Source organism: Ruminococcus sp. (genome assembly GCF_019423705.1).
Classification (GTDB): Bacteria; Bacillota; Clostridia; order Oscillospirales; family Ruminococcaceae; genus Hominimerdicola.
This window is the reverse complement of the sequence record NZ_JAHZAX010000014.1, coordinates 1-48,241: the sequence shown is the minus strand read 5'-3', so window position 1 is coordinate 48,241 and position 48,241 is coordinate 1. Positions and strand designations below refer to the sequence as shown.

The 48,241-nt window shown below is 46.7% G+C and carries 38 protein-coding genes; 8 read left to right on the top strand and 30 right to left on the bottom strand.

Features of this window, described 5'->3' with window-relative positions; translation table 11 throughout:
* The coding region (locus tag QZ371_RS10845; RefSeq protein WP_366558736.1) for a sporulation stage IV protein A at positions 1 to 220 on the top strand (220 nt) is incomplete at its 5' end.
* Positions 221 to 426: 206 nt separating this feature from the next.
* Here the strand turns inward: QZ371_RS10845 and QZ371_RS10840 are convergent.
* From QZ371_RS10840 to QZ371_RS10830, 3 genes are all read right to left on the bottom strand, one after another.
* On the bottom strand, positions 427 to 765 hold the full coding sequence (locus tag QZ371_RS10840; protein WP_295212916.1) for a hypothetical protein: 339 nt from the start codon (positions 763 to 765) through the stop codon (positions 427 to 429).
* A gap of 81 nt (positions 766 to 846) precedes the next feature.
* Complete coding sequence (gene prmA / locus QZ371_RS10835; protein ID WP_295212908.1) at positions 847 to 1,812, bottom strand: 50S ribosomal protein L11 methyltransferase; 966 nt, start codon at positions 1,810 to 1,812, stop codon at positions 847 to 849.
* Between the two features lie 412 nt (positions 1,813 to 2,224).
* Positions 2,225 to 3,685, bottom strand: coding sequence for an LCP family protein (locus QZ371_RS10830; RefSeq protein ID WP_295212898.1), 1,461 nt, complete (start codon positions 3,683 to 3,685; stop codon positions 2,225 to 2,227).
* Between the two features lie 204 nt (positions 3,686 to 3,889).
* On the opposite strand from QZ371_RS10830, the gene QZ371_RS10825 reads away from it, so the two are divergent.
* Genes QZ371_RS10825 through QZ371_RS10810 form a run of 4 tightly spaced genes read left to right on the top strand, consistent with a single transcriptional unit; the run spans position 3,890 to position 7,494 of the window.
* Entirely contained in the window at positions 3,890 to 4,726 is an 837-nt protein-coding gene (locus QZ371_RS10825; protein ID WP_295212890.1) for a glycosyltransferase, read from the top strand.
* Positions 4,727 to 5,845 carry a CDP-glycerol glycerophosphotransferase family protein gene (locus tag QZ371_RS10820; RefSeq protein ID WP_295212887.1) on the top strand — a complete coding sequence of 373 codons (1,119 nt, stop codon included), beginning with the start codon at positions 4,727 to 4,729 and terminating at the stop codon, positions 5,843 to 5,845.
* Positions 5,846 to 5,886: 41 nt separating this feature from the next.
* A complete protein-coding gene (locus QZ371_RS10815; RefSeq protein ID WP_295212878.1) occupies positions 5,887 to 6,741 on the top strand; it encodes an ABC transporter permease in 855 nt (284 codons plus the stop codon).
* A gap of 21 nt (positions 6,742 to 6,762) precedes the next feature.
* On the top strand, positions 6,763 to 7,494 hold the full coding sequence (locus tag QZ371_RS10810) for an ABC transporter ATP-binding protein (RefSeq protein WP_295212869.1): 732 nt from the start codon (positions 6,763 to 6,765) through the stop codon (positions 7,492 to 7,494).
* Between the two features lie 232 nt (positions 7,495 to 7,726).
* On the opposite strand, the gene QZ371_RS10805 is transcribed toward QZ371_RS10810, so the two are convergent.
* The 3 genes from QZ371_RS10805 to QZ371_RS10795 form a co-directional block, all read right to left on the bottom strand.
* Positions 7,727 to 10,303, bottom strand: a complete 2,577-nt coding sequence (locus tag QZ371_RS10805; protein WP_295212859.1) for a heavy metal translocating P-type ATPase — start codon at positions 10,301 to 10,303, stop codon at positions 7,727 to 7,729.
* Positions 10,304 to 10,344: 41 nt separating this feature from the next.
* Positions 10,345 to 10,764 (bottom strand): metalloregulator ArsR/SmtB family transcription factor, encoded by a 420-nt coding sequence (locus QZ371_RS10800; protein ID WP_295212851.1) that lies wholly within the window; start codon positions 10,762 to 10,764, stop codon positions 10,345 to 10,347.
* A 354-nt stretch (positions 10,765 to 11,118) separates the two neighbouring features.
* Positions 11,119 to 13,497, bottom strand: a complete 2,379-nt coding sequence (locus QZ371_RS10795; RefSeq protein WP_295212834.1) for an ATP-dependent Clp protease ATP-binding subunit — start codon at positions 13,495 to 13,497, stop codon at positions 11,119 to 11,121.
* A 249-nt stretch (positions 13,498 to 13,746) separates the two neighbouring features.
* Between QZ371_RS10795 and QZ371_RS10790 the strand changes: the two genes are divergently transcribed.
* Positions 13,747 to 13,893 (top strand): hypothetical protein, encoded by a 147-nt coding sequence (locus QZ371_RS10790; protein WP_295212826.1) that lies wholly within the window; start codon positions 13,747 to 13,749, stop codon positions 13,891 to 13,893.
* Positions 13,894 to 13,989: 96 nt separating this feature from the next.
* On the opposite strand, the gene pap is transcribed toward QZ371_RS10790, so the two are convergent.
* Positions 13,990 to 15,498, bottom strand: a complete 1,509-nt coding sequence (gene pap / locus QZ371_RS10785; protein WP_295212819.1) for a polyphosphate:AMP phosphotransferase — start codon at positions 15,496 to 15,498, stop codon at positions 13,990 to 13,992.
* Between the two features lie 328 nt (positions 15,499 to 15,826).
* Between pap and QZ371_RS10780 the strand changes: the two genes are divergently transcribed.
* Positions 15,827 to 16,864, top strand: coding sequence for a hypothetical protein (locus QZ371_RS10780; RefSeq protein ID WP_295212814.1), 1,038 nt, complete (start codon positions 15,827 to 15,829; stop codon positions 16,862 to 16,864).
* Positions 16,865 to 16,945: 81 nt separating this feature from the next.
* Here the strand turns inward: QZ371_RS10780 and QZ371_RS10775 are convergent, their stop codons facing one another.
* From QZ371_RS10775 to QZ371_RS10760, 4 genes are all read right to left on the bottom strand, one after another.
* The gene (locus QZ371_RS10775) at positions 16,946 to 17,899 is read right to left on the bottom strand and encodes a D-alanyl-D-alanine carboxypeptidase family protein (RefSeq protein WP_295212811.1); all 954 of its coding nucleotides are present in this window, start codon (positions 17,897 to 17,899) and stop codon (positions 16,946 to 16,948) included.
* A 255-nt stretch (positions 17,900 to 18,154) separates the two neighbouring features.
* Positions 18,155 to 19,993: an ABC transporter ATP-binding protein gene (locus tag QZ371_RS10770; RefSeq protein ID WP_295212805.1), complete on the bottom strand. Its 1,839-nt coding sequence runs from the start codon at positions 19,991 to 19,993 to the stop codon at positions 18,155 to 18,157.
* Positions 19,993 to 21,753 carry an ABC transporter ATP-binding protein gene (locus QZ371_RS10765; RefSeq protein WP_295212799.1) on the bottom strand — a complete coding sequence of 587 codons (1,761 nt, stop codon included), beginning with the start codon at positions 21,751 to 21,753 and terminating at the stop codon, positions 19,993 to 19,995. Before QZ371_RS10765 ends, QZ371_RS10770 begins: the two co-directional genes overlap by 1 nt.
* Positions 21,750 to 22,238, bottom strand: coding sequence for a MarR family transcriptional regulator (locus tag QZ371_RS10760; RefSeq protein ID WP_295212794.1), 489 nt, complete (start codon positions 22,236 to 22,238; stop codon positions 21,750 to 21,752). The genes QZ371_RS10765 and QZ371_RS10760 overlap by 4 nt, the downstream gene beginning before the upstream one ends.
* Positions 22,239 to 22,582: 344 nt before the next feature.
* On the opposite strand from QZ371_RS10760, the gene QZ371_RS10755 reads away from it, so the two are divergent.
* Positions 22,583 to 25,162, top strand: a complete 2,580-nt coding sequence (locus QZ371_RS10755; protein WP_295212782.1) for a GH25 family lysozyme — start codon at positions 22,583 to 22,585, stop codon at positions 25,160 to 25,162.
* A 66-nt stretch (positions 25,163 to 25,228) separates the two neighbouring features.
* Here QZ371_RS10755 and QZ371_RS10750 read toward each other — a convergent pair whose 3' ends face one another.
* From QZ371_RS10750 to QZ371_RS10660, 19 genes are all read right to left on the bottom strand, one after another.
* Positions 25,229 to 25,885 (bottom strand): HD domain-containing protein, encoded by a 657-nt coding sequence (locus QZ371_RS10750; protein ID WP_295212776.1) that lies wholly within the window; start codon positions 25,883 to 25,885, stop codon positions 25,229 to 25,231.
* A 217-nt stretch (positions 25,886 to 26,102) separates the two neighbouring features.
* On the bottom strand, positions 26,103 to 26,252 hold the full coding sequence (locus QZ371_RS10745; RefSeq protein WP_295212770.1) for a hypothetical protein: 150 nt from the start codon (positions 26,250 to 26,252) through the stop codon (positions 26,103 to 26,105).
* 14 nt (positions 26,253 to 26,266) lie between these two features.
* Positions 26,267 to 26,566 (bottom strand): hypothetical protein, encoded by a 300-nt coding sequence (locus tag QZ371_RS10740; RefSeq protein WP_295212761.1) that lies wholly within the window; start codon positions 26,564 to 26,566, stop codon positions 26,267 to 26,269.
* Between the two features lie 285 nt (positions 26,567 to 26,851).
* Positions 26,852 to 28,147: a spermidine/putrescine ABC transporter substrate-binding protein gene (locus QZ371_RS10735; RefSeq protein ID WP_295212756.1), complete on the bottom strand. Its 1,296-nt coding sequence runs from the start codon at positions 28,145 to 28,147 to the stop codon at positions 26,852 to 26,854.
* Between the two features lie 2 nt (positions 28,148 to 28,149).
* Positions 28,150 to 28,941 (bottom strand): ABC transporter permease, encoded by a 792-nt coding sequence (locus QZ371_RS10730; RefSeq protein ID WP_295212751.1) that lies wholly within the window; start codon positions 28,939 to 28,941, stop codon positions 28,150 to 28,152.
* 19 nt (positions 28,942 to 28,960) lie between these two features.
* Complete coding sequence (locus tag QZ371_RS10725; protein WP_295212747.1) at positions 28,961 to 29,767, bottom strand: ABC transporter permease; 807 nt, start codon at positions 29,765 to 29,767, stop codon at positions 28,961 to 28,963.
* Positions 29,768 to 29,773: 6 nt separating this feature from the next.
* On the bottom strand, positions 29,774 to 30,820 hold the full coding sequence (gene potA / locus QZ371_RS10720; protein WP_295212963.1) for a spermidine/putrescine ABC transporter ATP-binding protein: 1,047 nt from the start codon (positions 30,818 to 30,820) through the stop codon (positions 29,774 to 29,776).
* Positions 30,821 to 31,040: 220 nt separating this feature from the next.
* Entirely contained in the window at positions 31,041 to 33,581 is a 2,541-nt protein-coding gene (locus QZ371_RS10715; protein ID WP_295212740.1) for an EAL domain-containing protein, read from the bottom strand.
* Positions 33,582 to 34,072: 491 nt separating this feature from the next.
* The gene (locus QZ371_RS10710; RefSeq protein ID WP_295212732.1) at positions 34,073 to 37,582 is read right to left on the bottom strand and encodes a fibronectin type III domain-containing protein; all 3,510 of its coding nucleotides are present in this window, start codon (positions 37,580 to 37,582) and stop codon (positions 34,073 to 34,075) included.
* Positions 37,583 to 38,102: 520 nt separating this feature from the next.
* Positions 38,103 to 38,837 carry a carbon-nitrogen hydrolase family protein gene (locus QZ371_RS10705; RefSeq protein WP_295212724.1) on the bottom strand — a complete coding sequence of 245 codons (735 nt, stop codon included), beginning with the start codon at positions 38,835 to 38,837 and terminating at the stop codon, positions 38,103 to 38,105.
* A 174-nt stretch (positions 38,838 to 39,011) separates the two neighbouring features.
* The gene (locus QZ371_RS10700) at positions 39,012 to 40,247 is read right to left on the bottom strand and encodes a Zn-dependent hydrolase (protein ID WP_295212717.1); all 1,236 of its coding nucleotides are present in this window, start codon (positions 40,245 to 40,247) and stop codon (positions 39,012 to 39,014) included.
* A 20-nt stretch (positions 40,248 to 40,267) separates the two neighbouring features.
* Positions 40,268 to 41,614: a dihydroorotase family protein gene (locus tag QZ371_RS10695; RefSeq protein WP_295212710.1), complete on the bottom strand. Its 1,347-nt coding sequence runs from the start codon at positions 41,612 to 41,614 to the stop codon at positions 40,268 to 40,270.
* 35 nt (positions 41,615 to 41,649) lie between these two features.
* Positions 41,650 to 42,852, bottom strand: a complete 1,203-nt coding sequence (gene preA, locus QZ371_RS10690; protein WP_295212703.1) for an NAD-dependent dihydropyrimidine dehydrogenase subunit PreA — start codon at positions 42,850 to 42,852, stop codon at positions 41,650 to 41,652.
* Between the two features lie 32 nt (positions 42,853 to 42,884).
* Complete coding sequence (locus QZ371_RS10685; protein ID WP_295212696.1) at positions 42,885 to 43,490, bottom strand: CD3072 family TudS-related putative desulfidase; 606 nt, start codon at positions 43,488 to 43,490, stop codon at positions 42,885 to 42,887.
* Positions 43,491 to 43,622: 132 nt separating this feature from the next.
* A complete protein-coding gene (locus QZ371_RS10680) occupies positions 43,623 to 44,681 on the bottom strand; it encodes an ABC transporter substrate-binding protein (RefSeq protein ID WP_295212690.1) in 1,059 nt (352 codons plus the stop codon).
* Between the two features lie 102 nt (positions 44,682 to 44,783).
* The gene (locus tag QZ371_RS10675; protein ID WP_295212684.1) at positions 44,784 to 45,569 is read right to left on the bottom strand and encodes an ABC transporter permease subunit; all 786 of its coding nucleotides are present in this window, start codon (positions 45,567 to 45,569) and stop codon (positions 44,784 to 44,786) included.
* A complete protein-coding gene (locus QZ371_RS10670) occupies positions 45,566 to 46,381 on the bottom strand; it encodes an ABC transporter permease (RefSeq protein WP_295212678.1) in 816 nt (271 codons plus the stop codon). Before QZ371_RS10670 ends, QZ371_RS10675 begins: the two co-directional genes overlap by 4 nt.
* A 5-nt stretch (positions 46,382 to 46,386) precedes the next feature.
* A complete protein-coding gene (locus QZ371_RS10665; protein WP_295212936.1) occupies positions 46,387 to 47,121 on the bottom strand; it encodes an ABC transporter ATP-binding protein in 735 nt (244 codons plus the stop codon).
* A 129-nt stretch (positions 47,122 to 47,250) separates the two neighbouring features.
* Positions 47,251 to 48,241: MmgE/PrpD family protein (locus QZ371_RS10660; RefSeq protein ID WP_295212671.1), on the bottom strand; the 991-nt coding region annotated here is incomplete at its 5' end.

Genomic DNA, 48,241 nt, shown 5'->3' with positions numbered 1-48,241 from the left:
GTCGGAGGAGCTTGTGCTTTATATGCTCAATGATTTTGAGGAATCCCCCGAGAAAATATGGGAATCGAACATTTTCGGCAAGTCGCTCCACGAACTTGTCAGCGAGGGGTTACACGCAAAGCTTGCGAAGCTTCCGGAGGACGCACGAATGAAGATAAAAGAGACCATTGAACGAATGATAAACGAGGGTTGTTCGGGGCTTATTTGCTTTATTTTGTAGACGGTACATAGAAATAACGACAAGTCAGAAGCGTAATGGGAAACGGGCGAACATAAATTGTTGTGAGCCTTGTCGAACAACAATTTTCGCCCCTACATTGAATTTGGATACCATACTTTGTTTGTATTCTGAAAGAAAATAAACTAAAAAAGCGTTTTGCAGGGTTTGTTTCTGCAAAACGCTTTTTATATTCGATAAAATTATGCTTAATTTACGCCCTCGGCGAATGTTATTGGAACGCCGAAGAGTACGCCTGCATTTGGCTGAGAAAGGTCGCCTGTAACGTCAGTTATTGCCTTTCTTGCCACGTCGACCTGATCGTCGGCAACGGCAACGAAGATCGTTTTTCCTTTCTGTGCGGAGTCCTCACCGCTGAGGATAGATCTGAGCACGCCTATCATCGGCAGATTATCCATTGATGAAATGGACTTTGCCATTCCAACGCTGTCGATAACTGTGCCGCCTCTTATGCCTGCTTGTGCCAGCGAGCGCATAATATCGTCTACCAACTCAACTCTCTTGATAACCAAAAACAATAACTGCATTTTTGAAACCTTCCTTTCATTGCTTATTTTTCGCTTTTCTTACTAATTTACTAGATTACTATTTGCAAATTCCCCTACATTTTACTTTTTGAATGAGGCTGCTACCCAATCCTCTTTTTCTCTTATTTCGACGAGTTTGAAGCCTTCTGCTTTAAGTCTATCGAGGACTTCGTCCTTACGCTGGTCGATAATGCCCGATACGATAAGGGTGCCGCCTTCCTCGATAAATCCGCCGAAAATGCTGCTCATACCGATAAGTACGTCCGCCACGATATTAGCGCAGAGGAGGTCATAGCCTGTGCCTATCTTTTCAACGAGGGCATTATCGTCGATGATATTGCCGCAATAGGCTGTATACTTATCGGCAGGGATATGATTTTTCTCGGCATTTTCCTTAGCGATCTTGACGGAATTTTCGTCAACGTCAACGGCTGTTGCGCTTTCAGCGCCTAGGAGCAGAGCGCCTATTGAGAGGATACCGCTTCCGCAGCCGAGGTCAAGGATATGGTCGCCGTCGGAGAGATTTTTCTCGACGAGCTCTAGGCAAAGCTGGGTAGTATTATGCTGGCCTGTACCGAAAGATGAGGCAGGGTCGATCTCGAGGATCTTTCTTTTTTCGCCCTCTTCGATCTTTTCCCAAGACGGTTTGATAAGCAATTTTTCGCCCACGCAGAGTGGCTTGAAGTACTGTTTCCAGTTATTAGCCCAATCCTCTTCCTTGACGTTTTTGAGCTCATACTCAAGTCTGCCGAACTTATCGTCGGTATCTCTTTTCTTGAGAGCTTTAAGCTCAAGCTTAACGGCTCCGAGGTTTTCAAGGCCTTGAGCGTTCTCCGGGAGGTAAACTGTGACGGTAGTTTCGCAGTTTTTAAGTCCCATAAGGTCGTCGTCGATATAGTCCCAATTTCCGTCCTTATCGTTCAAGAAGTCCTGAAAATCCTGTGCGTCCTTTATAACAAAGCCGTTTATGCCCATACCGAGCAGACTGCCCGTTACGGCTTCGATACCCTCTGTTGTTGTGAAAATGTCGATCTCGACCCAATTCATCTTATCATATCCTTTCAGCGCTGATAATACCTTTATTATACCACATTTTTATCTTTTTGTAAAGAGTATTATTCAATTATATTTCACGAAGTTAAGTTTTGATTATTGTGTATGTTTAACAATTGTCAAGTTTGTTCAGCTATGAAAAAGAGGACGTGGTTGTGCGTCCTCTTTGGTTTTTATAATCTGCAACGTATCGTTAGAATGCAAATGTAGGGGCTGGCGTCCTCGACAGCCCACTCGGAGCATAAACGTATTTGGCTTATCAATTGACAAGAAGCACAACCTCGTTGTTCTATTACTGCAATAATAAATCAATGACGTTTGAGCCTTGCGTGGGACGTCATTTTATCTGCGAGTAACGGCGAGCAAATAAAATTCGCCGTCCCCTAAATTTTCTCATCGTTTATCATCAATTACCGTATATCGTTTCTCTCAGCAGAGTTTTACAGTTCTCAAAGTCCACATCAAGCGTGGATTGTCCGTTATGATCGCCATAGCTATAATCTCCGTCCGCCGGTATTCTCAACGAATTTATCTCGTAATTCATCGAGAACAACGCTTTATACGCCAACGCATAAAGTTCGGTCTTGGACATATTCGTTGTCAGATTTGACATCGAAGCTTTCGCAAACTTATCAATGGTCAATGGGCTTGAACTCTTAACTTTCTCGATTATTTTTGTAATGACTGTTCTCTGTCGCTCAGTTCTTTCAAAGTCCGCATTGCCGACGTATCTCAGTCTTGCATATGCAAGCGCTTGGTTGCCGTTTAAAAGCAGCGTTCCGCCTTGGTCGAGATAGTCTGTACCCTTTTTGTTGCCGAGAATTTTGTTCTGCTCTGCCATTGGCGGCTTCATTCCCTCGGCTTCTTCATCGGAAATTTTTATCTCTATTCCGCCAATTGCGTCAACTATGTCGACAAAGGAATAGAAGTCGATATAGACGTAATCGTCCACGGCAATGTCAAAATTATACTCTATGGTATCCATAAGAAGCTCTGCTCCGCCATAGACGTAGGCGGCGTTCATTTTATCCCAAGTGTCGATATCGTTGCCGTCGGCGTCCTTGCCCTTTATCTCGACGTACATATCACGCATAAAGGACGTCATTGTTATCTCTTTGGTTTTACTGTTTATGGAAAGAAGTATCATTGAATCGGTGCGGCCACGCTCGCTGGCGCTTCTTGTATCAGAGCCGATAACAAGGATATTGCGGACGTTTGCGCTTTGCATTGAGGCGTTTGTGACTGTACGCTCGCCGCCCTCGACTGTGTTCACCATACTGATATAGCGCCAAAGAAGGACGTTTGCAAGAATGAACAGCACCAATATTATAATTATGAGCACCTTGAAAAAGGTTCTTATTGGGTGGCGCTTTTTCTCCATTTTCTTTTTTCCTTTGCTATTTATGTTGCTTTTGGTGTTTGATCTATTTGCGTTTTGGCCGTTTCTTGCGGTATTATTTGAGCCGAATTGCAGGTCACGGTTTCTGCTGTTTCTGTTTTGGGTGGAGCGGTTTTTCTGGGGCTGTCGGGTTTGTCTGTTTTGGCCGCTGCTTTGCTGTCTTTGCTGTGATCTTTTTGAGCTATTATAAGAGCCTTGTCGGTTTTGGTCATACTGGGGGTGATCCTGATAGTCCTCTGCGTAGCCCTCGTCATAGTAGTCGTCATACTGTTCAAAGTGCAGGTCATTGCCGCTTTGTCCGCCGCCCTGCATACGCTGGAATTCGTCAAGCTGTCTTTGATACTCCTGCTCGTAATAGTCCTGCTGGGCATTTGGGTCATATTCGTTATTGTTATTATAATAATTATTGTTGTAATTATCGTAATTGTCATTATTATTTCTGCCGTTTTGTCGTTTATTATCTGCCAAAATAGTCGAACCTCCAATCTTTTTGACGATACACCTATTATAATACATCAGTTTCACCCTGTCAACAGGGAATGGGCAAAGCCCATTCCCTGTTGACAAAATATTGCGGTGATGATATAATAGAATAGCTTACAGTTATTCGGCAATGCTTTATAATAAGGGTATAAAGTTCTAGTATAAATAAAGAAAGGACGGTCGTGTGTTATGACAGTAAAAGGTGTTAAATTGCCCCCTTACAGCGTGCTTATGTCCGTCTATGCAGGCGAAAAGCCGCAGTTTCTTAAAACAAGCATTCAGAGTATGATCGATCAGACTTATCAGACGGACGATTTTGTTCTTGTTTGCGATGGAAAGCTTACGGACGAGCTTGAGGAAGTTGTCAAGTTCTATGAGGACAATTACGAGTGCTTCCGTGCGCTGAGGCTGAAAAACAATGTGGGCACGGGCAGGTGCGCCAATATGGGCATTGACGCCTGCAAAAATGAGTATATAGTCAAAATGGACTCTGACGATATTGCCAAGCCTGACCGCTGCGAGAGGTCGCTTTACGCTATGGCGAAGCACCCTGACATTGATATGCTGGGGGCTTATATCGACGAGTTCGACAGCGACACGGGGGATATCATCGCAACGAAAAAGACTCCCCTTTCTAACAAAGAGATACACAAGTACGCTAAGCGGCGCAATCCCTTCAACAATCAGACCCTCGTTTACAAGAAGTTGAGGGCGGTCAGCGTGGGCGGTTACAGCAACATAAAGCGCTGTGAGGATTACGAGTTCGTTGTGAAAATGCTGGCGGACGGCGCAAAGGGCGTGAATCTTGACAAGACGCTGGTGCTTTACAGGGTGACAGCCAACAACTACCAGCGGAGGCGCAACTGGGCGAACACAAAGTCGTTTATCAGCGTGCGGTGGAAGATATTCAGAATGGGATATTCGGGGATAATTGATTTTATCGTGCCCTGTGCGTTCCAGCTTTTTATATTTGTTATGCCAAGTTCGCTGACTGGAAAGATATACAAGAGATTTTTAAGAGGTTAAATGGAAAGCTTCAAGCATATTTTACGACAGCACATAAAATCGGCGCTGCAGAAAACGCTTTTGCCGATATGCTACAAGCTGTCGATAAATAAGGATATCGACCCGAAGAGTGTGATACTTGCGGACTCAAATTGCGAGAAAACGCCCGAGAGTATGGAACTTGTGAGGGACGAGCTTTTGCGCCGTGGATATGATGTAAAGGAAATGTACTGCGATTTTTCAAAGTGCGGCACGGCACAAGGGCTTAGGTATATGATGAACTTTATGAAAGCCTATGCAAATGCACGGGCGGTGTTCATATGCAATTATTTTGTGCCTTGCACGGCCTGCAAAAAGCGTGAGGGCACGACTGTTGTGCAGCTTTGGCACTCCTGCGGGGGGCTGAAAAAGTTTGGGTATGACAGCGAGGACGATATATCATCGCACTACAAGGGCTCTGTGACGAGGAATTTTGATCTTATAACCGTGAGCAGTCCTGAATGTATAGGCGTTTTCAACTCGGCGTTCAGGCTAAAAAGGGATATTGTAAAGGCGCTGGGCGTCAGCCGCACGGACGTATTTTTTGACGAGAATTACAACGAGGATTGCAGGAAGGAATTTTTTGCGAGATATCCTCAATACAAGGGCAAGAAGATAGTGCTTTATGCGCCGACGTTTCGTGGAAACGCTGGGGAAGCGTACTGCGTTGGCGAGGAATATGCCGCAGGGCTGGAAGAGAAGCTTGGCGGGGGCTGGGCTGTGCTTATAAAAATGCACCCGAGGCTTGGAAGCCCTTTGACAAACTGCGATATACCCACGAACAGGCTTTTCCCTGTGGCGGATATGCTCATCACGGACTATTCGTCGCTTATATTTGAATACGCTTTATACAAAAAGCCTTGGGTGATATTTGCGCCCGATTTTGAAAAATACAGCAGAGAGCGGAGCTTTTATCTTGATTACAAAAAGGATATGCCGGGTGAGATAGTTACGGACGGCGAGAAGCTTGCGGCGGCGGTGCTTTACAATGCGGAGCATTTTGACGGCACGGGGGTCGAGGCTTTCTGCGAGAAATATATGTCCTCCTGCGATGGTGGGGCGACAAAGAGGATAATAGACTATGCTCTTGGAAAGAACTGAGGGCAAAGTATCAAAGTATTAAAGCATTAGTATTTACGGAGATGGTAAAAATCGAAAAGAAGAAATTTGACTGGTTCGGGCTCACTCAGATATTGAAAGAGCACAAGGGCAAGCTGAGGCAGATTAAAATGCTGTCGGTCAGCGAGCTGAAAAAGAAATACAAGGGTGCGGCGCTGGGTCCGATGTGGGCGCTCATAAAGCCGACTTTCACCCTTTTTATACTTTGGTTCGCCTTTGAGATAGGGCTTAAACGAAACGGCGGCGTACATTTTATAAACGGAAAATACTCGCAGTTTATTTTTATGCTGACGGGTTATGTGCCCTGGTTTTACATTTCAGAGTGCATTGTAGGCGGTTCGAGGTCGATAAGAAACAACAAGCAATTCGTTACGAAGCTTTCATTCCCTGTTTCAAACATTATGACCTTCACTTCCCTTTCGGGACTTTATATCCACATTATGCTTTGTGCGATAATGTACATTGTGCTGGTATGTATGGGATTTGGACCTAGCATTTACAATTTGCAGTTTATTTATTACTGCTTGATGATGTATCTGTTTTTCTTGGTGCTTTCTTGGGCGACTGCTCCGCTGAGCGCATTCAGCAAGGACTTTGAGAACCTTATAAACTCTATCATCACGGGTCTGTTCTGGCTTTCGGGCATATTCTGGAACACATATGACATAAGGCCGATGTGGCTTCAGAAGCTTATGTACTTCAACCCCATAAACTACTTTGTAAACGGCTATCGCAAGAGCTTTCTTACGGACACGTTTATTTTCGACCAAAACTACACAACGGAGACTATCGTATTCTATGCGGAGTTTATTTTTATGATCTTTCTGGGAGCGCACACCTACAAGAAGTTCAGAAAGATCCTTCCAGATGTATTGTAAAGAAAGGATCTAAGGCTTTCAATGGATAATAACACTCAGCCTATTATTGAATTTAAGGACGTAAAAAAGGAATACTTTTTATACAAGAACGAAAAGGCTCGTTTCAAGGCCATTTTCACTAAAAACAAGGGCGTAAAGAAGCACCCTGCCCTCAAGGGCGTAAGCTTCAAGATATACCCCGGTGAATCAGTGGGAATAATCGGCAAGAACGGCGCAGGCAAGTCCACCATACTCAAGATGATAACGGGAGTAAGCTTTCCGAACAGCGGTGAGATAATCGTAAAGGGAAAGGTCGCTGCGCTGCTTGAGCTGACGGCTGGATTTTCACTTGATATGACGGGAATGGAGAACATTTACCTCAAGGGTTATCTGCTTGGCTTGACTGATCCCCAGATAAAGGGGATCGAGCAGGACATAATCGACTTTGCAGACCTAGGGGAATACATCGACCAGCCTGTAAGGACGTACTCAAGCGGTATGAAAATGCGACTTGGATTTGCTATCAACATCAATATCCGCCCTGACATACTTGTAGTTGACGAGGCGTTGAGCGTTGGTGACGCAGACTTTCAGCAGAAGTGCCGCAACAAGATAAACGACGTTATTGCGGCAGGTGTTACGGTGCTTTTCGTTTCACACTCGAGAAAGGCTATCGAGGAGACCTGCACAAGGGCGATATTCCTCAAAGACGGCAAGGTCAAGGTCGACGGAACTGTTGAGGAAGCTTTTGCGGAATATGATAAGAAGAAATGAGTTGTAAAAACATATGAATGTACGGCGGTTAATGTAACGTTGCCGTTAAACCAACGGGCGAACGTAAATTGTTGTGAGCTTGTCGAACAACAATTTTTTTGCCCATACATATACAGTATGTTTTTTATACAAAAGCTGTGGGACGTCGAGGACGCCGTCCCCTACATAATGATATCAAAACAGGCGGTACTCGCTTTTGAGTATCGCCTGTTATTTTTATCCGTTTTGTATTTTATTTTGTTCTGCTGCTTCTGAGGGCGTTGAGAATCGCTATTACCGATACGCCGACGTCTGCGAAAACTGCCAGCCACATTCCTGCAAGGCCGACTGCGCCGAGGATAAGCACGGCGGTTTTTACGCCGAGAGCAAAGATTATGTTCTCTTTTACGATAGTCATTGTTTTTCTCGATATCTTTACGGCGTCTGCAATGCTTGACGGGTCGTCGTTCATAAGCACTACATCTGCGGCTTCGATAGCTATATCTGAGCCAAGGCCGCCCATTGCGATACCGATATCTGCTCTTGCGATAACAGGAGCGTCGTTTATTCCGTCGCCTGCGAATGCAACAAGTCTGCGGTCCGGGTCGTTGATGAGCTCTTCCACCTTTTCGACCTTGTTTTCTGGGAGAAGTTCGCTGAAGAAGGTTTTTATGCCGACTTTCTTTGCAACCTCTGCGGCGGTGTCTTTCTTATCACCTGTGAGGAGGACTGTTTCAACGCCAAGATCTCTGAGGTTTGAAACTGCCTTTGGTGAGGTTTCTTTTATCTCGTCGCCGAGGAGTATCTCGCCGATATAATTGCCGTCCAGAGCAACATAAACTGCTGTTGCGGACTCTGCGGAGGCAGGAACGCTTATGCCGTTATTTTCGAGGAGGGCTTTCTTTCCGCAGAGGACTTCCTTATCGTCAAGCTTAGCTTTTACGCCGTTTCCTGCGATCTCTTCCATATCGGAAAGTCTTGAACCGTCGATCTCTTTGCCGAAATATTCAACGATTGAAAGGCCTATCGGGTGGGTGGACATACTCTCGCAATATGCGGCTGTTTCGAGGAGTTTATCCTTTGAAACGCCCTGCTCATTGACTTCGAGGACTGTGAACTTGCCCTTTGTGAGAGTGCCTGTTTTATCCACGGCAAGGGTCTTGCATTGTGCCATTGTTTCGAGATTTTTTGCACCCTTGATAAGTATGCCCTTCTTGGAAGCGCCGCCGATTCCTGCAAAGAATGAGAGCGGAACTGAGATAACAAGTGCGCAAGGGCAGGAAATTACGAGGAAGAGGAGACCTCTGTAAAGCCAATTTGAGAACTGGTCAAAACCCAAAATGAAGCTTGGGATAAACACAAGGGCAAGGGCTGCGAAAACCACCGCTGGGGTATATACCCTTGAAAAACGTGTGATAAACTTTTCTGTTTTTGCTTTTCTTTCGCTGGAGTTTTGGACCATATCGAGGATCTTCGACACGGCGGATTCGTGGAAAGTGTTTGTTACTTTTATTTTGAGGAGGCCTCTCAGATTTGTTGAGCCGCTGAGAACGCTGTCGCCTTCTCCGACTTCAACAGGGAGAAATTCGCCTGTGAGGGCTGAGGTATCAAGCTGTGAGTCGCCCTCTGTGATGATACCGTCCAGCGGAACACGGTCGCCTGTTTTTACTGCGATTATCTCGCCCTTTTGGATATCCTCAGGCGGAAGCTCGTAAGTTTTGCCGTCTCTTACGACTGTTACGGACTCAGGTTTGAGCTCCATAAGCTTTGTGATGGATTTTCTCGACTTTTCGACTGCGATAGTCTGGAAGAGCTCGCCGATCTGGAAGAAGAGCATTACGGCTGCGCCCTCACGGAAATCGCCCAACGCAAATGCACCGACCGTTGCGATCGTCATAAGCAGGGACTCGTCGAAAGCTTCGCCCTTGACGAGATTTCTCACCGCAGCGATAACAACTTCAAGGCCTGCGATAAGGTATGCGGCGATTGCAAAGCCATAGCTGAGATATTTGCAGACGTCGCCGCTGCCAAGCTTATCGAGGAGCATTGAGACGATGAAGAAAACAACTGCGACAGAAAGCTTGATTATATCGTTCTTATGGCCGCTTTCTTTTTGCGGCTCGGCGGAAGTGCTGCCGAAATCTTTGACTGTAACGTCGGGCTCCAGCTGATGTACTGTGTCCTCTATCTGGATACGCAGGTCGGGGTTCGAGCCGTCTGTTTTGACTGTGAGCTTTTTGTTGATGAAGTCAACATTTGAAGCTGTTACGCCGGCAAGCTCGCCCACACGATTTGCTATTTTCTCACCGCAATGAGGGCAATCGAGGTCTTCAAGCTTGAGATAAAGAGTTCTTTCGGCTGACTGCGCCATATCCTCTATTTCAACGTCCGGTTCAAGCTTATGGACGCACTTGTCGATCTCTTCTCTGAGGGCTGTTTCATCGCCCTGGAATTTTACTGTGAGCTTTTTGTTGATAAAGTCAAGATTTGACTTTGTTACGCCCTCAAGCTCGCCAACACGGCTTTCGATCTTCTCGGCGCAATGAGGACAGTCAAGGCCTTCAAGTTTAAGGCTGAGGGTCTTATCGCCGTTGTTTGCTGGTGATTTGCCCACCTGTTTGACATTAACGTCAGGCTCAAGCTTATGGACAAGGTTTTCGATATCACCCACAAGAGCGGCTTCGTCGGCCTCGTGCTCGACTGTGAGCTTTTTATTGATAAAATCAAGATTTGAGGACTTTACGCCGCCCAGATCGCCCACACGGCTCTCGATCTTTTCCGCACAATGAGGGCAATCAAGTCCCTCAAGCAAAAGAACCAATTTACTCATTTTACATTCTCCTTACTGGTTTGCTATACTTACTATACTATTTAACCTTCGCTGACGTGCTCGATACCCATATTAAGGATAATCGCAACGTGCTCATCGGAGACGGAATAATAGACCGTTTTGCCCTCACGTCTATACTTGACGAGCCTTGCCTGTTTCAGCACTCTAAGCTGATGGGATATTGCGGACTGTGACATTTCAAGCAGGTCTGCGATATCGCACACGCACATTTCATCTTTTATCAGCGTGAAGAGTATTTTCACCCTTGTCTGGTCGCCCAGCACCTTGAAAAGCTCAGCCACATCGTAAACTTCTTCCTCGACAGGCATTGTTTCTTCAAGCTGCTCCACCTTTTCTATATTTTTTCCGCCGCATTGTTTATGGTCGCAATGGTGCTTCTTTTCGATGGTCTCAATGATATCTGCGATATCATTGGTATCTTTATTATTAAGTTCGCTCATTTATAAGCCTCCTTGTGTTTTAAAACTAACATATGAATAACTGTTCATATGTTTATTATAGCATATGTTTTGGATTTGTCAAGGGGGTAAAGGAGATTTTTTTGATTTTTTCTGAAAAATATGCGGTTAGGCGATAATAAATCGAATGGCAGAACATACAAAAACAACGGGCGAAAATTGTTGTTCGCCCGTGTTTATATTTGTTTGCGGTTAATCCAAAGTGGGACGTCGAGGACGCCGTCCCCTACATTTTAATAATCGCATTTTACAGCGTTTCATTGGGTAGGGGCGAACATCGTTCGCCCGTTTGATATTTTTTCGGTTGTTACAATATTTGTTTCGCCTTTTTATTTTTTATGCGCAAGGCTGTTGTTGTTTGATATCCACCGACAGGGCTTTTGCTTCGCTGTCTAGGGCGATGAAAAAGCTTTTGTTATCGGCGGCGGAGTTTGTTATCAGCTTATCGCAAATGGGGTCTTCGACCTCTTGGGAGACAAGCTTGCGGACTTCCCTTGCGGAGGTGCTGCGTGAGAGGGCTTTTTCGGCGATATAGCTTGTGATATCCTGCGACCAGTCGAGGGTGCAGTCGATGTTGGAAAGTCGGTCTGAAAGGGCGGAAAGCTCCAGCTGGGCTATCTTTTCCATATCGGCTTTGGTGAGGTCATTGAACACCACAATTTCGTCTATCCTGCCCAGAAGTTCGGGAGACATAAAGGTCTTTAGCTCAGAGAGCAGGGCTTTTTTGCGCAGTTTGGCGCTTTCCGCCGGGGTCTGATTGCCGAAGCCGAGGGCGTTTTTATTGGCAAGCTTTTTCACGCCGATGTTTGAGGTCATAATGATTATGATGTTGGCAAAGGACACCGTTCTGCCTGTGGAATCGGTGAGACAGCCGTCCTCGAGGATCTGCAGCAGGACGTTGTAGATATCGGGGTGGGCTTTTTCTATCTCGTCAAGAAGCAGCACGGCATAGGGCTTGCGCCTTACCTGTTCGGTGAGCTGGCCGCCCTCGTCAAAGCCGACGTATCCCGGAGGCGAACCGATGAGCTTTGAAATGCTATGGCGCTCCATATATTCCGACATATCAAGCTTTATGACGGCATCCTTTCGTCCGAAAAGGGCGAGGGCGAGATTTTTCGCAAGCTGGCTTTTGCCGACGCCTGTTGAGCCGAGAAAAACAAAGCTTCCCACGGGACGGCTTTCGCTTTTTAGTCCTGCACGACAGCGGCGGACGGAGCGGCAGAGGGACTTTATGGCTTCGCTTTGCCCGATGATATCCTTTTCCAAAGTCTCTTCAAGGCCGATGAGCCGCTGAGCTTCGTCCTCGCCAAGCTTTGCGCAGTTTATACCCGTCCACTTTGACACAACGCTGTCGATATGGCGCTTTTCTAGGGTGATATCATCACGGCGGTTTTCCTTTGTTATGGCGCAGAGGTAGTCGTCACGGGTGATCTTTCCTCTGATATAGTCGTTGAACGCCGCTGAGATCTTTTCACCCGAATTGTCGGCGGCGGCTTCAATAACGGCGCAGGCGCAGGCTTCGTCAAGGATATCTATGGCTTTATCGGGGAAAAATCTGTCCGCAACGTATCGTCCGCCAAGCTTGACGGCATAATCGGAAAGGGTGGGGGAGATCTTTACGCCGTGATGCTGCTCGTATTTCGGGATAATGCCACGGAGTATCTGACAGGTCTGTTCGGGGGTGGGCTCTTCCACTTTGACTTTTTGAAAGCGGCGCTCCATTGCAGGGTCTTTCTCGATATTTTTGCGATACTCGTCAAAGGTGGTTGCGCCGATGACCTGAAGGCCTCGTCTTGCAAGCTGGGGCTTCAAAATATTTGCGGCGTCGATAGCTCCCTCAGCTGCGCCTGCGCCCATAATATTGTGGAGCTCATCGATAAAAAGAATGACGTTTTCAGCCTTTGCGGCTTCGTCAACCACGCTTTTAAGGCGCTCCTCAAAATCGCCACGATATTTCGCACCTGCCAGCAGCGAGGTCATATCAAGGGCGAAAATCCGCTTGCCCGACAGCGCCGCAGGGACTTCGCCAAGCATAATTTTCCGTGCAAGCCCCTCGACTATTGCGGTCTTGCCCACACCTGCTTCGCCAACAAGGCAGGGGTTGTTCTTTGTTCGGCGGCAGAGGATCTCCATTATGCGCTCGGTCTCCTCTTCCCTGCCCACGCAAGGGTCAAAGGTCTCGCACTCGCTTTTGCGTGTCAATTCTCTGCCAAAGCGTTCCAGCGTTTTGAGCTTTGGGTAATTGCGGTCGGCGAAAATGTTGGGCTCATTGCCCGAAAGTGCGCAGTCGTTATACATTTTATTGCAATTCACCCCAAGCTCCTGCAATATCTCAACGGCGCAGCAATGGGAGCTTCTTATGAGCATTGCCAAGATATACTCGCTGCCTGCTATCTCGCCGCCAAGGCTTTCGCAAAGCTTCAAAGCGCCTTTCAGCGCCGAACGTGCATTGGGCGTAAAGTCGTTTTGCGACAGGCGACAGGGCGTGCCCCTGCCTATCATACTGTCGATCTGCTCCTCGATATCGGCAAAGGTTATGCCGTATTTCATCAGCACCGCCGAAGCTGTCGAGCCCTCTGCATATGCGCAGCTAAGCAAAATATGCTCCGTTCCTATATAAGTATGCCCCCACTTGCCTGCCATCGACACGCAGCAGCGTATAATCTCCCGTGCCTTGGGAGTGAACCTTTCCATATCAAAACCTGTATGCTCCATTATGATTACCACCTTTCCACCCTTTGCAGAGCTCGTATCATTGTATCTTGATTATTGGCAGACAGAGAAAAAAATATTCCCTGCATTTAAGCTTATGCACGGGACAAATTGTGCTTGCTGAATTTTTTGTCGGGGAAGGTTTTGGGCTGTAACACATTTTTAGGTTTATCATAAACTGTACTATAAAGCAACGGCGGCAATGAAACGCCTGCTTTATAAAATCTATCTTACAAAAAGGAGACTTCATTTATGAACGGTTGTGGATTTGGCGGTTGCTGGTGGATCATCATTCTTATTCTCATTCTCTGCTGCTGCGGATGCGGTGGCTGTGGCGGCTGCGGCAATGGCTGCGGCGGTTGTGGCTGTGACAATGGTTGCGGCGGCTGCGGATGCTGATAAGTTCGGCTATCCTATACGGCAAGTAAACGCAAAAAGGCGGCGGAGCTTTTATGCTCTGCCGTCTTTGTTTTATGCCCTATATTTTTTACTTTCTTATTTATCCTCTTCAAGGCGTTTTTCAAGGCGCTTTACGATAGTTTTCAGCGCTTTTATCCTTGCGTACTTTTTATCGTTGCCCTCGAGTATCGTCCAAGGGGCGATATCGGTGGAGGTCAGCCTTGTCATTCTATCGACGTAGGTCTCATAGATATCCCACTTTTCACGGTTGCGCCAATCCTCATCGGTTATCTTCCAGCGCTTTTCGGGGGTATTCTCACGCTCTTTGAAACGGCGGTACTGCTCTTCCTTGTCGATATTGACCCAGAACTTTATTATCTCTGCGCCCCAGTCGTGAAGCTGGCTCTCAAACTCATTTATCTCACGATACGCCATATTGACCCTGTCCTCGGGGGTGAGCTTTTCGATAGGCTCTACCATTACTCGGCCGTACCACGTTCTATCGAAAATGGTGAAGTGGCCGTCCTTTTCAAACCTTGTCCAAAAGCGCCACAAATAATGCCTTGCAAGCTCGAAAGGTTCGGGGGCGGCGATAGGGTGGACTTCATAGCCCCTCGGGTCGAGAGAAGCGGCAAGGCGCTTGATATTGCCGCCCTTGCCTGCGGCATCCCAGCCCTCATAGCATATTATCACGGGTATTTTTTTCTGATAGCAGAGGTTTTGCAGCTTGAAAAGCTTATCCTGATATTTTTTCAGCTTCTTTTCGTACTCCTCATCGGTGAGGCTTTTTGACAAGTCGACTTCGTGAAGTTCGGGGACTTGGACTGTTTTGAACTCAGGATACTTATAGCCGCAGGTCTCGAACTGGGCTTCCGGCTCAAAGTGCTTGCCCTGCTCCTTTGCCTTTACTGCGCCGCTGACGGCATTTGTCACCGCCGTGAAAACTTCCAGCTCGGCGGAAACTTTCTCATTTGCGCCGATAACGTTCCACGGGGCGAATGAGGTGTTTGTGTGCTCAAGCATTTTATCATACTGGCGGAAGAACTTTTCGTACTTATCCATATTCCTGCGGTCGTGGCTATCAACACGCCAGCTTGTTATATGGCTGTCCTCAAGCTTTTCGATACGCTTTTTCTGCTCGTCCTCGGTGATATGCAGGAAAAATTTCACGATAAGATAGCCGTCGTCGGTGAGCTGTCTTTCAAAGCTGCATATATCCTCAAGGCGCTTATTGCGTGTTTCCTTGTCGATCTCGCCGTACTGATAGGCGTTGACGGTGTCACGATACCAGCTTCTATCGAGGATAAGGAACTCGCCCTTTTTCGGCAGCACCTTCCAATAGCGCCACAACCAAGGCATACGCTTTTCCTCTTCACTTGGTGCACGGAATGAGACCACATTATAAAATCTCGGGTCGAGAGACTTTATCAGCCGTGCTATCATCGAGCCTTTTCCTGCCGCCGACCAGCCGTCAAAGGTGATTATAACAGTCTGTCCTGCGGATTTTATTTGATTTTCCAAAGACGAAAGCTGAGTTCTGAGCTCCTTCAACCGGGCTGAGACTTCGTCTTTATTTATGTCCTTTTGCACTATTTTATCAAGCATTTTTTGTTCTCCTTTTTCTCCTTTATTCTTATTGTTGTTTAGTTATTATATTTATCTACGTTACATACATTATACACAATTTATTCGCATTTGTATATTGACAGATTTGACAAAAGTCAAGCTTTATTTTTGTTAATACGGAGTTAATAATAGTAGGTTATACTATATTATTGACACAAGTGTGGGTCAATATTTCAATGCGCTGTTTTGTAGGGGCGAACATCGTTCGCCCGTTGCCTTTATGGTTTTCGGCGATCCAGCAAGATGATTTTGCCTGCACGAAAATATTCTGAAAATAATATTTTAATTGCAAAAAGGACGGCATAATATGTCAAAGTCAAACAAAGAAGAAAAGGACATCAATATTTCAAAGCTTGATAAAAGCCTTGAGGGACAGGGACTTCTTGAGGACGCTGAGGACGAAGAGTATGAGCGCACATTGGCGGAGCAGCGCAGGCAGGCGGAAGAGCGTGAGCTCGAAGCACGCAGACTCGCCGAAGAGCAGCGCAGAGAGCGTGAACGTCAGCAGGAAAAAGAGCGTGAGCGCAGGCTAGCTCAAGAGCGGCTGGAGCTTATGAAGCTCAAAAACGGCGTTATCGACGAGAGCGAAGCCACCATTAAAGAAGAGCACGATCAGATCAGAGAGCTTCACGGATTTGAAAAGGTATCGAACTTTTTCTATCACAACAAGGTTTGGATAATCTTTGCGGCGTTTCTTATAGTGGTTGCGGCGTTTATAATCGTTGACACGCTAAAGCGTGAAAAGGCCGATCTGACGGTTATAATGGTTGCAAACAATGGGCTTGAGGCAAGGCAGGAAGAGCTTGAGGAATTTTTCGAGAAGTACACGGACGATCTTGACGGCAACGGATATGTACACGTTTCGGTGCTTATCGTGCCGATGAACTCACACAGCGATGATTATGAGACGCAAAACGCCAATTCAACAAAGCTTATCGGACAGCTTCAAGGCGGCGAGACCATACTTTTCATCACCGACTCCAACACCGATGATGATATAAAAGAGCTTATGACCCCGACGCTTACAAAAGATTTCCCCGACAACAAGTACGTTGACGATATGGGAATGAGCTGGAATATGGAAGTTATGGCGGAAGAGCTGAATTACGAGGATATGCCGAATGACATTCACCTTTCGATGAGGACGCCTGTGCGGACTTTGGGCGACTCAAAGGAGAAAATGCAGGAGAATTACGATCAGGCGTTTGTGGTATTCAAGCGCATTGTTGACGATATGACCGAAAAAGCTGAGAAGGCTAACGACAAGGGTCTTTCGACTGAGCCTGTGCATTATGATGATGAAAGCTCGGCGGATAGTTCGGAAATTTCATCGGAGAACAATTAAGGAACAGAATAAACAAACGGGCGAACATATATCGTTGTTCGCCCGTTTTCTTTATGTCCGTGTCGGTATATTATTTACTTATTAATTCTGCGTATCAGTATCAGAACTATTAAGGCTATCGCAATGCTGATCTTCCGCATATTTGTAATCTGAGGTAACGCCAAGATATTCTTCAAGGCAAAGTCCGCTTTCGGTGACGGCTTTCGCCTTTTCCTTGCCCAGATATCTTATATGCCAAGGCTCGTACATATAGCCCGTTTTGTCCTCTTTGCCCTCTGGATAGCGAATTATAAAGCCGTACTCTGCGCAATGCTCCTCAAGCCAATTGGCTTCGGGAGTGCCTGCAAAGCTGTTCTCTGTGGTGTTGACGTCAAATGTGAGACCCGTTTGATGTTCCGAATGACCGGGACGTGAAGAGACCTCGTCGGCGGCCTCTGTGCCTCTTTCCCAAGCATAGGAATTATACAAAGCTTCCTGATCTTGATACGAGCGGTAGCTTGAATTTACAAACAGCGTAATTCCGTCATTTGCGGCGGCGGCAGCCATTTCGTCAAAGGCGTTCTGCGCCAATGTGCTGACCCCCGGTGCGTAATCTTCGGGCAGCGAATAGGTCTTATTCACGATCAAAATGCCGTCAACAAAGGTCATTTCGTTTGTCCGCTCGATAGTATGCTGGCTTTCTGACTTGCTGTCGGCATTGTCGGTGGACTTAGCTGACGAAGTGGTCTTAGTTTTGGCTTCCGCCTGCTTTGCGCTGTCGGTCTGGGCGGCACTGGAGCTGTTTGGCGCTGGTGCAGGGTCGCTGCTGTTTTTATGGCAGGCTCTAAATATCAGCACGCCGATAACAAGCAATATAGCAATTGCGACTATCCTATTGCGCATTATCCTGCGGTGATTTGCGGCACGCCTTTGAGCTCTGCGCTCCTCCATTCGCCGGCGTATCTCCATAAGCTCTTCATCTGTATAATCCCTATAAACAGAGCCTTCGGGCACGTCTCTGCGCTGGCTTTCGTCCTCTTTTATCTGATTATCCATTTATTTTTCCTTTCTTGTTTTTGTTCTCTTGTATAAATTTTATATTGATATTATTACATTATACCGCTGGTGGGTTGTGAGAAATGTCAGTTTGTGGGGGCGAGATCAAAAAAGCGCAAAAACGCCCCCATTTGCATATAGTATACCACATTCCGCCCCGATAGTCAACGGCAGAAAGGGCGCAAAAAAGCGCAAAGCTTTTGCTCTGCGCTTTTTTTGGGTTTTATATGCTTTGTATGTCAGTTTATCAGCACATCAGGTCTTTACGCCTGAGAACTGGGTCTGATAGAGGTCGTAATAGCAGCCCTTTGCCGCAAGAAGCTCTTCGTGGTCGCCCTGCTCTACTACCTGTCCGCCGTCGATTACTACTATCTTGTCGGCGTCACGGATAGTTGAAAGTCTGTGTGCGATTATAAGAGACGTTCTGTTTTCCATAAGCGCAACCATTGCGGACTGAATGTGCATTTCAGTTCGGGTATCTACCGATGAAGTGGCTTCGTCAAGAATAAGTATCTTCGGGTCGGCAAGCACCGCCCTTGCTATGGAAAGAAGCTGGCGCTGACCTTGTGAGAGATTAGAGCCGCCCTCTGCCAAAACTGTGTCATAGCCCTCGGGGAGACGTTCGATGAACTCATCGGCGTTGGCAAAGCTTGCCGCTGCCTTTATCTCTTCGAGGGTTGCGTCCTCTCTGCCGTAGCGGATATTCTGCTCAATGGTGTCCTTAAACAGCACGGTATCCTGCAAAACTATGGCGATAGAATGGCGGAGCTTGTCCTTTGGGATATCGTAAATGCTTTGTCCATCAATTGTTATCTCGCCGCCGTCAACAGGGTAAAATCTTGTGAGGAGATTTACTATGGTGGTCTTGCCCGAACCTGTTGCGCCGACTATTGCTATTTTCTGACCTGCCTTTACTTCAAGGCTCAAGTCTTTGAGCACCTGCTTTTCGGGAACGTATGAAAAATCAATGTGCTTGAAATCAATATCGCCCTTGACGTTTTCCACATCGAAATCTGCCTTGCCGTCGTCGGTCTCCTTGTCAGCTTCCATAACCTCGAAAATTCTTTCTGCGCCTGCGATAGCTGTTTGGATATTTGCGAACTGGTTTGCAATCTCGTTTATAGGTCTTGAGAACTGCTTTGAATAGAGGATAAACGCCTGAATCGTTCCGACTGTGATAACGCCCTTGATTGCGAACCAGCCGCCGAAAGCTGCGATGAGGATAAAACCGAAATTTGAGATAACGTTCATACACGGACCCATTACGCCGCCGAATATCTGCGCCTTTATGCCGCATTTTTTCAGATCGTTGCTCATTTTCTCGAACTTTTCAACGGCGTCCTTTTCTTTTGAATAGGAAACGACAGTCTTATAGCCAACCACCATTTCTTCGACTTCGCCGTTTATCTGACCCAGCAATATCTGCTGTTTGATGAAATATTTTTTCATATATTTTGTCAGCACGCCCGAAACGAATATGGTGAGGAATATTGTCGAAAGTGAGATGAGCGTCAGCGTTGGCGAATAGATGAGCATTATCACGACTGTGCCCACAATAGTCAGCACGCCCGATATCAGCGAGCCTATTGACTGTGAGATAGTGGTCGAAATGTTCTCGACGTCGTTTGTCATACGGCTCATAATATCGCCGTGACTGTGGGTGTCGAGGTATTTTATCGGCAGTCTTACAAGGTTTTTGAAGAGGTCGTGTCTCATCGTCTTGACGGTGAACTGCGAAAGCTTTGCAGAGAATATGCCCTGCAAATATGTAAATACCGATGAGAACACATACACAAAGCCCAGCCATATAAGGGCTTTGCCAAGTGCACCAAAATCAACGCTGGTCTTTTTCTTTGTCAGCGTAATGCAGTCTATCGCTATCTGCTGGATAGACGGTGCTGCCAGGTTTAGCAGGGTAATGATGAACATTACTCCGATAAGAGCGAAAAACAGATATTTGTTTCTGCCGATATAGCCGATGAGCTTTTTGAGAGTGTTCTTTGCGTCCTTCGGCTTTTCCATTGTCAGCCTTGCACCGTGAGGTCCAGGGCCGCCCGGGCCTTTTCCCGGTCCCATTGGAGGCATTGGAGGCATTACACTTCACCTCCCGTAGTTTTTACCTGTGAAGCATAGATATCTTGATAAACTTCGCAGGTCTTTAACAGATTTTCGTGAGTATCGCAGGCGCAGAGCTTGCCGTGGTCGAGGACTGCTATCCTGTCGCAGGTCTTAACGCTTTGGATACGCTGTGCGATTATGATAAGGGTCGTGCCGCTCATTTTGCGGTCGATCTCTGTACGAAGCTTTGCTTCCGTTCCAAGGTCTAGAGCGGAAGTTGAGTCGTCGAGAATGAGTATCTCAGGCTTTTTGAGGACGGCTCTTGATATTGAGAGCCTTTGCTTCTGTCCGCCTGATAGCGAAGCACCCTTTTCGGCGATAATGCCCTCATAGCCCCCCGGTATCTTCTGAATGAACTCGTCAGCCTGTGCGGCTTCTGCGGCGGAGACAACGTCGGCGTGGGAAGCCTTCGGGTCGCCCCACATAATGTTGTCCTCGACTGTGCCCGAGAACAATTCGCTCTTCTGCAAGACTATGCCAACACGCTTTCTAAGCTCGTCAAGCTTGCAGTCCTTGACATTTACGCCGTCCACGAGGACTTCGCCCTCTGTGCAGTCGTAAAATCTCGGGATAAGATTTACCAGCGACGATTTGCCCGAACCTGTTGCGCCAAGTATTGCGACGCTTTCGCCGGCCTTGATATCAAGGCTCAAGTCGGAAATAACAGGTCTGCCCTTTGTGTCGGGATAAGAGAATGACACGTTTTTGAAACTTACTGTGCCGCCCTCTCTGCCCTCGAGGGAAACTTCGCCGTCCTTTATAACAGGCTCGGTCTCGAGGACTTCACGCAGTCTGTTTGCGGAAGCGGAAGCCTTTGCAAGGGTCTGGAACATCATTGACATCATCATAACGCCTTGAAGCACCTGCGTCAGATATGTGATAGCAGCCATAACCTCGCCGACGTTCATTGCCTTTGCTTCCACCTGCCAGCCGCCAAGCAGTATGACTGCGATAACAGACAGGTTGAGTATTATCATAAGAAGGGGCTGCAAGATCGCCATAAGGGTCTGCACTCTGAGGTTTGACTCCATAAGGCTGACGTTTGCGTCATTGAAGCGGTTTTCCTCGGTATCTTCTCTTACATATGCCTTTACAACTCTTGCGCCCGTGACGTTTTCCTGCACGACTGAGTTTACGTTATCGAGCCTTTTTGCAACGATAGCATAATATGGGTTCGCCTTTTTGAGAATTATCACCATCATAACTATCTCGATAGGCAATGCGCAGAGGATAATGATTCCAAAGCGCACGTTCAGCGTCAGCATCATTATAATGCCGCCGAAAAACAGCAGGCTGTCTCTTACCAACATTCGCAGAAGAAAGTCCACCATTTGCTGGATAGCGGTTATATCCGCCGTCAATCTTGTTACAAGTGAGCCTGTGGTGAATTTATCGGTCTGTTCAAAGGAAAGACCCATTACACGCTTGAAAACGTCCACACGCAGGTCTCTTGAAAAGCTTTGTGAAGCCACGCCGCCGAAAGCCGACGCCGCAATTCCGCAAGCTCCGCCGCCTATGAGCACAAGCAGCATAAGAAGGCCTGTTTTTACGATAAGGTTCATATCCTGTCCCAGCACGCCGTCATCGACTATTTTTGACATAAGCTTAGGCTGCAAAAGGTCGCCCAGCACTTCGCCAACCATTGAAAGCGGCGTTAATATGGCAAAAAGCGCATAGGGCTTTAAATATTTGCTAAGCTTGACCTTATTGGCTTTATTTTTACTTGATCCGCTCAATTTTTCTCCTCCTCTTCAAGCATATTTACAAGGACACGCCGCAGCAGGCTGTTCAAAGTCGCCTGCTCCTCTTCGGTAATGCCTTTCAGCATTATCCTGTCGTTTTCGTCGCAGCGGCTTTTGATGAAGTTATCGTGCTCTCTGCCCTTTTCGGTGAGATACACACGCACCTTGCGGTTGTCGTCCTTATCGCCCTCACGGCGCACAAGGCCTGCCAGCTCCATTTTTGAAAGCGCAACCGAAACCGATGGGGCGCTTATATGCGCCTCTCGCACAAGCTCATACTGGGTCATTCCGTCGTTTCTTGAAAGGCTCCGCAGGATATTTCGATATCCACGGCTAACGCCCTTGACCTCGCAGGCTCTTGAAAGCCGCCCCTCAAAAAGCTTTGAGATATCGTTTATATACATCGAGGGCTTGCCGTGGCTGCATTCAAGAAGCCGCTTTGCACGCTCTTTTGTGTGGTCGATATCTGATTTTTTCATATTATCACCGCCTTAAAAATTGTTAATTAACTAACTAATTATAATACGCTTTGCGTTGCTTGTCAAGAGGTTTGACAACTTTCCCGTCCACAAAAATATGCAAGATCGGCGCAAAAATATTGTACAAAATTTTCATTGTCCGATTAGTTGTTTTGACTAACTAATTTCCCTTTAAATTTCCAATAATCTGAACATTGCTTGAAATATCCCCCTCAGTAATTGACCTATTTGTTAATTCACCATATGAAAATATTCGCACAAATTTGACAGAAAGCCCGAAAAGGGCTATAATAAAAGATGTGTAAAAATCTAATCAAAGGCAAAGACTTATTTTGGAGGGTATTATGAGACGTTTTTCAAGGCTGATGGGCATACTTTTGTCAGCCGCCATTTTTATGCAGACCTTGCCTGCGGTAAGCGCAGAACAGACTGCAAATTCAAATGATACGAATTATACGAATGTAAACGATACTATTATAGAAAGTTATGAGGCAGAAGCCGAAAGCGATGTCGATGACAGCGCAGAATACACCGAGGGCGAGACCGATGACAGCGGCATTTTGCTGCCTGTCACTCCCGACGACCCGACCTATGAGAAATATCTGAACAGCCTTATGCCGCAGAAAGCAAGGGCGGTCTGGGGCTCGGGCAGCATAACACATCAATCAAGGTTCGCTTCAAGTCAGAAAGTTTACGGCATTGATGTTTCATATTATCAAGGCAAGATCGACTGGGCGAAAGTTAAGCAAAGCGGTATCGACTTTGTTATCGTCCGTGTGGGATATCGTGGATACGGCTCGGCAGGAACGCTGGTGGAAGACCCGAACTTCCGCACTTATATCGAGGGCGCTTCAAAGGCTGGCCTTAAAGTCGGCGCATATTTCTACACGCAGGCAATAAACACTTGGGAAGCCGCACAGGAAGCGCAGTTCGTTTTGGACAGGGTAAAGGGCTATGACCTGCAAATGCCCATATATTACGATATCGAGTCTGTTGACTATGACTCGGGACGGCTTGACAACGCCGGGCTTTCAAAGGCGCAGAAAACAAACCTCTGCAAGTCGTTCTGCGATACCATTTTAAAGGCAGGCTATGACTCGGGCGTATATGCAAGCTACGCTTGGTTCACTTGGATGCTTGACGGCAAGGCGCTTGGGCAGTCATATCCTATATGGCTTGCACATTACGCTTCATACACAAACTATTCCGACAGACTTGACATATGGCAATACACAGGCAATGGCTCGGTATCTGGCGTACAGACTTATATCGACATAAACGTGTGGTATCCCGACAGCTCCGTGCCGTCGACAGTCACGGGTGTAAAAAGCGTCAGCAACACTTCCACTTCAAACACCATATCGTGGAACTCCTGCCCAAACGTTGACGGCTATGAAGTTTATCAATGGATAGGCACGAACAATACATACAAGCTTCTTACCACCACAAAGAACACCTCTTACACCAACGCAGGAAAGTCCTCTGCAACGATGTACAAATACCGCATTAGGGCTTACAGGACCGACAGTACAGGGGTGAAGAGATACGGCCAATATTCCGATGATCTCACCACTTGCACATTGCCGACAGCGGTCAAGATAACAAGCTCTTCCGCCTATATGAACACGGCTACGCTAAGCTGGTCAAAGGTATCAAAGGCGACGGACTATCAGATAGAGCTTAATATCGGCGGCGTGTGGACTGTTGTGGGCACGACTTCGGGCACGTCTTACACGGCTTCAAACTTGACTCAGAGCGGCGATAATCAGTTCAGAGTTAGGGCAAGAAGATATTATGACGGCACATATTACAACGGCGCTTACGGCTATGCGACTGTCAAGCTCACTATCCCCTCAAAGGTCACGGGCATAAAGAGTTCAAACACCTCGACATCAAACAAGCTCACTTGGAACAAGGCTGACAACGCTGAGGGCTACGAGGTCTACCAATGGATAGGCACGACGAACAGCTACAAGCTTATCGGCACAGTAACTTCGGCGGCATACACAAATTCAGGCAAAAGCACTGCCACGATGTACAAATACAAGATAAGAGCCTACAACACAGTTTCGGGACAAAAGCAGTACGGCACATTCTCTGACGAGTTCACCACCTGCACGCTTCCTGCAAATGTGTCATTTGCTCAAAGCTCCACGGCGGTAACGAGCATAACGGTCAACTGGAACAGCGTTTCAAAGGCGACTTCCTATCAGATCGAAATGAAAACAAACGGCAGCTGGAAAACTCTTGCCACATCTTCCGCAAGGTCTTACACAGTTAAAAACCTCACCGCAAACAACTCCTATGAGTTCAGGGTGCGTGCAATAAGAAATTACGGCGGCGTGAATTATTACGGCGGATACACCACAAAGACCATCAAGATCACTCTCCCTGCAAAGCCCTCGTCCGTTAAGACAAGTTTCAACACAGTAAATACAAACGGCCTTTGCTGGGGCAAGGTATCCAACGCAAAGGGCTATGAGGTCTACCAATGGATAGGCACCAACGACACCTACAAAAAGCTTGCAACTGTCACGGCGACCACCTACACAAATTCGGGCAAGAGCTCGGCCACGATGTACAATTACAGGATAAGAGCCTACACAGCCCCCGTTGACGGCGTTGTGCATTACAGCGATTACTCAGAATACACCACCTGCACCCTCCCCGACACAGTTATGACAAAGGCAAGCAGCCGCTCGGGCAGCTCTGCGACACTTAACTGGAACAAGGTCTCAAAGGCGACAGGCTATCAAGTGTATCTGAAAAACGGCTCAAGCTGGAAATACCTCGGCGCAACAAGCAAGCTGACCTACACCGCAAAGTCCCTTTCATCGGGCTCGCAGGTGTTTAGGATAAGAGCTTACCGCACATATGGCGGCGTGAAATATTACGGCGGATATGCGCAGATAACGGTGGTATAAAAACATCAGACAAATAAAAAGACGATCGTAATATCTACGGTCGTCTTTTTTTATCACTAATTTATATCAAAGAATCTTGCTGCCATTTGCGGTGAGCTTGAATTTTGCGCCAAGGACGCCTGCCGCACCTCTGCACATTATCATACGCTGGAGGAAAATGTCGAAATAATCGTACATTGTGCAAATGCTTTCGTCAATCTGCAAATTAAGGGATATGACCTTTTTGTCGGCGTTTATTTTAAGGCTTGCTTCCGTAACGGCGTAATTCACCCTGTCGTGGATATCGAAAGAGGACTTGTCCTTGTTGGAAACTCTGTTGCGGCGCACGTCGGTCTTGTCGCCGATTATCACCGCCGCTGAAACGGGGTCGGTTGCGCCCCCTGTTGACTCATCGTGATTGCCGATACAAGATACTATGGTCACCCTGTCCTCAAGGGGGATATCGAGCTCTTTGAGGATATCGTTTGCAAGTATGGCACCATATTCAGCGTGGTGGGTGCGGTTGACAGCGTTGCCGATATCGTGCATATACCCTGCTATTTTCGCAAGCTCGATAGTGTGGCTGTCATAGCCGAACTCTTTTAATATCGCCGCCGCTCTGTCCGCCACAAGGGTGGTGTGTACCTCCGAATGGTCTGTGAACCCCAGCGAGGTGAGATTGAGGCTCGCCCTTTTTATAAAAGCCTTTATTTCCTTGTTTTTTCTTATGTCCTTGTACGTCATATCCTGCGCCCCTTTTGTTTTTTTCGGTCTTAACTTTTATTATATCACAAGGCCGTGGGATATTCAACTGCGCTGGGGCGATTTTACGTTGATTTTTCAATTGCAGTTTTTTAGACAAAAATATCCCCTGCAAAACTACTGTCTTGCAAGGGATAAATCCTTTTTGTTTGTTAAATAAGTGGACGTCGAGGACGCCGTCCCCTACGCAAAACATATTTTAATGCGGTGGTTTCCAATATCTCAAACGCAGCTTATTCTTCAATTTCATAACGCTGTGCTTGCGGTCGACAAGCTTTTCTGTTAACATCGAAAGCACTCTCAGCTCGTGGGCTGGCAGCTCTTCTTCGCCGTAAATGCACTTTTCCATAAGCTGGTTGACCTTTATGTACTCGCCCTCATAGCCTTGCAGATAAAGGACCCTTGCCGCCGATTGACTGACTTCCAGGAAAGCCCCGTCACCCTCTCGAAATTGTCCGAAACGAACATAGGGAACTTATCATTTCTCCTCAGCACCAGCGCCGCCTCGGGCATATCGCCGAAATTAAGGTCTGGCAAAAGGCTCATAGCCTGTTTTTTTCTGACCCTCATATTCCTCGATTTAAGATATACCACCGCCAGCAATATAACGATGAGAGCGAAGTGCTCCCCCATATTCGTGAAAATATCACTCAAAAATTTCATAAAACATCTCCAGTTGTCTCTTTACATACCTCACACATATCGTTTGATAATTGTTAAAAGATAATTAAATGTACATAATCGCTCATAATAATTATACCATCTGTCATATTTATTGTTAGTTATTAAAAGTAAAGCTAAATAATAAACTTTTATACTATTGCACTTATGTTTTAACAATGTGAAATAAGAACCGCACTAAATACACATTTATCCCTTATATATCCACATTTTCCGCAAAAAAAGAGCCGTTCCCTGCCGCTTTGACAGAGTTCAGCTCTTTTGTATTTAGAATATATCCTGTTTTTTCTTGATATGCCGTCTTATCTGCACCACGATCATAAATATTATGCAGGCAATAAGGAACACGGGCATTATCCAGTTGTGCTCGTTTTCGTCCTCGGCGGACTTCATTTCCGTCCAAAGGGTCTGCATTTCGTGGTTGGCTTCATCAGAAAGGTTCACGAAAACGGTGGTCTTGTCCGCAATGAAATCTTGATCGGGATAGGCCACAGGGTTGTTTTTCACATCGTCGTCAAGCATTTCATACGCCGCAGAGTGTGGCGTTGAGTAGCTTATATAGTCGATATTTGCATAGGCGATATCAGGCTCGCACATAAAGTTTATATACATCTCCGCCGCTTCTTTTTGCTTTGCGGTGGAAGGTATGCACATTGCGTCAACGAAAAGGTTCGTTCCGCTCTTTGGCACAACAAAGTTAAGGGAGTCGTTCTCTTCCATAATTGTAACGGCATCGCCTGCATAATATGGTGCGATAACGGCGTCGCCTGCGCCCATTTTGTCGAATATCTCGTCCATTACATACGCCTGCACAACGCTCTTCTGCTTTGTCAGATCATCGGCGGCCTTTTGAAGCTCCTCCGTGCTTTCGGTATTCAGTGAAAAGCCGTTTTTTATCTCGGCGATAGCGAAAGCGTCACGGGGGTTGTCGAACATAAGAATATTGTCCGCATAGTCCTCATTCCAAAGGATATCCCAGTCGATCTCATCTTCGGGGATATCCACAACGGTCTCGTCATAGATTATTCCAACAGTTCCCCAAGTATAAGGCACGGAATATTCGTTGTCGGGGTCGTATTCAAGGTTTTGGAAATTCGGCATTATATACTTGTAATTGGGTATATTGTCAAGGTCAAGCTTCTGAACCATACCCTCTTTTATCATCTTGTTTATCATATAGTCAGAGGGGATAATGACGTCATACGTCGCCCCGCCGCCTTTAAGCTTTGCGTAAAGCTCCTCATTGGTGGCATAGTTTGTATAATTGACCTTTATTCCCGTGAGCTTTGTGAACTCGGCATTTACGTTCAAAGTTCCCTCGTCAGCGCCCGTGCTGATATATTCGCCCCAGTTGTAAACATTTATGGAAATGTTCTGATCCTTGAAACGTGTGTAATAATCTGGGTCGGATATATTAAGGGTCTGCGCCTCGGTGCTTTCCTCCTCCGCCGACTGCGTTTCATCGCTTTTCGCCGAACAGGAAAACAGCGATATGGACATCACAAAAGAGACCAAAAGTGAAATATACTGTTTTTTGCTTGTGAAAGTTCGTACTTTTCTCACTTTTAAGCCTCCTTCTTTTTGAACTGTCTTGTCTCGATAACATTCTTCACGATAAGAATTATTACCACCGCCGCAAATATTATAGTCGAAAGTGCGTTGATCTCAGGGGATACCTTTCGCCTTGTCATCGAGTATATCGTAACAGGCAAGGTCTGCGAGGTCGAGCCGCTTGTGAAATAGCTTATAACAAAGTCGTCAAGGGAATATGTGAAGGACATAAGAAATCCGCTGACAACACCCGGCATAATCTCAGGCAAAACGACTTTTCTGAACGCCTTGAAAGGGCTGCAGCCTAAGTCCTGCGCCGCTTCATAAAGGTGCGGATCCATTTGACGGAATTTCGGCATAATGTTAAGTATAACATAAGGCACGTCAAAGGTTATGTGTGCGATAAGCAGGGTGACAAAGCCGAACTCAAGGTTCATTCTTGCCGCAAAGAACACGAACAGCAGCATAAGCGATACACCCGTGACGATCTCGGGGTTGATGATCGGCATATTCGTGATGTTCATAACTATTGTTTTCGGCACTTTTCGCATAGAATTTATGCCGATTGCTGCCAACGTGCCAAGTATGGTGGAGATTATACTTGCCGCCACGGCAATGATAATGGTGTTCACCAGCGACGATATGATTATATCGTTCTGAAAAAGCTTTCTGTACCAATCAAGGGTAAATCCGCTGAAAACGCTCCTGCTCTTTGTTTCGTTGAAAGAGAACACTATAAGAACGAATATTGGCACATAAAGAAAGAATATTACAAGGGCGAGATAAAGCTTTCCTAATTTTTTCATATTTATACTTCGCCCCCCCTTAAATAAGCACCTGATCGTCGGGGCTGAACTGGTTCATCACGGTCATAATAACAAGTATTATCACCATAAGCACCAATGATATCGCCGCACCAAGGTGTGGGTTGTAGGAATTTCCAAGGAACTGCATTTCGATAAGATCGCCGATAAGAAGGTTCGAGCCGCCGCCCAACATTCTTGAAATGATGAATGTTGATATCGCAGGCACGAAAACCATTGTTATTCCCGATGTTATACCAGGCAGGCTCAGCGGCACTACCACACGGAATATGGTGGAAAGGCTGTTGCAGCCAAGGTCATTGGCCGCCTCGATAACGCTTTTATCTATCTTCACCATAACGGAATAAAGGGGCAGTATCATAAACGGCAGATAATTATACACCATTCCCAGCACCACAGCCCCCGATGTGTTTATAAGCTTATAAGGCCCAAGTCCCACAAGGCCGAGCAGATAGTTTATCACGCCGTTGTTGCCAAGAAGGGTCATCCAAGCGTAAGTCCTCAGCAGAAAGTTCATCCACATCGGAAGCATTACCACCATAAGCATTGTCGCCTGTTTGTGCTTCTCCATTCGTGAAAGAATGAACGCCACAGGATATGACACCACAAGGCATATGGCCGTTGCAATAACTGAAAGCCATATTGAGCGCAGGAAAATGTTCGCATATTGTCCCACGTCCTGTATATTTCTTATCGTAAAGGTGTTGTCGTTTGTTGTGAAAGCGAAAACTGCGATCATCAGCAGCGGAACAGCAATAAATACCGTCATCCAAACTAGATACGGCGCAGATGTCCATTTCATTTTCATTTCGGCTTATTCCTCGCTTTTTTTCATAATGTGTATGTCAAATGGCGCAACTTCCATTCCTATCATCGTGCCGACAGGTTCGTGCAAAGTGGAATGTATTATCCACTTGTGCTCCATTCCGTCCACGACCATTTCATAATGAACGCCCTTGAAAACAACAGATTCCACAATGCCCGTAAGCTTTGCATTCTGCGGTGGAACTATCTTTATATCCTCTGGACGGATAACAACGTCAACCTTCTCGTTCTTTTCAAAGCCCTTGTCAACGCATTCAAAGCGCTGTCCCGAAAATTCCGCAACGCAGTCCTCGGGCATAATGCCGTTTATGATGTTGCTTTCGCCTATAAAGTCCGCAACAAAGGCGTTCACAGGCTCATTGTAAATGTCGATCGGCGAACCTATCTGCTGGATATAGCCGTTGTTCATTACCACGACTGTGTCGCTCATCGTCAGCGCCTCTTCCTGATCGTGGGTAACATATATAAATGTCAGCTCCAACGCCTGCTGGATTTTTCTAAGCTCCACCTGCATTTCTTTTCTGAGCTTGAGGTCAAGTGCGCCCAGCGGTTCGTCAAGAAGCAGCACCTTTGGCCTGTTGACCAACGCTCTCGCAATAGCAACACGCTGCTGCTGACCGCCCGAAAGTCTTGCTACCGAACGCTTTTCAAAGCCTTTAAGGTTCACAAGCTCCAGCATTTCGCCAACACGGCTCACTATCTCTTTATTAGGCAGCTTTTTCACTTTCAATCCGAAAGCGATGTTCTCATAAACATTAAGGTGCGGAAACAGCGCATAACGCTGAAAAACGGTGTTGACGTTTCTCTTGTGAGGCGGCAGACCGTTTATGCGCTTGCCGTCAAAGAAAACATCGCCGCTTGTTGGCTCAAGAAAGCCGCCGATTATTCTGAGCGTGGTGGTCTTTCCGCAGCCCGAAGGTCCGAGGAATGTCACAAATTCCTTATCCTTTATATCAAGACTTATCTCCTTGAGTATACGCTCTCCGTCCTCAAACTCGACAATTATATCTTTTAAACTAACGATATTTTCCAACAGCGTCTCAACCCTTTCACTTCAATTATTATTCGCATTTTCGCCGTAAATAAGCATAACAGATAAATTATATCACTCTTGTCGCACAATGTCAATGAATAACGAACTTTGTGAAAAAAATCATATGTCTTGTAAAAAAAAGTAAAGCCTCCGCCCCCGAAAGCCTCGGGAACAGAGGGTGATTTAACACTTTTTGCAATTGCAAACTTGCAATTTTTTCGCTTTAGACCTTTCCAAGAAATCTGACGTTAGCCATATTCGTGGTCTTGATCGTGATAAGATTCTCCGCCCTTGAAAGCACCATTGCATCAACGAACGGGTTCATAACGAAATCGCCTGCACGCCTCTTGAGTTTAGGGTGAGCTTCAAGCTTTTCGTGGCTCGGTGTGATAACAATAAGCGGAATGTTGTCTGCCGCACCGAACGGAAAGTTCTTTCCACCGTCCTCATAAAGGTCGATATCAAAGAAGATAAGATCAATGTGCTTCTCTTCAAGCCGCTCCAGTCCGCTGCTTATGGACTGGGCAAAGATAACATCGTACTTTTCGCCGAGTATCTTTTCAAGCTGCTGGCAATTGTCCTGACTTGCGCTCACAACAAGCACATTGGCACGCTTTGAAAACTCTCGCTTTAAGTAGTCCTTGTATTCGTTTATCCTCTCGTCGGTGATCTTTGTGCTCGTTACATCGTGTATAAGCACAATGAGCACAGAGCTCACGTCCGTCTTGCTCACATACTTGAAATGCGCCCGTATCCACATTTTTCTGCCGCCCATATTGTGCATACTGAACACGCAGTCTGATACGTCTCTGTTGTCAACAGCGCTCTGAATGGTATCACTGAGCAGATTCTTACATTCATCGTCAACTGCGTCCAGCATATTATACTTGCCGTACATATCCGCCGCAAAGCCGAACTGAGAGTTAAAAGGCTGGTTCACGCTGACAACTTCCATATGTCTGTCTTTTGAATATTCCACCACCAGCGCAGGCTGAGGAATATTCTCGATAGAAGCTGCCACGCTGTTGTTCTTGTTCCAAATAAGTTCGCTGCTGAAATCGTTCCTGCTCGGCATAATAAATTCCTGCTGCTCTGAGATAAGCTTCCCATAGTCGGCCGCAGGCATAGGCTTTGCAAAGTAAAAGCCCTGAATGTAATCGCAGCCGAGACTTCTCAAAAAGTCCACCTGCTCACGCTTGTCAACGCCCTCTGCGATAACAGGGATATTGAGCCATTTCGCCATTCTGATAACGGAAGATATGATAGTCTCCGCCCTGCCCTCGTATTTCGCCTTGAACATAAATTTCATATCAAGCTTCAGCACGTCCACCATAACGTCTTTAAGTACGTTCAGCGATGAATAGCCGCTGCCGAAATCGTCCATAAGAATGGTGAAGCCCTTTGCTTTCAAATCCCCCGTTATCTTGTCGATCATAACATTGTCATCGGTATAAACGCTTTCGGTTATCTCGATGTTGAAATACTGCGGGGCAATGCCGTATTTCTCCGTCAAGCCCACGATAATGTCAACGATGTTCGGGTTGTAAAGGTTCACTCTTGAAACGTTTACAGACACAGGGAAGAGATTAACGCCCCTGTCCTTCCAGTCTTTGAGCTGTTCGCAAACGCTTTCCCATATGTAAAAATCAAGCTTTGAGATAAAGCCGTTTTTCTCGAAAACCGGGATAAACTCCGCAGGGGATATAAAGCCCTTTGTGGGGTGTATCCACCTTGCAAGCGCTTCCGCACCGGCCGGCTTGTTTGTGCGCACGTCATATTTCGGCTGATAATAAGGCACGAACTGACCGCTTGCCAGCGCCTCGCTCATCTCATTTATGATGTTCTGCTCGTTTTCTATGGAAAACCTCATACGCTCGTCATAGAAAGCATAGCTCTTCATATAATTGCCCTTGACGGTCTTTGCCGCAAGCGCCGCACGGTCGCACATCTGCGCTACAGGAAGCTTTGTGTTCGTGATTATATAAACGCCATAGACCAGCACAACGTTATAATTTCCGCTGTAGCTCTTCATCTTGTTTATGGCTTCATCGAGCATTTTCTCCGTGCTCTCTCGGCCGAGATACGGCGTTATCATTCCGAAAACGTCCGCCTCAACACGTCCAAAAACAGTCTTTTCGCTGTTTATCGAAAACTCTCGCACGCCCTTGGCAAGGAATTTCAGCAGATTGTCGCCGCCCTCAACACCAAAGAAAGAGTTTATAAGCTTGAACCTGTCGATATCGACACGCAAAAACGCAAACTGTGTGTCGGGATTAGCGTCTATAAGCTTTTTGCCCTCGGCAAAGAACTTGCGCTTTGTATAAACACCCGTGAGAGTGTCGTAATTATTGAGCCTGTGGAGCTGTTCCATAAACGGCATTTGACTTCTTGCAATGACGTTTTTTATCCTCAGCTTGATTATATCCAAGTCATAAGGCTTTGAAACAAAATCCCACGCCCCCGATTCGAGAGCCTTTTTCTCGCTTGCTCTGTCTGATTTTTCAGTAAAAACGATAACAGGTATCTGCGAAAGCTTCTTGCTCTGCTTCATAACATCCAAAAGCTGATATCCGTCCATTTTCGGCATAAAGATATCAAGAATAACAGCGTCTACCCTATTGGCCGAGTCTTTCAGAATTTTGAGCGCCTGCGCTCCGTCAACAGCTTGTCTGACGATGTAGTCGTTTTTCAGTATCTCGTACATAAGCTCACGATTGATCTCGCTGTCATCGACTACAAGTATAGCTTTCCTGTCGTCCTTCAAATCAGACACCTTCTTTGGTATAATATTAACATAGTCCAAACTGCTGACTACAGTGGTGACAGGCTATGCTTATTTTGATATAATAAGAAGGTAATGGACTGACGGCACCCTCTTAGAACTAAGCGTTCGTAATAGAAAGTGTCAGCCGTCTTCTTGTTATAAAATTCGATTAAGCAGGCTTCTATTTATACTTCCTATCATTCAACAGACAATATCTATCAAGCGTCATAATCCGATAAGAACAGTATATATCCTGCATAAAACATACTGCACTACGTTATATTATACTACAAACCTTATCAAAATGCAACAGCTTTTTCATATTTTAAAAAATTTTATATCTATTTTTAAATAAATGTTGCGTAAATAGTAACCGTTTTTTTTGAAAAATGTTAACCAAACAGCGCTCCGTGAACGCACTTTCGTCAACTTCGCACAAAAGACCGACAGACTTATATCACAAAGTCCGCCGATCTTTTGACAATATCATCTTATTTTTTGACGGTAACGCTGAGCGCCTTGCTGTATGCGCCGTAAACCTTTTTGCCGTCGATAGTCTTATAGGAACGCACCTTTACATAATACTTTGTGCCCTTTTTAAGGCTTGAAACAGTCTTTGAAAGCGTGCTGTTCTTTGTGATAGTCGCCGTGCCCTTGTTCTTTGTGAACTTGCTGTCTGTGGCATAGAATATCTGATATCCGCTTGCCTGACTGTCCTTTTTCCATTCCACCTTGAGCTGGCCTGCCTTTGGCGTTGTCGCCTTGCTGATAGAAGCCGTCTTAGGCTTGATCTTGAAAGTAACGGTCTTTTTGCCCGAATAGCTTCCCTTGCCTGTGATGGTGACAGTCGCCTTGCCTGTGTTGGTGTTGTTCTTGTATGAGACTGTGTAATCAGTACCATTCTTGAGTGTCTTGCCGCTGTATTTAACAGTAACGCTCGGCTTGATAGCCTTTCCTGCGTATACCTTGTCGCTGATAGAGCTTACAGACGCCTTTGTGAAATTGTACTTGATAGCGAAAGTTTTCTTGACAGTTCCGCCGTATTTGCCCATACCTGTGGCAGTAACAGTCGCCGTGCCAACAGAAACGTTCTTGCTGTACGAAAGCCTGTAATCCTTGTTTTTAGTCAGCTTTTGACCATTAAGCGTCAAAGTCATCGAAGGCATAATAGCCTTTCCTGTGTGATAATAAGTAGCCGAAACGCCGCCTATTTTTGCGCCCGAAATGTTCACAAGCTTAGCCTTTATGTCGCTCTTCTTTGTCGCCTGACAATTTTTGCACTTGTATGTTGTGTAGCCCTCTGCGCTAAGGGTCGGCGCAACAGTCTTGTCCTTTGCCCAGCTATGACCCTTTGCAGTAATGCCCTGTGTCTCGGTCTTTCCGCAGTTTGCGCAAACTCTTGTCATAACGCCTGTCTCTGTGCAAGTCGCAGCCTTTGTTGTCGTCCAATTGCCGAAGCTGTGTCCCTTTGCCACAATGACTGTCTGCACCTTTATAACAGTTCCGCAAACGGAACAATGTGAGCCCTCTGTCTTGCCTGCCGCCGTGCAAGTAGCCGCAACGGCTTTATCTGTAACAATAGTGTGTGAAGTCTTTGAAATAGTCTTAGTCTCAACTGTTCCGCAAGTCGAACACGTTCTTGTCATTGTGCCCTCGGCTGTGCAAGTTGCGGCCTTTGTGGTCGTCCAATCGCTAAAGCTGTGTCCCTTAGCTGGGATAACAGTTTGCGCCTTTATAACAGTTCCGCAAACGGAACAATGTGAACCCTCTGTCTTGCCTGCTGTGGTGCAAGTTGCTTCAACAGCCTTGTCGATAACGATAGTGTGCTGATTTGCAGGGATAGTTTTTGTTTCAACAGCTCCGCAGACTGTGCATTTTCTTGTAAGAGTTCCGCCTGTTGTACAGGTAGCACCTGTCTTAGAAGTCCATTCACTAAAGATGTGTCCCTTTGCCGCAATGACTGTCTGCGCCTTTATAACAGCTCCGCAAACGGAACAATGTGAGCCCTCTGTCTTGCCTGCCGTAGTGCAAGTTGCCGCAACGGCTTTATCTGTAACGATAGTATGCGAAGTCTTTGCGATAGTCTTTGTCTCAACAGTTCCGCATACTGAACACTTTCTTGTCATTGTGCCTTCGGCTGTGCAAGTCGCAGCCTTTGTTGTCGTCCAGCTACCAAAGCTGTGACCCTTTGCGGCGATAGTTTCCTGTACAGTCTCGCCGCACTTTGTGCAAGTCTTTTGCAATGTGCCCTGCGCCGTGCAGGTAGGCTGTTTTGTTACAACTGAATTGCCATAGCTATGCACGCAGCCGCAAACGAAATTGTAAGTTCTTGCAACTGACGGATTGTATGTAGGATAAATTTTCACGCTCAGCGAGCCTGTTTTCTTGAAGGTCAGCCTTCTTATATCCTGAACATAGCCCGAAAGCTTTTCTATCTTTGCAATGCTGTTGTCAGAAAGTTCGATAGTGTATTCCGTATTGTCATAAGGCCAAATGTCAACATTGTCGCCAACTTCAAACTGTGTTTTCTGCGGATTGCTCCAATAATTTGTAGCTGAAATGTCAGTTCTCCAATATACCACCGTCGAGGTCGGGACTGTGAACTTGTTCACATATCCGCATACTTTGCAAGTCTGTGTAACATTGCCGTCAGTCGCAGAGGCATATTTTGTCTCATAATCGTGGCCGTTCTGAATTTCAACTGACTTGTGATCGTCAAGGTTTGAAACGTTTACGGAATTGAATGTGACATTGCCGTTATCCCATACATACCAAACCGCTCTGCCATTTGCGATAACAGGCTGACAGTCTGAAAGGCTGCCCTTGAATGAATGTATCGAGCCTGTCATTTTGCCCTCAGCGTTAAGCTTGACGTAATTTACTTCATCGTCTCTTGCCCAAAACAGCAGGAAATTATTGTCGTCTATCTTCACAAGCTGAGGCGTTGAAGCCGAATCTGTGCCCTCTGCGTAAGTTGTTATCTTATTGAGAGTGTTTGTGCTCAGGTCTCTCGATACCGCAGAAACATAAACGTTTCTCGTCTTTGAAGTGTCGATAAGATCGAGGTCAACAGTATTCTGCGCCACGATATAGCTTGATGATGATACCTCAAAACCGCCTATTGAAGCGCCTGTGTAGTTGTAATTTGCAGCATAATCGGGATATGCCACAACGTCCATATATCCGCCCTTTTCATAATAGCTCGGGAAGAATTTGCCCGTTGTGAAATCGGTCTTGTATTTCACAAGCGCCGCAGAACGTGGGTGAGCGTCTCCGTGATCGACTGCAACGATATTATTTCCGTCAGTTCTGATAAACTGATTGAAAGAGTGGCTGACATATCCGTAATTGACGTTCATAACCCCTGTGTATGAATCCGTTATCGTCATTGACGGCATATCAACTTCGATAGTGACATTAGCCTGATGATTGAGCCCGTCGCTGGTCTGATACATTTCGTGGCAAGTTCTGATAAGAAGATGATCGCCGCTGTGGGTCATTCTTGCCGAGCCTGCGTCAAATGGAACTGTGGTGTTTGCGCCGTAAAGGCCGCAGGACTTTATCTTATTCCAATTCTTGTCATACTTTGTTATGCGGAACACTTCGAGAGAATTGTTCTCATTTGGATTGTTCTGACCGCTGAGGACGTAATAATTATCCCCGGAATCATAAAATGCGCCGAAAACAGGCAGCTCGTTATCAACAAGCTTTGTGCTCAACAGGTTGAAATTCTGATCGTAATATTCAACAAGCAGCTTTCCGCTGACAGCCCCGGCCTGCACCCTAATATAATTTCCGTTATCGCAAACAGAAAGATATGATCTAACAGTCGAGGACCACTTGTAATAATCCTGTGCATTGACATTGCTGCCCGAATAAGTCGTGCATTGCGCCGCAGCAAATGTATCGACCGTGCCGACAGAAGCGGCAGCGGATACAGCCAGAGTGCCGGAAAGTAAAAAGCTAAGTAATTTTTTCTTCACATTAACCACATTAACCAAAATTAATCACTCCGTACAAAAATAATCAAACTTAAACGTTTCTATATGTAATAATAGCACAATTGGTGTTAGTTTGTCAACAAAACTGAACTGTTCGGCAACTAATTTGTGCAATAGTGCAAATTAATTTTAGTTTTTTTGTGTAACTCAATGATTGTTTAGACACAAATCGTTACCTTTCGGCAATGCCTAAATTTAGGTGACTATTTAGCTGTTATATTGTGGATAGATATGCGTTGTGTTTATTGTTTTAAATTAACAACTTATAACAAATTTCAAACTGTCGCAATCGCAGCAAATCAACGGGCGAACAATGTCCGCCCCTACCAAAAACAATGCATTTACAAGATCTGCCGTGTGATACCGATATCACAAAAGATTCAGTTTGTTTCACATTTTGTCCTGCCGATACAAATATTTGTCTTTGCCCATATCCTCTAACCAAAAAGAATGTGAGACCGATACCACATTTGTTGCAGTCGATTTCACATTCTGTGTTTGAGTTTCATATCATAGAATTTCAGTTGCCGCTCGGCAATTTGATGTCGCAAAGGGCAATGTCCTCGCCCGCTGAACACTCTGCGATGATATTGCCCGAAGGGTCGGCGGTTAGGCTTCCGCCGAAAAGTTTCAGCTCTTCAAACTGCCCGAACATATTCACCGAGCAGAGATAAACGCCGCTCTCCTTTGCGTGAGAGGTGGTCATTTCCTTGAAAAGCGCCTTGTCCTGCTCTCTCCAAGCGCAGAGGCAAAGCACCAGCTCTGCGCCCATTTTGGCACATTCCGCCGCAGGTTCGGGGAAATTATTGTCAAAGCATATTATCACGCCAACCTTGCCAAAACCTGTTTCCACCGTGATATAGCCGCCCTCAGAGGTGAAAAACTTCCCCTCGTCGCCGAACATATGCTGTTTACTGTAAAAATAAGCCTGCCCATTTTTGTCGGTGAGAACTGCACCATTGAGTATGCCGCTCTGCCCACGGAGCATTACCCCTGCGCAGATCGCAACGCCCAGCTCTTTTGAAAGCTTTCTCAGCCTTGTGACAGTCTCGCCGTTTTTCTCCTCGCAAAGCTCGTCAAGGTGCTCCCCCAGCGCAGGCAGATAATATCCGCAGGCGAAAAGCTCGGGCAGGCACATAATCTGTCCGCCCTTTGCCGCCGCCATTCTTATAAGCTCTTCCGCCCTGTCAAGGTTATACCCCTTGTCAAGCAGCTTTGAAGCCGTTTGTATCATCGCAAGTCTGACTTTGCTCATTTTATCACTCCCACTCATAACAATCTCAAAACTGTTCTGCTACGCAAAAGCAGCAAACCAACGGGCGAACGCTGTTCGCCACTACACTAATTGTAGGGGACGGCGTCCTCGACGTCCCACTTGTTTCGGACTTTCTCAACAAGATGCGGGCGACCAAAGGTTGCACCTACAACTTTACAAAAACAGCTTCACCGCATTATTGCACACAAGTTCAAAGCTTTCTATCGGCGTAAATTCCAGCGGCGAATGGCTTTTTCCGCCGACGCTTGGCATAAATATCATCGCCGTTGGGATAACGTTTGCGAAGGCCTTTGCGTCGTGGCCTGCCCAACTATAAAGCTCCATTGTTTCGGGCATTTCAAGGGCTTTTATCGCCGATATCATATCCTTGTCAAAAAGCTTCACGGGTGTAAAGGTCTCGGCGGTTATCTCCGTCTTTACGCCGTAGCTTTCTTCAAGGCTCTTCACAAAGGCTTTGAACTCCTCCGCTGTGGCTTTTGAAAGGCTGTCGTCCGCTGAACGATAGTCTATCACAAGCTCGGTCTCGCCGGAGATAACGTTGTGGATATTCGGGCTGTTGTGAAGTCTTGCGACTGTGCAAACAAGGTCGCCGCTGTTTTTCTGACCTGTTTCCCAGACGTGGGTTATAAGCGCCGCCGCTGCCGCAAGTGAATCCTGTCGGCCTTTCATAAGGGTAGGGCCTGCGTGGTCTGAACTGCCTGTGAACTTCACGAAAATCCTGCCAATACCAACAACTCCGCAGACAATTCCAGCCTGCTTATGCTCAGTTTCGAGGACGTTTCCCTGCTCGACGTGAATTTCAAGCCAACTTCTGTAACAGTCCTTTGCCCAGCCGCAGTCGCCGCCGAAGGTGATATCCTTGAACAGTCTGCAATGGGCTTGCAAATCGGCGATATTTTTGCCTTCGGCGTTGCGAAATTCAAGGCATTGCTCTGCTGAAAGATCACCCGTCATAAACCTTGCGCCGAAATAGCCCTTCTGACAGATCGCACCCTCTTCATCGGCTGTGGCGATGACTTCGATAGGGTGCTTTGGCGCAATGCCGTTTTCGTGGAGCATTGACACCATTTCCAGTCCGCACACAATTCCTGCAACGCCGTCATACTTGCCTGCGTTTTTCACGCTGTCAAGGTGTGAACCCACCGCAAAGGGCTTTTCATTGCCGCCCAAAGGGTCGTAACGGCCGATGAGATTGCCGAAGCTGTCCATTCTGCAAGTCATTCCTGCCGAAGCAAATTCCTTTTTGAGGTAGTCCACGGCGTCTGCCCAAGCGGCGGAATAAGTCCGCCTTGTGATCTCGCCGTCGATCTCGGTGAATGAGCTTATCTCGTCTATCCTGCGCTGCATTCTGTTTTTATTTGACAAAATTGACAAAAGAGCATTCTGCATAATAATTCCTCTTTTCTAAATCACTTTGTATTTGCATATTCCCAAACTTTTTCGCCGCCGACATACAAAGCTTCCACCCTGCTGTGAAGCTCTGTTTTGCCGTATATCACCCCATTGTGAGCGGCCTTTGTCAGCATATTTTTCTCGTTCATTTTGTATGGCTGACAGTTCATATCCAGCACCGCAAGATCAGCCTTGAAGCCCTCTTTTATAAGCGCTTTGTCCCATATGCCAAAGCGCTTGCAGGCGTTGAATGAGCTTAGCTCCGCCGCTTTTTCTATGGTCAGCCTGCCCATTTTCACAAGCTCCAAAAGCAGCCGCAGGGACATTTCAATGCCCGCAAGTCCGTCCGCCGAAGCCCATACCGAACCATTTGGCGCTTTCTCTTCTGCGGTGAAAGGTGCGTGATCGCTGCCGAGATAGAAGAAGTCGCTTTTTGCCACGATATCGAGGAGCTCGTCACGGTTCTGTCGGCTTCTGAAAGGCGGCTTCATTCTGGCGTATCCCCCTTGACACGCCATATCTTCATCGCAGTAAAAAAGATAATGCAAAGTTGTTTCGCCGCAGATATCCACCCCACGCTCTCTTGCGGCTGTGATGAGCTTTGCCGCCTGTGCTGTGCTGACGTGGGCGACGTTGACCTTGCAGCCCGTTTTTTCTGCGCACCTTATGGCGGTCTCGACAGCCTTTATTTCGGAGATATCGGGGTGGGAGCGGAAATAAGCCATTGCGCCCTCTGCTCCCTCGGCTTTGAGCCTTGCGGTCTCACGGGTTATGGTGTCATAGTCCTCGCAATGGATAGTCAGCGAAAGGCCTGTTTGCTTCACCGCCGCCATTATCTTTTCAAGCGACTGCTCGTCGGGAGCGCAAAGTCCCACAAATTCACGTTCTCTGCCTTTCAGCGGCGGATTCATAAAGGTCTTGAAGCCCACCGCTCCGCATTCCGAAAGTTGGGGAAGTTTATCAAGATTGTCAAAGCCTGCTCCTGCATACATTCTGAAATCTGTTATACTGTCACGGAGCATTTCAGACTTGCGCTTTTCAAAGGAAGCCTTATCCACCACGGGGTGCTTGCCGCCGGGCATTTCAAAGAACGTTCCAACGCCCCCGGAAGCCGCAGCAGTCGAGCCCGAGCGGAAGTCCTCACGATAGGCAAATCCGCCGCCCCTTATATGGGTGTGGGTGTCGATCATCGCAGGGATAACAAGCCGCCCCGAAAGGTCTGCGCTTTGCTTTGCTTCACGAAGCCTGCCACTTTCGGCGACCTGTGTGATGATTCCGTCCTTTACGCCGATATCAGCCGTTCTCGTGCCGTTTTTGTCGCAAAGCTCTGCGTTGAGTATATTAAGATCGTTCAAAGCTGTCATTTTCTCATCTTCTTAATTTCTTACTTTTTACTATCTCACTTCTTTACCATTGTGATTGCGCCGACTGGGCAGATCTGCGAGCAAAGTCCGCAGCCATCGCACTTTTCCTTGCTGCAAAAGGCTTTTTTGTCTTTATCTTTGATATCTATTGCGCTGTAACCATTGTCTGCGCAGCTTATCTTGCACTTTCCGCAGCCTATGCACTTGGACGTATCGACGCAGGCGCACATTTTATATGCTCTGTCAAGCTGGTTGTGCTTGACGATATTTGCAAGAGCCTTTCCGCAGAAGTCGGAAATAGTTTCATAGCCCGACTTTTCCATAAACTCTATAAGGCCTTTGGACATTTTATTTACAATACCGTAGCCGCTTTCCATTACCGCCGAGCAGACCTGCAAAGTCGTCGCACCGACGGCGATAAATTCTGCGCAGTCGTGCCAATCGTATATGCCGCCTGTTGCCGATATCGGCAGGCCTGTTGCCATTGAAAGCTGCGCAACGCTTCGCAATGCTATCGGCTTCAAAGGTCGGCCGCTTAGTCCTTGAAATGCGCTCTTGCCGTCAACGCTGTTGAATGGCACCATTGTTTCAAGGTCAATGCCGGGGAGTGAGCTTATGGTGTTTATCGCCGTCAGCGCTCTCGCTCCGCCACGTTTTGCCGCAAGGCCCTTTGAGGGAAGATCGGCTGTCAGCGCTGTGAGCTTTGGCATAACGGGCTTTGAAGTGGTGGAAGTCACCCAGCCCACTACCTTTTCGATCATCTCGTCATTTGCGCCGATAGCAGCTCCGCCGCCGCTTTCCGCCTGTCCGTGAGAGCAGGAAAGGTTCAGTTCAAAAGCGTCCGCACCTGCCTGATCGAAGGCTGTGGTGAGCTCTTTCCACTCGCTTTCGTGGAGCTCGTCGGAATGGATAAGGCTTGAAATGACTGTCTTTTCGGGAAATCTTTCTTTCAGCCAGCGTATACCCTTGACAAATTCCTCGATAGTTTTCGGGCTTCCGATCTCGAAATTCGTGAAAGCTTCTATCTTTCCGTTTCTTTTTACCGCCCTTATCCTCGGGTTGACGTTGCGCTTTATGAACCTTGGTGAATACTGTGCGGTCTTTAAAACTGCGCCGCCCCAGCCTGCTTCAAAGGCTCTTGCGATCTGATCGAAATTTGTTGTTGGCGGTGCGGAGGCAAGGACGAAGGGGCTATCCAGTTCTATCCCTGCGAAATTCGTTCTGAGTGTTGCTGACATATATCTCAACTCCAAATACTATAACTTTGTTTTCATTTTTTAGATATCTGACGGCTTATATAATCGTCAAATTCCTGCAAGATCTCCTCGGTGGACTTTTCTCTGTCGTCCATCATAAGGCCGTATACAGGCGGCGCTTCAAGTCCTCTGTCCGAAAGCTCTCCCAGCAGTTCTTCCATAAAGATACCCGGCTTATCCACCAGCACCCTTGGGACTTCTTTCGGTCTGCCGCCCCAATCCTCGCAAAAGCTGGACTTTGTTATGCCGCAGCTTGGCGAGCCGTCGCAAGTTAGAATGGCGGTGACTTCATAGCCGACCTTGTAGTAGTTCGCAATATAATCTGCCGTTTGTGCTGCAAGCTGTCTGCAAAGGTGGCGATAGCCTGCGTTGTCGTAAAGATTGCGGCTTGTCCACCAGCGCTGGTTGCCCATATGCAAAACCTCTGGACAGGGCATTTGCATAACGCCGAAGCCGTATTTATCGAGTATCTTCACCACATCGGAGAACATTCCGCTGTATCTTGCAAATTCAAACACCTTGTTATTGGCGTTCAGCAGGCAGTTTGAAACAAAAACGATCTTTTTACTGCGCTTATCTTCTTTGTGCAAAGTTTGCAAAGTTGTTTTGGTCTCTGCCATAAAAATTCTTCTTTCCTGCTTTATTGTTCATTATTCAGCCCCTTTGTGAGCCGTCTCTTCCCATAGGCAAGAGTGGAAGAGACAGCTCGGGCTGTATATATTTCGGGGGAATTTAGCTTATTGATACAATAATTACTTCAGACCTTCAACGGCTGCCTTCCAGTAGCTATCGTCATAGACCTTTGCAGGCTTTTCCTTGATGATATCGAACTTGAGGCAGGCGTCAACAGTTGAACCGATCTTGTCGTCGCCAAGTCTGAGCATTTTCTCGGCTTCTGTGCCGTCGGGTGCTGCAAGGGAAGCAACTTCCTTTGCAGAAGCCTTCTGATGATCGAGTGTCGTACTGCTCTGATCTACATAGTTACATACGATCTCGGCTGCGGCCTCGGGGTCTGTGCAGGCGTCTGACCAGCCCTTCATAGATGCTCTCATAAAGCCTTCGATAAGCTTGTCGCTGCCGTCCTGTGCTGCCCAATCTGTGTTTGCGATGATAGCGTCCTCAAGCATTCCGCAGTCGTAATCTTCAAAGTTGATGACGTTGATCTCGTCCTTTGAAAGTCCCGATTCCTGCAATACGATATACTCGTTGTAGATGTTTGCGCTTGCAACGTCGATCTCGTCATTGAGAAGTGCGTCCATTGTGTAATCTTGGCTGACGATCGTGCAGTCCTTATCCTTATCAAGGCCTACCTTATCAAGGAGCGAATAGATAGGATAATCAGCTGTGCCGACCCAAGCGCCGATCTTCTTGCCCTTCAAGTCCTCAGGGGTCTTGATACCAGATGAAGCCTTTGAGCAAAGCATAAGAGAGCCTTCCTGGAAAACCTGTCCTACTTCAACGATAGGATAGCCCTGCTCTTCATATGGAAGCAGACCATACAGGTTTGCGATACCGATATCGGCAGCGCCAATGGATACCTGCTGTGCAGAAACGATATCGCTTCCGCCTGAGATGATGTTAAGGTCAATGCCCTCGTCCTCGTAATAGCCCTTTTCATATGCCACATAGAAGCCCATAAACTGAACGCTCGGCAGCCACTTTAGCTGGAAATCGACTGTTGTAAGGGTCTTGCCGTTCTTTGTTACTGTGGCGTTGCTTGAACCCTCGGAGCTTCCGCAGGAAGTAAGGCCTGCTGAAAGAAGGATACCTGCTGTCAGGGCGGATAATGTTTTCATCAATACTTTTTTCATAATTAACTCTCCTTAAAAATTTAAAAATAATATTTGGTTGTTTTTATAGTGTTTAAGTTCTAAGAACTTTATGTTTAAAAGAACTTTATGTTTGAAAGAACTTTATGTTCTTTGGGATGCGTGCCATTTAAGTGCGACACGTTCGATTATCGAAATGATTGCGTACATAAACACGCCGCAGAGGGTAGCAACTAGGATATACGCCCAAGCAACGGACATTTGCGAAAGCTTTATCGAAGCTGTGAGCTGATAGCCTATGCCCTTGTAGGAAGTGAAAAACTCGCTGCATATTGCGGACATAAGTCCTGTGGTGGTGCTGACCTTCAAGGCTGTGAGCATATAAGGCAGGCAGTTCGGGAGCTGGAGCTTGAAAAAGGTCTCCACCTTTCCTGCTGCGCATATCTGCATAAGGTCTTTTGAGAATGGCGGAAGCTCCGTCATACCTCTGTAAGCGTTCAGCGTCATTGAAGCCATACTGAACACCGCAACGACTGCGACCTTTGAAGCCATTTCCATTCCGAACCAGTTGTTCATTATGGAAGCCATTGCTATCATCGGGATAGCGTTCACGGCGGTGACAATGCTTATTCCGCCAACGCCAAGCTTTGGAAAAGCTGCGGCGAATACTGCGATGACAAAGCCGATAAGAGAGCCCACCAGTATGCCGACGACGGCTTCTTTGAGCGTCCACACCGTATTTGACATTATTACTGAGAAATTCTCATTAAGGGTGCGGATAATATCGGATGGGTAGGAAAGCTGATAGGGCTTCAAGCCAAGGAGATAATGAAGCCCTCCCTGCTGCCAGGCGAAAACTATTATCACGCCCAGCACAAGCGCAAGTATCAAATCCTGCGTCTTTTTCCAAAGGCGTTTAGCTTTTGTCATTGCTCCGCACCTCTCTTTCTCTTAAAATTTTTGAATGTGATAACTCCCGGCGTTGTGAGCTTTTCGATAAGCACCACGAGCAGGTATGTTGAGATACCCATAAGTGAAGCCATTACGACGGAAGCCCAGAAGTTTATTGCGCCTGTTGCGCCATAGTAGAGTGAGCTCAGTATCTTAAAGCCGATACCCTCGCTTGAACCCATCATTTCCACCAGCACCGCTGCTGTTACGGCGCTCGGTGCGGCAAGCTTCAAGCCTGTGAAAAGATACTGTCTTGAAAATGGAAACATAAGCTTTGTGTAAACTGTGATACGCCTTGCGGCAAGTATCCTCATAAGGTCTTTCTTATCGTTGTCAACGCTTCTGAGACCTTGATACATATTCACCGCAACGGGGAAAAAGGTTATGAACGCCGCAAGGACTGTTCTTGACATTCCCGAATCCTTTACCACCGTGTAAACTATCGGCGCAAGGGCTAGTATCGGTATCATCTGCAAGACGATCATATAAGGAAGAATCATCTTTTCAAGAGACTTGTGAAAGCTCATAAATATCGCAATGCAAATGCCTATGATCGAACCTATTGCAAAGCCTTGGAGCGCTTTTGTGAACGTGAACATTACCGCTGAGAAAAGGCTGTCAAAATCGGTTATGATCTTTGCTATCACCGAATGAAGGTATGGCAGCTTTTTCACCGCCATAGGGTCTTTGAGCACCTTGTCAAGATAGAATGCGATGAATTCCCACAACCCCATAAGAAGCGCAAGACAGACGATGATAGAAATGGTCTTGTTGGTTTTCTTTTCTTTCACATTTGTCACACTCCTTCAAAGCAGCCTCTGATATGCTCCACAAGTGCGTTGCATTCGGGGGTATAGCGCATTTCCTTTCTTCTCGGTCTCGGAAGAGTTATATCCACCATTGCGGAAAGTCTGCCCGGGTGAGGTGAGAACACCGCCACCTTATCGGAAAGATAGACAGCTTCCTGTATGTTATGGGTGATGAAGATAACGGTCTTGTGGGTCTGTCTCCAAATTTTTAGGATATCGTCGTTGAGCTTTTCTCTTGTGAACTCATCGAGGGCGGAAAAAGGTTCGTCCATTAAAAGTATCGGTGGGTCAAGGGCTAAGGCTCTTGCGATACCGACACGCTGCTGCATACCGCCGCTGAGCTGATATGGATAATGGTCGGCGTAATCGGTAAGGCCGACAAGTTCAAGCACTTCGTCGGAGCGCTTTTTCTGCTCTTTCTTGCTCATCTTTTGAAGCTCCAGCGGCAGGCAGATATTTTTTCTCACCGTCCGCCAATCGAACAATACTGCGCTTTGGAACACCATTCCGAAAGAGTGGCTGAGACGTTCCTCTCTCGGGGTATATCCGCTTATGATGACCTCGCCCTGTGTCGGCTGCAAAAGGTCGCAGATTATTCTGAGCATTGTGCTCTTGCCGCAGCCCGACGGGCCAACGAGGGAGATAAAATCGCCTTTATCAATGTTAAAGCTGACATTTTTAAGCGCCTCGGTGGGTTCGCCTTTGGCGTTGAGATAGGTCATACTGACGTCCTTGATAAGTATTTGCGTCTTCAAACAAAACAACTCCTTCTGAATAAAAAGGGCGCAGAGGAAATCTGCATTGCTGCGTTTTTCCTTCTGCGCTCCATTGCGTAGTCTATTATTTAGTGTTTAGCCTGCGTCGTTCACAAGCTTCATAAGCTCTGACATATCTGTCTGAGATTCCAATGTTTCAACGAATGAGATTATCTTTTCAGTTCTCTCGGGGTCTGTATAAACTCTGTTTGCAAGAGTTCTGAACTTGTTCTTTACGTCCTCGAATGTAACAGGGTTTCTCCAGTCGCCCTTTGGGTCGTCGATAACTGATTCATACTCTGTGCCGTCCTTCATCGTGATCTTTACGGCGCTTGAATAATGTTCAGGATATCTTGCCTCAAACTCTGGGTCTTCAACGACTGTTGTTGAAGCGATAAGCTTCTTTACCAGCGGATCATCGATATACTTGACATCAAACTCATCGACTGTTACCTTGCCATTTACGAAGGCGATAGCTGCTTGGAACGGCATACTGAACTGGAGGTCAACGATATTCTTAGGGTGCCACTTGCGCTCTTCTGCAAGAAGTCTCATTGTATACTTTGATGAGCGTATCTCGATCTTTTCGATGTCCTCTGCCTTTGGGTGGTGCTTTGCGACGATATCAAGGCAAGCGTCAAGATGTCCGCCGGAATAACGGCAGCAAGGATAAACCTTGATACTTGATGAAGCAAATTCCCACTTATCGCCCAAGCCCTCTGTGATGAACTTTGTATCGAAATGATCGTAATAGGAATAAGCGTGGAGGATACCGTCCTTGCCCTCATAGATATCTGACGGGCCATTGAAGCCCTTATCGGCAAGATATGCGGCGATTATAGCGTTCATTGCTGGGTGGCCTGCCTGAAAACGCTTTGTGAAAGAACCCTCAGAGTTCCAAGCCATAAGACCTGCGACGGTGCTTCCTGCAATGCCTTGAACGTAAACTGTTTTCTGCTCGTCAAAGCCCATAAGCTTTGCAGCGCTGACAGCCGCACCCATTGAACCGCAGGTGCTTGTTGGGTGGAAGCCTTGATAATACATATCGCCGAGGTATGCGCTGCCAAGTCGACATACGACTTCGTTT

Coding starts and splice junctions, on each gene's coding strand:
- QZ371_RS10840 (WP_295212916.1), bottom strand. CDS start 765: ATGCAGTTATTGTTTTTGGTTATCAAGAGAGTTGAGTTGGTAGACGAT.
- prmA (WP_295212908.1), bottom strand. CDS start 1,812: ATGAATTGGGTCGAGATCGACATTTTCACAACAACAGAGGGTATCGAA.
- QZ371_RS10825 (WP_295212890.1), top strand. CDS start 3,890: ATGACAGTAAAAGGTGTTAAATTGCCCCCTTACAGCGTGCTTATGTCC.
- QZ371_RS10820 (WP_295212887.1), top strand. CDS start 4,727: ATGGAAAGCTTCAAGCATATTTTACGACAGCACATAAAATCGGCGCTG.
- QZ371_RS10815 (WP_295212878.1), top strand. CDS start 5,887: ATGGTAAAAATCGAAAAGAAGAAATTTGACTGGTTCGGGCTCACTCAG.
- QZ371_RS10810 (WP_295212869.1), top strand. CDS start 6,763: ATGGATAATAACACTCAGCCTATTATTGAATTTAAGGACGTAAAAAAG.
- QZ371_RS10805 (WP_295212859.1), bottom strand. CDS start 10,303: ATGAGTAAATTGGTTCTTTTGCTTGAGGGACTTGATTGCCCTCATTGT.
- QZ371_RS10800 (WP_295212851.1), bottom strand. CDS start 10,764: ATGAGCGAACTTAATAATAAAGATACCAATGATATCGCAGATATCATT.
- QZ371_RS10795 (WP_295212834.1), bottom strand. CDS start 13,497: ATGGAGCATACAGGTTTTGATATGGAAAGGTTCACTCCCAAGGCACGG.
- QZ371_RS10790 (WP_295212826.1), top strand. CDS start 13,747: ATGAACGGTTGTGGATTTGGCGGTTGCTGGTGGATCATCATTCTTATT.
- pap (WP_295212819.1), bottom strand. CDS start 15,498: ATGCTTGATAAAATAGTGCAAAAGGACATAAATAAAGACGAAGTCTCA.
- QZ371_RS10780 (WP_295212814.1), top strand. CDS start 15,827: ATGTCAAAGTCAAACAAAGAAGAAAAGGACATCAATATTTCAAAGCTT.
- QZ371_RS10775 (WP_295212811.1), bottom strand. CDS start 17,899: ATGGATAATCAGATAAAAGAGGACGAAAGCCAGCGCAGAGACGTGCCC.
- QZ371_RS10770 (WP_295212805.1), bottom strand. CDS start 19,993: ATGCCTCCAATGCCTCCAATGGGACCGGGAAAAGGCCCGGGCGGCCCT.
- QZ371_RS10760 (WP_295212794.1), bottom strand. CDS start 22,238: ATGAAAAAATCAGATATCGACCACACAAAAGAGCGTGCAAAGCGGCTT.
- QZ371_RS10755 (WP_295212782.1), top strand. CDS start 22,583: ATGAGACGTTTTTCAAGGCTGATGGGCATACTTTTGTCAGCCGCCATT.
- QZ371_RS10750 (WP_295212776.1), bottom strand. CDS start 25,885: ATGACGTACAAGGACATAAGAAAAAACAAGGAAATAAAGGCTTTTATA.
- QZ371_RS10745 (WP_295212770.1), bottom strand. CDS start 26,252: ATGGAAAAGTGCATTTACGGCGAAGAAGAGCTGCCAGCCCACGAGCTG.
- QZ371_RS10740 (WP_295212761.1), bottom strand. CDS start 26,566: ATGAAATTTTTGAGTGATATTTTCACGAATATGGGGGAGCACTTCGCT.
- QZ371_RS10730 (WP_295212751.1), bottom strand. CDS start 28,941: ATGAAAAAATTAGGAAAGCTTTATCTCGCCCTTGTAATATTCTTTCTT.
- QZ371_RS10725 (WP_295212747.1), bottom strand. CDS start 29,767: ATGAAAATGAAATGGACATCTGCGCCGTATCTAGTTTGGATGACGGTA.
- QZ371_RS10705 (WP_295212724.1), bottom strand. CDS start 38,837: ATGAGCAAAGTCAGACTTGCGATGATACAAACGGCTTCAAAGCTGCTT.
- QZ371_RS10700 (WP_295212717.1), bottom strand. CDS start 40,247: ATGCAGAATGCTCTTTTGTCAATTTTGTCAAATAAAAACAGAATGCAG.
- QZ371_RS10695 (WP_295212710.1), bottom strand. CDS start 41,614: ATGACAGCTTTGAACGATCTTAATATACTCAACGCAGAGCTTTGCGAC.
- preA (WP_295212703.1), bottom strand. CDS start 42,852: ATGTCAGCAACACTCAGAACGAATTTCGCAGGGATAGAACTGGATAGC.
- QZ371_RS10685 (WP_295212696.1), bottom strand. CDS start 43,490: ATGGCAGAGACCAAAACAACTTTGCAAACTTTGCACAAAGAAGATAAG.
- QZ371_RS10680 (WP_295212690.1), bottom strand. CDS start 44,681: ATGAAAAAAGTATTGATGAAAACATTATCCGCCCTGACAGCAGGTATC.
- QZ371_RS10675 (WP_295212684.1), bottom strand. CDS start 45,569: ATGACAAAAGCTAAACGCCTTTGGAAAAAGACGCAGGATTTGATACTT.
- QZ371_RS10665 (WP_295212936.1), bottom strand. CDS start 47,121: ATGACCTATCTCAACGCCAAAGGCGAACCCACCGAGGCGCTTAAAAAT.